The sequence below is a fragment of the Pseudomonas sp. MYb13 genome (assembly GCF_002980075.1).
GTDB classification, from domain to species: Bacteria; Pseudomonadota; Gammaproteobacteria; order Pseudomonadales; family Pseudomonadaceae; genus Aquipseudomonas; species Aquipseudomonas lurida.
Map to the genome: position 1 here is coordinate 230,209 of NZ_PCQI01000004.1, position 57,671 is coordinate 287,879.

49 protein-coding genes and 1 other RNA gene (2 of these 50 only partly in view) are annotated in these 57,671 nt (G+C 61.6%); 22 read left to right on the top strand and 28 right to left on the bottom strand.

Translation table 11 applies throughout. The features are described 5' to 3' along the window. Positions 1-405, top strand: the 3' portion of a protein-coding gene (locus CQ002_RS10390) for a GntR family transcriptional regulator (protein ID WP_015885332.1). 360 nt of this gene lie to the left of the window's left edge; only the last 405 of its 765 coding nucleotides appear in the window; the start codon falls outside the window, past its left edge; the stop codon is at positions 403-405. A gap of 141 nt (positions 406-546) precedes the next feature. On the opposite strand, the gene guaD is transcribed toward CQ002_RS10390, so the two are convergent. The 4 genes from guaD to xdhA form a co-directional block, all read right to left on the bottom strand. Then, positions 547-1,851 (bottom strand): guanine deaminase, encoded by a 1,305-nt coding sequence (gene guaD / locus CQ002_RS10395; RefSeq protein ID WP_034108201.1) that lies wholly within the window; start codon positions 1,849-1,851, stop codon positions 547-549. Positions 1,852-1,858: 7 nt separating this feature from the next. Further along, positions 1,859-2,716 carry a xanthine dehydrogenase accessory protein XdhC gene (gene xdhC, locus CQ002_RS10400; RefSeq protein ID WP_034108199.1) on the bottom strand — a complete coding sequence of 286 codons (858 nt, stop codon included), beginning with the start codon at positions 2,714-2,716 and terminating at the stop codon, positions 1,859-1,861. A 115-nt stretch (positions 2,717-2,831) separates the two neighbouring features. Further along, positions 2,832-5,231 (bottom strand): xanthine dehydrogenase molybdopterin binding subunit, encoded by a 2,400-nt coding sequence (xdhB, locus tag CQ002_RS10405; protein ID WP_105162688.1) that lies wholly within the window; start codon positions 5,229-5,231, stop codon positions 2,832-2,834. After that, complete coding sequence (gene xdhA, locus CQ002_RS10410) at positions 5,224-6,672, bottom strand: xanthine dehydrogenase small subunit (RefSeq protein ID WP_069077999.1); 1,449 nt, start codon at positions 6,670-6,672, stop codon at positions 5,224-5,226. Before xdhA ends, xdhB begins: the two co-directional genes overlap by 8 nt. Before the next feature lie 280 nt (positions 6,673-6,952). Here xdhA and CQ002_RS10415 point away from each other — a divergent pair, with 280 nt between their 5' ends. The 10 genes from CQ002_RS10415 to CQ002_RS10460 all read left to right on the top strand — a co-directional run bounded on the left by CQ002_RS10415 (position 6,953) and on the right by CQ002_RS10460 (position 20,671). Beyond that, positions 6,953-7,612 carry a GntR family transcriptional regulator gene (locus tag CQ002_RS10415; protein WP_034108193.1) on the top strand — a complete coding sequence of 220 codons (660 nt, stop codon included), beginning with the start codon at positions 6,953-6,955 and terminating at the stop codon, positions 7,610-7,612. A 2-nt stretch (positions 7,613-7,614) separates the two neighbouring features. Beyond that, entirely contained in the window at positions 7,615-11,103 is a 3,489-nt protein-coding gene (smc, locus tag CQ002_RS10420; RefSeq protein WP_034108191.1) for a chromosome segregation protein SMC, read from the top strand. A 259-nt stretch (positions 11,104-11,362) separates the two neighbouring features. Then, the gene (gene zipA, locus CQ002_RS10425) at positions 11,363-12,226 is read left to right on the top strand and encodes a cell division protein ZipA (protein WP_034108189.1); all 864 of its coding nucleotides are present in this window, start codon (positions 11,363-11,365) and stop codon (positions 12,224-12,226) included. 87 nt (positions 12,227-12,313) lie between these two features. Further along, positions 12,314-14,683 carry an NAD-dependent DNA ligase LigA gene (gene ligA, locus CQ002_RS10430; protein WP_105162687.1) on the top strand — a complete coding sequence of 790 codons (2,370 nt, stop codon included), beginning with the start codon at positions 12,314-12,316 and terminating at the stop codon, positions 14,681-14,683. Between the two features lie 151 nt (positions 14,684-14,834). Next, positions 14,835-16,001, top strand: a complete 1,167-nt coding sequence (locus CQ002_RS10435) for a putative zinc-binding metallopeptidase (protein WP_034108185.1) — start codon at positions 14,835-14,837, stop codon at positions 15,999-16,001. Between the two features lie 238 nt (positions 16,002-16,239). After that, positions 16,240-16,336: signal recognition particle sRNA small type (ffs, locus tag CQ002_RS10440), an RNA gene on the top strand. A gap of 125 nt (positions 16,337-16,461) precedes the next feature. After that, entirely contained in the window at positions 16,462-16,893 is a 432-nt protein-coding gene (locus CQ002_RS10445) for a hypothetical protein (RefSeq protein WP_034108522.1), read from the top strand. A gap of 20 nt (positions 16,894-16,913) precedes the next feature. After that, positions 16,914-18,875 (top strand): hypothetical protein, encoded by a 1,962-nt coding sequence (locus CQ002_RS10450; RefSeq protein WP_069077994.1) that lies wholly within the window; start codon positions 16,914-16,916, stop codon positions 18,873-18,875. A 157-nt stretch (positions 18,876-19,032) separates the two neighbouring features. Further along, entirely contained in the window at positions 19,033-20,079 is a 1,047-nt protein-coding gene (locus CQ002_RS10455) for an N-acetylmuramidase family protein (protein ID WP_105162686.1), read from the top strand. A gap of 1 nt (position 20,080) precedes the next feature. Continuing rightward, entirely contained in the window at positions 20,081-20,671 is a 591-nt protein-coding gene (locus tag CQ002_RS10460) for a hypothetical protein (RefSeq protein WP_105162685.1), read from the top strand. A 31-nt stretch (positions 20,672-20,702) separates the two neighbouring features. Here the strand turns inward: CQ002_RS10460 and CQ002_RS10465 are convergent, their stop codons facing one another. Next, positions 20,703-21,569, bottom strand: a complete 867-nt coding sequence (locus CQ002_RS10465; RefSeq protein ID WP_034108181.1) for a LysR family transcriptional regulator — start codon at positions 21,567-21,569, stop codon at positions 20,703-20,705. Positions 21,570-21,671: 102 nt separating this feature from the next. Between CQ002_RS10465 and CQ002_RS10470 the strand changes: the two genes are divergently transcribed. After that, entirely contained in the window at positions 21,672-22,631 is a 960-nt protein-coding gene (locus CQ002_RS10470; RefSeq protein ID WP_105162684.1) for a DMT family transporter, read from the top strand. Here the strand turns inward: CQ002_RS10470 and CQ002_RS10475 are convergent. Together CQ002_RS10475 and CQ002_RS10480 are read right to left on the bottom strand one after the other, a co-directional pair. Then, complete coding sequence (locus tag CQ002_RS10475) at positions 22,545-22,916, bottom strand: VOC family protein (RefSeq protein ID WP_034108177.1); 372 nt, start codon at positions 22,914-22,916, stop codon at positions 22,545-22,547. The two genes, CQ002_RS10470 and CQ002_RS10475, sit on opposite strands and share 87 nt — an antisense overlap. 58 nt (positions 22,917-22,974) lie before the next feature. After that, positions 22,975-23,724: an ABC transporter substrate-binding protein gene (locus CQ002_RS10480; protein WP_105162683.1), complete on the bottom strand. Its 750-nt coding sequence runs from the start codon at positions 23,722-23,724 to the stop codon at positions 22,975-22,977. Positions 23,725-23,857: 133 nt separating this feature from the next. Here CQ002_RS10480 and dnaX point away from each other — a divergent pair, with 133 nt between their 5' ends. The 5 genes from dnaX (at position 23,858) to CQ002_RS10505 (ending at position 29,379) form a co-directional block, all read left to right on the top strand. Further along, on the top strand, positions 23,858-25,912 hold the full coding sequence (dnaX, locus tag CQ002_RS10485; RefSeq protein ID WP_105162682.1) for a DNA polymerase III subunit gamma/tau: 2,055 nt from the start codon (positions 23,858-23,860) through the stop codon (positions 25,910-25,912). Positions 25,913-25,955: 43 nt separating this feature from the next. Beyond that, entirely contained in the window at positions 25,956-26,294 is a 339-nt protein-coding gene (locus CQ002_RS10490; protein WP_003175481.1) for a YbaB/EbfC family nucleoid-associated protein, read from the top strand. Positions 26,295-26,427: 133 nt separating this feature from the next. Further along, the gene (locus tag CQ002_RS10495; RefSeq protein WP_034108171.1) at positions 26,428-27,462 is read left to right on the top strand and encodes an NADP-dependent oxidoreductase; all 1,035 of its coding nucleotides are present in this window, start codon (positions 26,428-26,430) and stop codon (positions 27,460-27,462) included. Between the two features lie 65 nt (positions 27,463-27,527). Further along, on the top strand, positions 27,528-28,130 hold the full coding sequence (recR, locus tag CQ002_RS10500) for a recombination mediator RecR (RefSeq protein ID WP_034108170.1): 603 nt from the start codon (positions 27,528-27,530) through the stop codon (positions 28,128-28,130). Positions 28,131-28,230: 100 nt separating this feature from the next. Next, complete coding sequence (locus tag CQ002_RS10505) at positions 28,231-29,379, top strand: acyl-CoA dehydrogenase family protein (RefSeq protein ID WP_105162681.1); 1,149 nt, start codon at positions 28,231-28,233, stop codon at positions 29,377-29,379. Between the two features lie 115 nt (positions 29,380-29,494). Here the strand turns inward: CQ002_RS10505 and CQ002_RS10510 are convergent, their stop codons facing one another. Then, a complete protein-coding gene (locus tag CQ002_RS10510) occupies positions 29,495-30,043 on the bottom strand; it encodes an adenine phosphoribosyltransferase (RefSeq protein ID WP_046035975.1) in 549 nt (182 codons plus the stop codon). A gap of 91 nt (positions 30,044-30,134) precedes the next feature. Beyond that, entirely contained in the window at positions 30,135-30,869 is a 735-nt protein-coding gene (gene fnr / locus CQ002_RS10515) for a fumarate/nitrate reduction transcriptional regulator Fnr (RefSeq protein ID WP_015885309.1), read from the bottom strand. Between the two features lie 270 nt (positions 30,870-31,139). On the opposite strand from fnr, the gene CQ002_RS10520 reads away from it, so the two are divergent. Then, positions 31,140-31,496 carry a hypothetical protein gene (locus CQ002_RS10520; RefSeq protein WP_371919448.1) on the top strand — a complete coding sequence of 119 codons (357 nt, stop codon included), beginning with the start codon at positions 31,140-31,142 and terminating at the stop codon, positions 31,494-31,496. Between the two features lie 6 nt (positions 31,497-31,502). On the opposite strand, the gene hemN is transcribed toward CQ002_RS10520, so the two are convergent. The 14 genes from hemN to ccoN (CQ002_RS10590) all read right to left on the bottom strand — a co-directional run bounded on the left by hemN (position 31,503) and on the right by ccoN (CQ002_RS10590) (position 45,556). Next, positions 31,503-32,885 carry an oxygen-independent coproporphyrinogen III oxidase gene (gene hemN / locus CQ002_RS10525; RefSeq protein ID WP_105162680.1) on the bottom strand — a complete coding sequence of 461 codons (1,383 nt, stop codon included), beginning with the start codon at positions 32,883-32,885 and terminating at the stop codon, positions 31,503-31,505. Positions 32,886-32,988: 103 nt separating this feature from the next. Continuing rightward, a complete protein-coding gene (locus tag CQ002_RS10530) occupies positions 32,989-33,672 on the bottom strand; it encodes a sulfite exporter TauE/SafE family protein (RefSeq protein ID WP_105162679.1) in 684 nt (227 codons plus the stop codon). Further along, a complete protein-coding gene (ccoS, locus tag CQ002_RS10535) occupies positions 33,665-33,883 on the bottom strand; it encodes a cbb3-type cytochrome oxidase assembly protein CcoS (RefSeq protein ID WP_034108158.1) in 219 nt (72 codons plus the stop codon). Before ccoS ends, CQ002_RS10530 begins: the two co-directional genes overlap by 8 nt. Positions 33,884-33,905: 22 nt before the next feature. Then, positions 33,906-36,356 (bottom strand): heavy metal translocating P-type ATPase, encoded by a 2,451-nt coding sequence (locus CQ002_RS10540; RefSeq protein ID WP_105162678.1) that lies wholly within the window; start codon positions 36,354-36,356, stop codon positions 33,906-33,908. A gap of 114 nt (positions 36,357-36,470) precedes the next feature. Then, a complete protein-coding gene (locus CQ002_RS10545) occupies positions 36,471-37,010 on the bottom strand; it encodes a FixH family protein (RefSeq protein WP_069077985.1) in 540 nt (179 codons plus the stop codon). Between the two features lie 16 nt (positions 37,011-37,026). After that, entirely contained in the window at positions 37,027-38,442 is a 1,416-nt protein-coding gene (ccoG, locus tag CQ002_RS10550) for a cytochrome c oxidase accessory protein CcoG (protein WP_034108151.1), read from the bottom strand. Between the two features lie 321 nt (positions 38,443-38,763). Further along, the gene (gene ccoP, locus CQ002_RS10555) at positions 38,764-39,741 is read right to left on the bottom strand and encodes a cytochrome-c oxidase, cbb3-type subunit III (RefSeq protein ID WP_034108149.1); all 978 of its coding nucleotides are present in this window, start codon (positions 39,739-39,741) and stop codon (positions 38,764-38,766) included. Beyond that, positions 39,738-39,923 (bottom strand): CcoQ/FixQ family Cbb3-type cytochrome c oxidase assembly chaperone, encoded by a 186-nt coding sequence (locus CQ002_RS10560; RefSeq protein ID WP_016775513.1) that lies wholly within the window; start codon positions 39,921-39,923, stop codon positions 39,738-39,740. The genes ccoP (CQ002_RS10555) and CQ002_RS10560 overlap by 4 nt, the downstream gene beginning before the upstream one ends. 5 nt (positions 39,924-39,928) lie before the next feature. Then, on the bottom strand, positions 39,929-40,537 hold the full coding sequence (gene ccoO / locus CQ002_RS10565) for a cytochrome-c oxidase, cbb3-type subunit II (protein WP_025854274.1): 609 nt from the start codon (positions 40,535-40,537) through the stop codon (positions 39,929-39,931). Continuing rightward, positions 40,537-41,979, bottom strand: coding sequence for a cytochrome-c oxidase, cbb3-type subunit I (gene ccoN, locus CQ002_RS10570; RefSeq protein WP_034108146.1), 1,443 nt, complete (start codon positions 41,977-41,979; stop codon positions 40,537-40,539). The genes ccoO (CQ002_RS10565) and ccoN (CQ002_RS10570) overlap by 1 nt, the downstream gene beginning before the upstream one ends. A 418-nt stretch (positions 41,980-42,397) precedes the next feature. After that, positions 42,398-43,312, bottom strand: coding sequence for a cytochrome-c oxidase, cbb3-type subunit III (gene ccoP / locus CQ002_RS10575; protein WP_034108144.1), 915 nt, complete (start codon positions 43,310-43,312; stop codon positions 42,398-42,400). Continuing rightward, positions 43,309-43,509 (bottom strand): cbb3-type cytochrome c oxidase subunit 3, encoded by a 201-nt coding sequence (locus CQ002_RS10580; protein ID WP_034108142.1) that lies wholly within the window; start codon positions 43,507-43,509, stop codon positions 43,309-43,311. The genes ccoP (CQ002_RS10575) and CQ002_RS10580 overlap by 4 nt, the downstream gene beginning before the upstream one ends. Positions 43,510-43,512: 3 nt before the next feature. Next, positions 43,513-44,121 carry a cytochrome-c oxidase, cbb3-type subunit II gene (gene ccoO, locus CQ002_RS10585; protein WP_034108140.1) on the bottom strand — a complete coding sequence of 203 codons (609 nt, stop codon included), beginning with the start codon at positions 44,119-44,121 and terminating at the stop codon, positions 43,513-43,515. A 10-nt stretch (positions 44,122-44,131) separates the two neighbouring features. Next, positions 44,132-45,556: a cytochrome-c oxidase, cbb3-type subunit I gene (ccoN, locus tag CQ002_RS10590; protein ID WP_034108138.1), complete on the bottom strand. Its 1,425-nt coding sequence runs from the start codon at positions 45,554-45,556 to the stop codon at positions 44,132-44,134. Between the two features lie 79 nt (positions 45,557-45,635). Between ccoN (CQ002_RS10590) and CQ002_RS10595 the strand changes: the two genes are divergently transcribed. Continuing rightward, a complete protein-coding gene (locus CQ002_RS10595; protein WP_105162677.1) occupies positions 45,636-46,328 on the top strand; it encodes an alpha/beta family hydrolase in 693 nt (230 codons plus the stop codon). An 84-nt stretch (positions 46,329-46,412) separates the two neighbouring features. Here CQ002_RS10595 and CQ002_RS10600 read toward each other — a convergent pair whose 3' ends face one another. Both CQ002_RS10600 and CQ002_RS10605 read right to left on the bottom strand, forming a co-directional pair. Then, positions 46,413-47,978 carry a PAS domain-containing methyl-accepting chemotaxis protein gene (locus CQ002_RS10600; RefSeq protein WP_034108134.1) on the bottom strand — a complete coding sequence of 522 codons (1,566 nt, stop codon included), beginning with the start codon at positions 47,976-47,978 and terminating at the stop codon, positions 46,413-46,415. Between the two features lie 98 nt (positions 47,979-48,076). Continuing rightward, complete coding sequence (locus CQ002_RS10605) at positions 48,077-48,868, bottom strand: CPBP family intramembrane glutamic endopeptidase (RefSeq protein WP_105162676.1); 792 nt, start codon at positions 48,866-48,868, stop codon at positions 48,077-48,079. Between the two features lie 409 nt (positions 48,869-49,277). Here CQ002_RS10605 and CQ002_RS10610 point away from each other — a divergent pair, with 409 nt between their 5' ends. Further along, complete coding sequence (locus tag CQ002_RS10610; RefSeq protein WP_034108130.1) at positions 49,278-50,138, top strand: DMT family transporter; 861 nt, start codon at positions 49,278-49,280, stop codon at positions 50,136-50,138. Positions 50,139-50,211: 73 nt separating this feature from the next. Here CQ002_RS10610 and CQ002_RS10615 read toward each other — a convergent pair whose 3' ends face one another. Both CQ002_RS10615 and CQ002_RS10620 read right to left on the bottom strand, forming a co-directional pair. After that, positions 50,212-51,099 carry a DMT family transporter gene (locus CQ002_RS10615; RefSeq protein ID WP_034108128.1) on the bottom strand — a complete coding sequence of 296 codons (888 nt, stop codon included), beginning with the start codon at positions 51,097-51,099 and terminating at the stop codon, positions 50,212-50,214. A gap of 52 nt (positions 51,100-51,151) precedes the next feature. Beyond that, a complete protein-coding gene (locus tag CQ002_RS10620) occupies positions 51,152-52,777 on the bottom strand; it encodes a methyl-accepting chemotaxis protein (protein ID WP_034108127.1) in 1,626 nt (541 codons plus the stop codon). Between the two features lie 389 nt (positions 52,778-53,166). On the opposite strand from CQ002_RS10620, the gene aceK reads away from it, so the two are divergent. Further along, entirely contained in the window at positions 53,167-54,882 is a 1,716-nt protein-coding gene (gene aceK, locus CQ002_RS10625) for a bifunctional isocitrate dehydrogenase kinase/phosphatase (protein ID WP_105162675.1), read from the top strand. A gap of 54 nt (positions 54,883-54,936) precedes the next feature. Here aceK and CQ002_RS10630 read toward each other — a convergent pair whose 3' ends face one another. Next, positions 54,937-55,497 carry a hypothetical protein gene (locus CQ002_RS10630; protein ID WP_069077978.1) on the bottom strand — a complete coding sequence of 187 codons (561 nt, stop codon included), beginning with the start codon at positions 55,495-55,497 and terminating at the stop codon, positions 54,937-54,939. Between the two features lie 583 nt (positions 55,498-56,080). Between CQ002_RS10630 and hrpA the strand changes: the two genes are divergently transcribed. Beyond that, positions 56,081-57,671, top strand: the start of a protein-coding gene (gene hrpA, locus CQ002_RS10635; protein WP_105162674.1) for an ATP-dependent RNA helicase HrpA. The gene runs 2,321 nt beyond the window's last position; only the first 1,591 of its 3,912 coding nucleotides appear in the window; its start codon is at positions 56,081-56,083; the stop codon falls past the right edge of the window.

Genomic DNA, 57,671 nt, shown 5'->3' on the forward strand with positions numbered 1-57,671 from the left:
GCCGAGCTGCGCCAGATGGTCAACGATGAACGCGACAGCTTTTCCCGTGGCGATCGCGGAGCCGGTATCCGCCTCTCCGGCGAATTCCACCTCAAGCTGGCCGAAGCGGCCAAGAATGCGCCGCTGATCAGCTTCCAGCGCAGCCTGGTGTCCCAGACCTCATTGATCATCGCCCAGTACGAAAGCGGCAATCGCTCGCACTGTTCCTACGATGAGCACACCCAATTGATCGATGCGATCGAGGCACGGGATGCGGCGCTGGCGGTAAACCTGATGATGCATCACATGGACCATATCGACAGCAAGCTCAACCTCGATGAAGAGAGCGCGTCGGATGATTTGCATGCGGTGTTCTCACACCTGTTGCAGACCAAGAAGCCGGGGCGCTCGTCCATCAAGCTGTAAGCTCCCGGCTTCACATGGGACAAAAAAATGTGGGAGCGGGCTTGCCCGCGAATACGATGAATCAGTCAATACATCTGGCGACTGATACTCCGTATTCGCGAGCAAGCCCGCTCCCACAGTAGTTTTGTGGTGTATCTGAAGTTAGCGTTGGTGCACCCGCTGCCCGGCCGCATAGGTCTGCAACACCGTCCGGTCATCCCCCAGCGTCATCAATACAAACAACGTCTCGGCAATGTTCTTCGCCTGCTTCAAGCGGTAGCTGAGTAGCGGCGTTGCGTTGTAGTCCAGTACCAGGAAGTCCGCATCCGTCCCCGGTTGCAACGTGCCAATCTTGTCTTCCAGCCGAAGCGCCCGTGCACCGCCCAGGGTGGCCAGGTACAGCGACTTGAACGGGCTCAACCGCGCGCCCTGCAACTGCATGACCTTGTAGGCTTCGTTCAGGGTTTGCAGCAGCGAGAAACTGGTGCCGCCGCCCACGTCGGTGCCCAGGCCCACATTCAGCTTGTGCTTCTCCGCCATCGGCAAATTGAACAGGCCACTGCCGAGGAAGAAGTTCGAGGTCGGGCAAAACGCGACCGCCGAACCCGTCTGCGCCAACCGCGCGCACTCGTCATCACACAGGTGCACCCCATGGGCAAACACCGAGCGCTCGCCCAGCAGTTTGTAATGGTCGTACACATCCAGGTAGCCCTTGCGCTCCGGAAACAACTCCTTCACCCACTCCACTTCCTGCTTGTTCTCACTGATGTGGGTCTGCATGTACAGGTCTGGGTATTCGCCCAGCAACTGCCCGGCCAGCGCCAGTTGTTCCGGTGTGCTGGTCGGCGCAAAACGCGGCGTGACGGCGTAGTGCAAGCGGCCCTTGCCGTGCCAGCGCTCGATCAGCGCCTTGCTCTCCTGGTAGCCGGATTCGGCGGTGTCGGTCAGGTAGTCGGGCGCGTTGCGATCCATCATCACCTTGCCGGCGATCATGCGCAGGTCGAGCTTCTCGGCGGCTTCGAAGAATGCATTCACCGACTGCGGATGCACGCTGCCAAACACCAGCGCGGTGGTGGTGCCGTTGCGCAGCAGTTCCTTGATGAAAATGTCCGCGACTTCTTCGGCGTGAGCCTTGTCGGCGAACTGGCTTTCGCACGGGAAGGTGTAGGTGTTGAGCCAATCCAGCAACTGCTCGCCATACGCGCCGACCATGCCGGTTTGTGGCAAGTGGATGTGGGTGTCGATCAGGCCGGGGGTGATCAGCGCGTCCTGGAAGTGGGTGATGTCGATATCGGCAGGCAGCGTCGGCAGCAAGTCGCCGGCATGACCGACGGCACTGATCTGGCCGTTTTCGATAACCAGCAGGCCGTCTTCGAAATACTCATAGGAGGCGTCGATACCCACTTCAGCGGGGTCGGCGAGGCTGTGCAGGATGGCGGCACGGTAGGCTTTGCGAGTCAAAGGCATGGTGTTCTCAATTCTTGGCAAAAGAAGTCAAAGCTTGGCTGCGGCGCGAAGCCACAAGCAGTTTGGCAATGGGTTCGGCGCTGGCGGTGTGCTGGCCGAAATTGGCGTTATAGGTGGCGATGATTTCGCCGGCGATGGAGATGGCGATCTCCACCGGCAACTTGCCCTTCACCTCGGAGAGGCCCATGGGGCAGCGCATGCGTTGCAGCTGTGTGGTGTCGAAGCCGCGATCGCGCAGGCGATGCTCGAACTTGACCCGTTTGGTCTTCGAACCGATCAGGCCGAAGTAGGCGAAGTCGTTGCGTTTGAGCAGGGCGGCAGTCAGTTCCAGGTCCAGCGCGTGATTGTGGGTCATGACAATGCAGTAACTGCCCGCTGGCAAGTCGGCAATTTCGTCGACCGGCTCTTCGCTGACGATTTTACGCACGCCTTCAGGGAGCGTGTCCGGAAACTCCTGGTCACGGGAATCGATCCAGCGCACCCGGCACGGCAGGCTCGCCAGCAGCGGCACCAGCGCACGCCCCACGTGGCCGGCGCCAAACACGGCGATCTGTGCCTGCACCTGGCCCATGGGCTCGAACAGCAACACGGTCACGCCGCCGCAGCACTGGCCCAGGCTCGCGCCCAGGCTGAAGCGCTCCAGGCGAGTGTTCTGGTGGCCACTGGCGAGCATTTCGCGGGCGATCTGCATCGCCTTGTATTCCAGGTGCCCGCCGCCGATGGTGTCGAAGGTCTGCGCGGCGCTGATCACCATCTTCGAACCGGCATTGCGCGGCGTGGAGCCGAGCTCTTCGATGATCGTGACCAGCACGCAGGGTTCACCCTTGTTCTGCAGGTCGGCGAGGGCGCTGATCCAGTTGTTCATGTCTACCTCAACATCTCTGTTGTCAGTCAGGCCGCTATCGCGGGCAAGCCCGCTCCCACAGGGAAATGCATTCCAGATGTGGAAGCGGGTTTGCCCGCGAAGGCAGCGCCTCGGTCTAGAGCGAAGCCATCTCGGTTTCAGCCTCAACAGCCTTCGCCGCCTGCAACTGCCGCATCTGTTCGCAGCCCCACAACACCCGCTCCGGTGTCGCCGGCGCATCGATCTTCGGCTGATGGCGATAGTCACCCAGGCTCGCCACCGCGTCCTTGATCGCGCACCACGAAGCGATGCCGAGCATGAACGGCGGCTCGCCCACGGCTTTGGAATGGAACACCGTGTCTTCGGGGTTCTTGCGGTTTTCCACCAGCTTCACCCGCAGGTCCAGCGGCATGTCAGCCACCGCCGGGATCTTGTAGCTGGCCGGGCCGTTGGTCATCAGCTTGCCCTTGTTGTTCCACACCAGCTCCTCCATGGTCAGCCAGCCCATGCCTTGGATAAAGCCGCCTTCCACCTGGCCGATGTCGATGGCCGGGTTCAGCGAGGCGCCCACGTCGTGGAGGATGTCGGTGCGCAGCATTTTATATTCGCCAGTCAGCGTGTCGACGATCACCTCGCAGCACGCCGCGCCGAACGCAAAGTAGTAGAACGGCCGGCCCCGCGCCTGGCTGCGGTCGTAGAAGATTTTCGGGGTCTTGTAGAAACCGGTGCTGGACAGCGAGACCTGGGCGAAATACGCCTGCTGGATCAACGCCTCGAAGGTCAGGATCTGGTCACGCACGCGCACGTGACCGTTGTGGAATTCCACATCCGCTTCGCTCACGTCGTATTTGCGTGCGGCGAATTCCACCAGGCGCTGCTTGATGGTTTCGGCGGCGTTCTGCGCGGCCTTGCCGTTCAGGTCGGCACCGCTGGAAGCCGCCGTTGGCGAGGTGTTGGGCACCTTGTCGGTGTTGGTGGCGGTGATTTGCACACGGTCGATTTCAACCTGGAATACCTCGGCCACCACCTGCGCGACCTTGGTATTCAGGCCCTGGCCCATCTCGGTGCCGCCGTGGTTCAGGTGGATGCTGCCGTCGGTGTAGATATGGATCAATGCACCGGCCTGGTTGAGGAAGCTGGCGGTAAACGAAATGCCGAATTTAACCGGCGTCAATGCCAGGCCTTTTTTCAGGATCGGGCTGTGGGCGTTGTACAGCCGGATCGCTTCGCGGCGCTCGGCGTATTGGCTGCTGGCTTCCAGCTCGGCAGTCATCTCTTCGAGCATGTTGTGCTCGACGGTCTGGAAGTAGTGGGTGACGTTGCGCTCGGTCTTGCCGTAATAGTTGGCCTTGCGCACTGCCAGTGGGTCGAGGGCCAGATGGCGGGCGATGGCGTCCATCACTTCCTCGATGGCGACCATGCCTTGGGGTCCGCCGAAACCGCGATAGGCGGTATTGGACGCGGTGTTGGTCTTGCAGCGGTGGCCGTTGACGGTGGCATCGCCCAGGTAATACGAGTTGTCGGCGTGGAACATCGCACGGTCGACAATCGAGTTCGACAGGTCCGGCGAGCAGCCGCAGTTACCCGCCAGTTCCAGTTTGATCCCGTGCAGGCGGCCGCTGTCGTCGAAGCCCACGTCGTATTCGATATAGAACGGGTGGCGCTTACCGGTCATCAACATGTCTTCGACCCGCGGCAGGCGCATCTTGGTGGGCTGGCCGGTCAGGCGCGCCACGACTGCGCACAGGCACGCGGGGCTGGCCGCCTGGGTTTCCTTGCCACCGAAACCACCGCCCATGCGGCGCATGTCGACCACGATCTTGTTCATCGACACGTCCAGTACTTCGGCCACCAGTTTCTGCACTTCGGTGGGGTTCTGTGTGGAGCAGTAGACGATCATGCCGCCGTCTTCGGTGGGCATCACTGAAGAGATCTGGGTTTCCAGGTAGAAGTGCTCCTGGCCACCGATGTGCAGGGTGCCCTGGATACGGTTTTTCGCAGTCGCCAGTGCGCTGGCCGAATCACCGCGTTGATGGGTGTGGCTGTCGAGCACGAAATGTTTGTTGCGAAAGGCCTCGACCACATCCAGCACCGGTTCCAGGTCTTCGTATTCGATCACTGCTGCCATGGCGGCCTTGCGCGCGGTTTCCAGGTCGCGGGCGGCGACGGCCAGCACGACCTGCCCAACGAACTGCACCGTATCAATCGCCAGCAAGGGATCGCCAGGCATCAACGGGCCGATATCCTTGAGGCCTGGCACGTCTTCATGGGTGATGACGATGCGCACGCCGTCGAAGGCGTAGCAGGGCGCGGTGTCGATGCTGAGGATGCGAGCGTGGGCGCGGTCGGACATGCGTGCATACAGGTGCAACTGATTGGGAAATTCCAGGCGGTCATCGATGTACTGCGCTTCGCCGGAAACATGTTTGGCGGCGCTGTCATGCTTGACGCTGCGGCCGACCCCGGAGGTGAGGTCGCGGGCAAACAGCTCGGCGAGTTCGGCCTGGGTTTTAACGACGGCGTGATGGTTAGACATAAGCGGTCACCCGAGTCTCGATGTGCGGCGTTTGCAGTTCAATGAAGTATTTGCGCAGCAGGTTCTGGGCGCTGAGCAGGCGGTATTCCTTGCTGGCGCGGAAGTCTGACAAGGGGGTGAAGTCCTGGGCCAGGGCGGCGCAGGCTTTTTCCACGGTGGCGCTGTTCCAGGTGGCGCCGACCAACGCGGCTTCGCAGCTCTTGGCGCGCTTGGGCGTGGCGGCCATGCCGCCGAACGCGACGCGGGCTTCGCGAATCACACCGTTGTCGATCTTCAGATTGAACGCGGCGCAGACGGCGGAAATATCATCGTCCAGGCGCTTGGAAACCTTGTAGGCGCGGAACAACGCGTGACCCTTCGGCACGATGATCTTCTCGATGAACTCGCTGTCCTGGCGGGCGGTGACACGGTAATCGATGAAATAGTCTTCGAGCGCCAACGTGCGGCGTGTCTCGCCCTTGCACAGCACAATCTGTGCGCCGAGGGCGATCAGCAGCGGCGGCGAATCGCCAATTGGCGACGCGTTGCCGATATTGCCGCCGAGGGTACCCTGGTTGCGGATTTGCAGGGAGGCGAAGCGGTGCAGCAGGTCGCCGAAGTCCGGGTAGGCGTGGTGCAGCGCGGCGTAGCAGTCGGAAAGGGCGGTGGCAGCGCCGATTTCCAGGCGGTCGTCGAAGTCTTCGATGCGCTTCATTTCTTCAATGTTGCCAACGTAGATCATCACCGGCAGCGTGCGGTGGAACTGGGTGACTTCCAGCGCCAGGTCGGTGCCGCCGGCCAGCAGGCGGGCTTGCGGATAGGCGTCATAGAGGTCGGCCAGGTCGGCGACGGTCAGCGGCACCAGGCAGCGTTTGTCGCCGCTGTTGAGTTCACCGGTTTGCGTCGGGGTGATGGCTTTGAGGCGGGCGATGGTCTCGGTTTCACGGCTGTCGAACTGGTCCTGAGGTTTGTTGCAGCAGGCCTGTTCGGCAGCCGCGAGGATCGGACGATAGCCGGTGCAGCGGCACAGGTTGCCGGCCAGGGCTTCATGGGCCTTCTGGCTGTCCGGTGCTTCGCTGTTCTTTTGCAGGGCGAACAGCGACATCACGAAACCAGGGGTACAAAAGCCGCACTGCGAACCATGGCACTCCACCATGGCCTGCTGCACGCTGTGGAGTTGGCCCTGGTGCTTGAGGTCCTCGACGCTGATCAGTTGTTTACCGTGCAGCGACGACACAAAGGTCAGGCACGAGTTGAGGCTGCGATAACGAATGTGTTCGGCCCCCTGGTCGTCCGTGTGCAACTCGCCGACCACCACGGTGCACGCACCGCAGTCGCCGCTGGCGCAGCCCTCTTTGGTACCGGATTTGCCCAGGTGCTCACGCAAATAGTTGAGCACAGTCAAGTTGGGGTCCAGGGCGTGCTCGCTACGGAGTTCCTGGTTGAGTAAAAACTGGATCACGGAAGGCCTCGCAGACTCATTATTGTTGTTAACCGCTTTGCGCCGAATCTAGTCATGTCTGACTTTTCGGTCAACGATTTTCTGACCAGAAGGTCAAGAAATTGCGATCGCAACACTTTCAATTATGGTCCAGTCTTCTGGAACCGTTGTTTTTGGCGGCTTATGGGGTTTGCGTGTTGCTTATTTCATGCCAAATTCGCCACGGTGGGCGTAGCGCCATCAGCGGGCCAATGCGCTACACTGCCGCGCTTGTACCGATAGAAGATTTTGAAGGGAAAACATGACGTTCAAGGCGCCGGACAGTCTCGCCGAGCAAATCGCTCACCACCTCGCCGAACGCATCATTCGCGGCGATCTCAAGCCTGGGGAGCGGATCCAGGAGCAAAAGGTCACGCTGGCACTCAATGTCAGCCGTGGTTCCGTGCGCGAAGCCTTGCTGATCCTCGAACGCCGTCACTTGATCGCGATCTTGCCGCGTCGTGGCGCCCATGTCACCGAACTCACCGCCCACAAGGTGCAGAGCCTGTGCACCTTGATGGGGGAGTTGTACATCCTGCTCGGCAACGCGGTTGCCGAAGGTTGGCGTGTGCAGGCCGACATGGCGCCGTTCCTGCAGATCCAGCAACGGTTGGTGGGCAGCTTCGAGCGCCAGGACATCCGCGCCTTCGTCGAAGAAAGCTTCAATGTGATGCGCGCCGCGTACCCCTTCGCCAATAACCCCTACTTGCAGGAAACCGTCGAGAACCTGCAGCCGGCGATGAACCGCGCCTATTACCTGGCGCTGGATCAACGCAAGGCGTCCATGAGCGAGTACCTGGCGCTGTTCGAGCAGTTGCTCGCCGCCGTGCTGGCGCGTGACCTGGTGCAGATCCGCCAGGTGCTGTCGGCCTACGGCCAGCGCAGTTGCTCGCTGGTCATCGCTGCGTTGGCGGACGCCTAGACGTGCGGCTCAAGTGCATCAAACTGGCGGGGTTCAAGTCCTTCGTCGACCCGACCACGGTGAACTTCCCCAGTAACATGGCGGCGGTGGTCGGGCCCAATGGTTGCGGCAAGTCGAACATCATCGACGCCGTCCGCTGGGTGATGGGCGAGAGCTCGGCAAAAAACCTGCGTGGCGAGTCGATGACCGACGTCATCTTCAACGGCTCCACCAGCCGCAAGCCCGTCAGCCAGGCCAGCATCGAGCTGGTGTTCGATAACTCCGATGGCACGTTGATCGGCGAGTACGCGGCCTACGCGGAAATCTCCATTCGCCGCAAAGTGACCCGCGACAGCCAGAACAGCTATTTCCTCAACGGCACCAAGTGTCGCCGTCGTGACATCACCGATATTTTCCTCGGCACAGGCCTGGGCCCGCGCAGCTACTCGATCATCGAGCAGGGCATGATCTCCAAGTTGATCGAAGCCAAGCCCGAGGACCTGCGTAACTTCATCGAGGAAGCGGCCGGCATCTCCAAGTACAAGGAGCGCCGCCGCGAGACCGAAAACCGCATCCGCCGCACCCACGAGAACCTCGCTCGCCTGACCGACCTGCGCGAAGAGCTGGAGCGCCAGTTGGAGCGCCTGCACCGCCAGGCCCAGGCTGCCGAGAAGTATCAGGAATACAAGGGCGAGGAGCGCCAGCTCAAGGCGCAATTGTCGGCCTTGCGTTGGCAGGCGCTGAATGACCAGGTGGGGCAGCGCGAAGCGATCATCGGCACCCAGGAAATCAGCTTCGAAGCCCTGGTGGCCGAGCAGCGCAACGCCGATGCCAGCATCGAACGCCTGCGTGACGGTCACCATGACCTGTCCGAGCGCTTCAATCTGGTGCAAGGCCGCTTCTATTCGGTGGGGGGCGACATTGCTCGCGTGGAGCAGAGCATCCAGCACGGCCAGCAGCGCCTGCGCCAGTTGCAGGATGATTTGAAAGAAGCCGAGCGCGCGCGCCTGGAAACCGAATCGCACCTGGGCCACGACCGCACTTTGCTGCTGACCCTCGGCGAAGAACTCGACATGCTCATCCCCGAGCAGGAAATCACCAGCGCCGCCGCCGAAGAAGCCGCCGCCGCGCTGGAAGAGTCCGAAACCACCATGCACGGCTGGCAGGAGCAGTGGGACACGTTCAACCTCAAGTCCGCCGAGCCGCGCCGCCAGGCCGAGGTGCAGCAGTCACGCATCCAGCAGCTGGAAACCAGCATGGAGCGCCTGGCCGAGCGCCAGCGTCGTCTGCAGGAAGAGCGCGTGCTGCTCGCCGCCGACCCGGAAGACGCGGCTATCATGGAGCTGAGCGAGCAACTGGCCGAAAGCGAGATGACGCTGGAGGAACTGGAAGCCAGCGAAGAACAACAAGTGGAGCGCCTGGAGCAATTGCGTCAGCAGCTGCAACAGGCGACCCAGGCGCAGCAACAGGCTCAGGGCGATCTGCAGCGGCTCAACGGTCGTTTGGCCTCCCTTGAAGCCTTGCAGCAAGCCGCATTGGACCCAGGCACTGGCACTGCCGAATGGCTGCGCGATCAGCATTTGGCCGAACGCCCGCGCCTGGCCGAGGGGTTGAAAGTCGAGGCGGGTTGGGAGTTGGCGGTAGAAACCGTTTTAGGCGCCGACCTGCAAGCCGTATTGGTCGATGACTTTGGCGGCTTCGACCTGGCCGGTTTTGCCCAGGGTGATTTGCGTTTGCTCAGCCCGGCTGCCGATGGCACGCGGGTGCCGGGCAGCTTGCTGGATAAAGTTGAAGCGGCGATTGATCTGTCGCCGTGGCTGGGCCAGGTCAGGCCGGTCGACTCACTTGAGCAGGCCCTGGCCCAGCGCGGCCAACTGGCGGCCGGCGAAAGCCTGATCAGCCGCGACGGCTATTGGGTGGGGCGCCATTTCCTGCGCGTGCGCCGCGCCAGTGAAGCGGAAAGCGGCGTGTTGGCCCGTGGCCAGGAAATCGTCAACCTGACCGCCGAGCGCGAAGAGCGTGAAGCCACCCTCGAAAGCCTGGAAACCGAATTGCAAACCCTGCGCGCCACCCAGCGCCAGCAAGAGACCGGCCGCGAACACCTGCGCCGCCTGCTGCAGGACGAAGCGCGCCAGCAAGGCGAGCTCAAGGCCCAGCTTTCTGCGAGCAAAGCCAAGGTCGAGCAACTGACCCTGCGCCGCACCCGGCTTGACGAAGAAGTCGCCGAGATGGGCGAGCAACGCGCGCTCGAACACGAACAGATTGGTGAGGCCCGCCTGCACTTGCAGGAAGCCCTCGACAGCATGGCGCTGGACACCGAGCAGCGCGAATTGCTGCTGGCCCAGCGCGACAGCTTGCGCGAGCGCCTCGACCGCGTGCGCCAGGAGGCGCGCCAGCACAAGGACCATGCCCACCAGTTGGCCGTGCGCTTGGGTTCGCTCAAGGCGCAGCACGCGTCGACGGCCCAGGCCCTTGAGCGCCTGGAGATGCAATCCGAGCGCCTCACCGAAAAGCGCGAGCAACTGAGCCTCAACCTCGAAGAGGGCGAAGCGCCGCTGGAAGAGCTCCGCCTCAAGCTCGAAGAGTTGCTCGACAAGCGCATGACCGTCGACGAAGAGCTCAAGACCGCGCAGATCGCCCTGGAAGACGCCGACCGCGAACTGCGCGACGCCGAAAAACGCCGCACCCAGGCCGAGCAGCAATCCCAGTTGATCCGCGGCCAACTCGAACAACAGCGCATGGAGTGGCAAGCCCTGACCGTGCGCCGCAAGACCCTGCAAGACCAATTGCTGGAAGACGGCTACGACCTGCACGGCGTGCTCAATACGCTGACCGCCCAGGCCAACGAAAAAGAAGCCGAAGAAGAACTCGAGCGCATTGCCGCACGTATCCAGCGCCTGGGCGCGATCAACCTCGCAGCCATCGACGAATACCAGCAGCAATCGGAGCGTAAGCGCTATCTGGATGCCCAGGACGCCGATCTGGTGGAAGCGCTGGACACCCTGGAAAACGTGATCCGCAAGATCGACAAGGAAACCCGTAACCGCTTCAAAGATACCTTTGATCAGATTAATGGCGGTTTACAGGCCTTATTCCCGAAAGTTTTCGGCGGTGGCAGCGCTTACTTGGAACTGACGGGCGAAGATCTACTCGATACAGGGGTAACGATCATGGCGCGGCCTCCGGGCAAGAAGAACAGCACCATCCATTTGTTGTCCGGCGGCGAGAAAGCCCTGACCGCACTGGCCCTGGTATTTGCCATCTTCAAGTTGAACCCGGCGCCGTTCTGCATGCTCGACGAAGTTGACGCCCCGCTGGATGACGCTAACGTTGGACGGTACGCGCGGTTGGTCAAGGAGATGTCCCAGACCGTGCAGTTCATCTATATCACCCACAATAAGATCGCCATGGAAATGGCTGATCAGTTGATGGGTGTCACGATGCACGAACCGGGTTGTTCGCGCCTGGTGGCGGTGGATGTGGAAGAAGCGATGGCGATGGTTGAATCCTGAGCCGCGCCAACAGAGAAAATTCCTAGCACGCTGTAGGACGATTTACCGGCCTGGCGAAAGTGGCAAATGGACATATTTGTTCAAGGCATTTTGACAGACGGTGTAAAGTTATCTTTGGTCGTGCTAGTTTAATGTCAAATTTTCGTATGCGTGGGCAAAACGTCAGTCAGAACATAGAGTTGGCGCCACGTTTTAAAGCGGTTTGCACGTTGCTAAACCCCTTATTTTTCAGCATTTTTTATTAGAGGCACGGGATTACATGGAAATCGGTCTGCGCGAGTGGCTGATCGTCATCGGCATTATTGTCATTGCCGGTATTCTTTTTGATGGCTGGCGCCGGATGCGCGGTGGCAAGGGCAAGCTCAAATTCCGTCTGGACCGTAACCTGTCCAACTTGCCCGACGACGACGGCAGCGCCGAGCTGCTGGGGCCGCCCCGTGTGCTGGATACTCATAAAGAGCCACAACTGGACGAGCACGACTTGCCCTCGATGAGCGCACCCGTGCGTGAAGCCCGCGAGCCGTCCTCCAAGCGTGGCAAGCGCGCCAATGCCGCCGTGGCCGAGCCGCATCAGGGTGACCTGAACCTTGACGTCGACGAAGGCCCGAGCTTCAGCAGCCGCGATGATGATTTCCCGGATGAAAACCTGGGTAAAACGGCGTCGCGCCAATCGGTGAACGACCAGCCGGCTGCCGAAGAAGTGCTGGTGATCAGCGTGATCTGCCGCGACGCCGCTGGCTTCAAAGGCCCGGCCTTGCTGCAGAACATCCTCGAAAGCGGCCTGCGTTTTGGCGAGATGGATATTTTCCACCGTCACGAAAGCATGGCCGGTAACGGTGAAGTGCTGTTCTCCATGGCCAACGCCGTCAAGCCGGGCACGTTTGATCTGGACGATATCGACCTGTTCAGCACCCCGGCCGTGAGCTTCTTCCTTGGTTTGCCAGGCCCGCGTCACCCGAAACAAGCGTTCGACGTGATGGTGGCCGCGGCCCGCAAGCTGTCCCAGGAACTCAATGGCGAGCTCAAGGACGACCAGCGTAGCGTCCTCACCGCGCAAACCATCGAACATTACCGTCAGCGCATCGTCGAGTTCGAGCGTCGCGCCCTGACACAGAAACGCTGAGGATTGGTCTTCAGCGTTGTCAGTAGAATAAGCGCACTAACATATTGAGCAGCTTCGGCTGCTCTTTTGCTTTCTGAGAGAACACCCATGACCGCCGCCCACACCCGCATTCTCGAACTGCGCGCTGAACTGGATCAGCACAACTACCGTTACCACGTCCTCGACGAGCCGAGCATTCCGGACGCCGAGTACGACCGGCTGTTCCACGAGCTCAAGGCCCTGGAAGCCGAGCATCCGGACCTGGTAACGCGCGATTCGCCGACGCAGCGGGTCGGCAGTGCGGCGTTGTCGGCGTTCACCCAGGTACGGCACGAAATTCCGATGCTCAGCCTCGGTAACGTCTTTGATGAAACCACCCTGCTCGAATTCGATCGCCGGGTGACCGAAGGCCTCGACCTGCCGGTGGGGGACTTGTTCGGTGGCGGTGCAGCGGTGGAATACAGCTGCGAACCGAAGCTGGACGGCCTGGCGGTGAGCCTGCTGTATCAGGACGGCGAACTGGTACGCGGCGCCACCCGGGGTGACGGCACCACCGGTGAGGACATCAGCGTCAACGTGCGCACCGTGCGCAATATTCCGTTGAAACTGCACGGCAGCGGCTGGCCGGCAACCCTGGAAGTGCGTGGCGAAGTGTTCATGTCCAAGGCCGGTTTCGAACGGCTCAATGCCTCGCAACTGGAAGTCGGCGGCAAGACTTTCGCCAACCCGCGCAATGCCGCGGCCGGCAGCCTGCGCCAACTGGATTCGAAGATCACCGCCAGTCGCCCGTTGGAGTTCTGCTGCTATGGCATTGGCCAGGTAACCGCCGACATCAGCGATACCCATATCGGCAACCTGAAGCAGTTGCAGAAATGGGGCATGCCCATCAGCCACGAACTGAAGCTGGCCAAGGGCATCCAGGCATGTCTGGAGTACTACCGCGATATCGGCGAGCGGCGCAGCAGCCTCGGCTATGAGATCGATGGCGTGGTATTCAAGGTCAACAGCATTGCCTCCCAGCGTGAACTGGGCTTTCGCGCCCGCGAGCCGCGCTGGGCCATCGCGCATAAATTCCCGGCCATGGAAGAGCTGACTGAACTGCTCGACGTGGAATTCCAGGTCGGCCGCACCGGCGCCGTCACCCCCGTGGCGCGGCTCAAGCCGGTCAAGGTCGCGGGTGTGACCGTGTCCAACGCCACCTTGCACAACATGGACGAAGTCGCGCGCCTGGGCCTGATGATCGGCGACACCGTGATCATCCGCCGCGCCGGTGATGTGATCCCGCAGGTGGTGTCCGTGGTGCCCGAGCGCCGTCCGGAAAATGCCCGTGCCGTGCAGATCCCCGAAACCTGCCCGGTGTGCGGCTCCCATGTGGAGCGCACGCAACTGGTCAAACGCAGCAAGGGCAAGGAAACCGTCACCGAAGGCGCGGTGTACCGCTGCGTCGGCCGCCTGGCCTGTGCCGCACAGCTCAAGCAAGCGATCATCCATTTTGTCTCGCGCCGCGCCATGGACATCGACGGCCTGGGTGACAAGACCATCGAGCAACTGGTGGATGAAAAGCTCATCGGCTCACCCGCTGATCTCTATAAGCTCAAGTACGAGCAGATCATCGACCTGGAAGGCTTTGCCGACATCTCCAGCAAGAAGCTGATCACCGCCATCGAGAACAGCAAGACCCCGACCCTGGCGCGGTTTATCTATGCCCTGGGCATCCCCGACGTGGGCGAGGAGACCGCCAAGGTGCTGGCGCGCTCCCTGGCTTCGCTGGCGCGCGTGCAGAAGGCCTTGCCTGAAGTGCTCACGTACTTGCCGGACGTTGGCCTGGAAGTCGCGCACGAGATCCACAGCTTCTTCGAGGACGACCACAACCAGGACGTGATCGGCGCACTGTTGTCGCCGCAGGAATGCGCGCTGCAATTGCAGGAGGAGGGCGAGCTGAGCGCCGAATTCGCCGCCAGCACTACCCTGGGTGGTTTGCTCGACAAGCTGCACGTGCCGAGCGTCGGCCCTGGCGCTGCGCAGAAACTCGCGGACAAGTTCGTCACCCTTGAAGGTGTGATCAAGGCCGACTGGCTGGATATGCGCCAGGCCCTGCCCGAGAAGCAGGCCAAGGCCGTGCGCGACTTTTTTGATAACCCAGACAACGCCAACCGCGCCCTGGCCATTGAGCAGCAGCTCAAGGACTTCGGCATGCACTGGCTGAGCGAGAAGAAAGTCGTCGAAGGGTTGCCCGAAGCTGGGCACACCTGGGTGCTCACCGGCTCCCTGGAGCTGATGAGCCGTGACGTGGCCAAGGACAAGCTCGAAAGCCTCGGCGCCAAGGTGGCCGGTTCCGTCTCGGCGAAGACCCACTGCGTGGTGGCCGGGCCGGGCGCGGGTTCCAAACTGGCCAAGGCCAATGAACTAGGCGTGAAGGTGTTGGACGAAGACGCCTTCGTCGCCTTCCTCGCCAAGCACGCTATCAAGGTCGATTGACACCCCTCCACGGTAGGCGCCCGGCTTGCCGGCGATACGTGCGCGAAATCGCTATCGCCGCAAAGCCGGGCTCCTGCAAGGTATCGTTATATTTTCGGAACGATCTTCGAAGGGAATTGATCTAGTCTCAGTCACCCAGGGAGAGATCGCCATGTTCCGCTACTTCGAGCAACTCAGTTCGCGCATTGCTGCACCCTTCGTAGCCGGTACGTCTCGTGACAGCAAGGTATGGGAGTGTCGCTGCGGCCAATCCCTGTTCTTTCGCAACAGCCAATGCCTGGCCTGCCAGGCATTGCTGGGCTATCAACCGCAACAAAGCCGGCTCGCTTCCCTGCAGCCCGGCCCGGTCGAAGGCACCTGGCTGCAAGATGGCAACCTCGACGCTGGTGCCTTCCGTCGCTGCGCCAACCTCGACACACCGGCCGCTTGCAACTGGCTGATCCCAGCGCACAGCACCGCGCCGCTGTGCGTGGCGTGCAGCCTCAACCGCACCATCCCCGACCTGTCGATCGCGGAAAACCCTGAGCGCTGGCGCAAAGTCGAAACCGCCAAGCGCCGGCTGGTCGCGCAATTGATCAGCCTCGGCCTTAAAGTGGTGCCCAAGACCGCTGATGAAGACAGCGGCCTGGCCTTTGACTTCGTCGGTATCGACCTGGAAGGCAATGCGCCGATGACGGGCCATGCGAACGGCTTGATCACCCTCGACATCAAGGAAGCCGACGACGCCCACCGTGAGAAGGTTCGCGTACAGATGCGCGAACCCTACCGCACGCTGCTCGGTCACTTTCGCCATGAGGTCGGCCATTACTACTGGGATCGCCTGATCGCCAATACCCACTGGCTTGAACCGTTTCGCAGCCTGTTCGGCGACGAACGCGCCAGTTACGCCGATGCACTCGACTACCACTACCAGAACGGCCCACGCCCTGACTGGCAGCAAACCTGCGTCAGCGCCTACGCCACCATGCACCCCTGGGAAGACTGGGCCGAAACCTGGGCCCACTACCTGCACATGATGGATGCTGTCGACACCGCCCTCGGCTTTGGCATGAGCGCCCGCGAGATGGACCTGGATTACCAGCCATTCCCCCTCAGCACGCTCTACGATCCTGAGCATCCCGGTGGCGCGGCGTTCCTGTCGTTCGTCAACGCCTGGATCGAGCTGGCCGGCATGCTCAACGAACTGTCACGCAGCATGGGCCAGCCGGATTTCTATCCCTTCGTGCTGCCACCGGCGGTGATCGCCAAGCTGCACTTCATTCACCTGGTGATCCAGGAAGAGGGTGGCCGGGCGGATGAGGTGGTCTTGGCGCAATGATGAGCCACTGTGGCAGGGGGCTTGCCCCGGATGGCGGTGCGCCCGTTAACTGATTTATGGGCCGGTAGAACGTCATCGTGGGCAAGCCCCTTCCCACAGGGGACAAGCGTGATGCTGAGGGCTGTGGCAAGTACTTGAGCCCCTTCATATTTTTTATCCGGCCCGAACGGTTGTAACTTCCGATGAGATCGGTACAATAGCGCGGCTTGCCGAGAGGCCAGCGTCGTTATGGTGACCCCATCGGTCCCCCCGCAACGATTACCCGTGAACCTGGTCAGAGCCGGAAGGCAGCAGCCACAGCGGGAACATTGTGTGCCGGGGTGTGGCTGGTGGGGTTGCCTCCATAACGCTCTTTCTTGCAGTACCTCTTCACTATCAATTCAAAAATGCTTTCACGCCATCTGCCATCAGGCAGCCCATGGCGGCATACTCCAGTGCCTGGCATCCGGAGACAGCACACGTGGAAAAAGTCGACGACCTCACTCGCGAAAAACTGCGGGAATGGCAGATGCGGCGCCTGGAAATCAAGGATCGCATCCAATCGCACCCTGAACAGACCCTGGAGTTATCAAGGGTGTTGGACCTCATGGATGACGAGCACGCGGAGATCCTCAGCGAGGCGCAAATGATCCGTGCGACCGACGTGGCCGATGAGCCCGCATCGCCCGCCGAGCCCGCGCCGCCGCCTCTTGCTGGTGGTTATACGCTGCAATTGAATGTGGCCGCACACCGTGCCGAGGACCTGCGCAGGCTGCTCGATATGGCGGTCTTCGAACTCCAGCAGCAGGTCACGGCGATGGTCTCTACGCCCAGCGCGCGTCCCCATGGCGGCGGTATGTCAGGCTCTCTTGGAGAATATCGGTTTGAGCTGGGTGGTCAGGGCAATCCCTGATTTCCTGGCTGTGAGGAACTATGCAACCGGAACACTTTGATTTATCCAGCCCTGTCTTCCTGCCTGTCACGGATGAAACCTGCACGGCCCTGCTCGGGGTGGACGGCGCCAAGGCCCTGGCCGGCCTCACGGACCCGGAGCTGGCCGCCGTGCTGGTCATCCAGAACCTCGCCCAGGCCGCGGAAAAAGACCTGACGTGCGCCGGCGCCGAGCGCATCCTGACCAAGCTGATCGACTGGGCGGTAGACGCGCAGCCTGGGGGCGCCGCGACGTTGCTGTCCGAAGCCCAGCGGCTGTTCGATCCGCGCAAGCTGTACTTCGGTTTCAATGCACTCAAGACCGTCAACTTGCGGCTGCTGTCGGCTGAAGAAGTCGCGGCGCGGGAATACCTGCTGCCTTCGGGCAAATGGGATATCGGCTACAAAGTTCGGCATCTACGCAGCAATGACCCGTTCAGCCAGCAGATGATCACGCCCCGTCACCGCGAACGCTGGCTCAGCCCGGCCCAGGACAAACTGGTGCGGACGTTTCGCGCCAACCTGAACGAAGACCTGCATGTGCAAGGCTACGCGGGCATTGGCAAAAGCCACCTGCTCGGCGCCTTGATGGAGTGCCTGCGCCCCGCGCAGACCCTGGTGCTGGCGCGTACCGGGGCAAAACTGGCGACGCTGCGCGAGCGTATGGGGCTGGCGAAAGACAGCAAGGCCGGTTCGACCTTTGCCGCCTTCGCCAAGGCCCTGTTGCAGGGGCCACGACCCGGCGCGCAGAACACGCCGGCCAGGTTGCCCGGTAAACACGAAGTGTCCCAGGCCCTTAATATCCATGGCTGGCGGGGGCACGATGGCGCGGCAACACTCGATATCTGCCTGAAGGTGCTCGAAAGCTACTGCCATTCCAGCCATCACAGTCTGTCGGCCAGGCATTTGCCGCATTTCAAACAGCCGTTGTCCAGCGTGGATGCCCAGGCGCTGTTGGAGTATTCCAGCCGTTTGTGGACGTACCTGGAGGCCAACCCGCAATGGGCCGGCCAGACCGCCTTCGCGGCGCTGTGGCTGATCAAGCGCGCCTGCCTTGAAGGCTGTGTGGTGCCGCCCCGGTACACCCACGTGTTGATCGATGAAAGCCAGGACATCCCGCCGTCGCTGCTGCAGATTATCGAGCGCGGCCGCCAGGTGCTGATTACCCTCGGCGATGAATACCAATTGGCCCGCGGTGTGATGGTCCGCAGAAAGCGTGAGGTCCGGCACACGGACATCAGTTATTCCGTGCGCTCGGGCCGCAACGTCGAGCGCTTGGTCAACCCGTTGATCAGTGTGCATTCGCAGAAGTGCAAGACGCCCTTCGAAGGCGCGCGGGATGCCGACGTCGGCATCGAACACTACCCCCAGGGCTTCGTGCCACCGGAAGGCTGCGTGGTGTTGACCGCGTCCTATTGGGACACCATGAAGTGGGCGATCCAGTTGCAGCAAGCCAATTGCCCGTTCGGTTTCCCCGACAGCGCGGCGCAGCAGGATCTGCAACGCTTTATGATCAGCGTCATCGCCTTGTTCAAGCCGGAGTTCTACAGCAACGAGCACAATGACAATGGCCCACACGCGTATTTCAGCGACCTGGACGACTGGCAGCAGGTGCGTGATGCCAGCCAGTTCGATGAGGCGTTCCTGTGGGTGGAGAGTGAGCTGGAAAAAGGCTTCAACGTGGCCGATATCACACGCTTGAACCGCCTGGGTGGCGTCCCTGGCAAGCGCTGCCTGCTGATGCGGGCGGAAGAGGCAGGCGGTATGGAGTTCGATCGGGTGCTGTTGACACCCGAGTTGCTCACCAACGTGAAGTTCAAGGATGCCTACGCGTTCGACCAACGACTCTGCGAGGTCTACATCGCCATCTCACGGGCGCGGGTGCAGCTTTACCTGCCTTACGATGTGGTCGAGTGGATTGATTTCCACAAATATCAGAAAACCCGGGAATTCCACGGTTACTGAGTCAATTAATTCGGCTGTTTCACAACTTTCACCGGTCGCTCTGGACAACCCAAAACTACCTTGTTAGTTTCCGCCAGCCACTTGTTTCAGAGTATGACAAGGGGAGGGAGTTGATATTGAAGTGCCACCACTTCTTTAACTAACAAGGATGTCTGTGATGAAAAGCCTGCAAGGGTTGCCCCGTCTTATCAGTGCTTCGGTAGGCGCGCCCGGTAAAGCCCGCAACTTGCCCGCCGATGTGCAGTGCATCCAGTATTTATTCAATCTGATCATTCCCAAGCTGGGTTTTCCGCTGGCCGAAAACGGCAAGTGCGACGGCCAGTTGGTGCAGTGCATCAGCCAGTACCAGTTTCGCCATCTCAAATACGCCCACCCCGATGGCGTGATCGACCCTACCGGTAAAACCTTCAACAGCTTGATCGAGGAGGCGGTGAAGGTGCCGGTCAAAGCCTTCCCGAGCATGCGCATACCGACCTTCCTGAATGCGTTCGGCAACAATCAGGGGGATGCGGTGCAGGCCACGGTCAATGTCTACCTGGACCGCATGCGGGCGATGATCGAGGCCGAGAAGCGCAACCGCCAATTGATGCTCCAGGCCACGTGCGATGGGGGCATGACCCTGAGCGAGACCGACTTCCAGAATGCCGCCACACAGTTGGGTAATGGCGTTTCGGTGAATATCATCAAGGCGTTTGCAACCGTGGAATCCGGAGGGCGTTCCGGCTTCGGGCCGGCCAAGTTGCCGGTGATCGCGTTCGAGGGGCACCTGTTTCGCAAGTACACCAAACACATTTACGACCAGGCGCACCCGCTGCTGTCGTACCCCTACAAGAAAAAGGCCGGGCCGCAGTGGCAGACCAATAACAAGGACCAGGCCAAGGCCTGGGAAACCATGGCCACTGCCTTTGCCCTGGATCAGGAAGCCGCGTTGATGTCGGCGTCGTGGGGCATGTTTCAGATCATGGGGTTCAACTACGCCTCCTGCGGTTACAAGACAGTGTTTGAATTCTCTGCGGCATTAAAAGTGAATGCCGGTCATCAACTAAAGGCATTCCTCGGGTTTTGCAGCAAGAGCCCGGCGTTGATGAAAGCCATGAAAAGCAAGGATTTTACCGGCATGGCCCGTAACTATAACGGCGAGGACTACGGCAACTATGACGTCCTTATGCAAAAAGCCTACGAGAAACTTGAAGGGAAAAAATAAGATGATCCGTTTTCTAGCACTGGGTGTGTTGTCGTTGTGCGCCGTTGCGCCTGCCTTTGCCGGGTCACCCGCATTGCATTCGGGCAAATACGAAGAGCTGATGCTGGCGGTGACGCCTGAGCACCAGGTCGAAGGCTACTATTCGCAAACAATGGGCGAGGGCGTGACCCGCGGTTGCGCGTTCTACCTGCAAGGCCCGCCCGCCGCGCTGACCACGTGGCTCGACGACGCTTACCCCGGCAGCGTGGCACCGTCGTCCGATGGCGTGACCCTGACCGTGGCAGAAGGCCGTCAGCATCCGGGTTGCCTCAATGTGCTGATGCCGGAGATTGCCACCGGCCTGGACCTGACCCAGACCGCCAGCAAAAAATGGATCGGCCTGGTCAAGGTCTCAGCCGACAAGGCATACCTGCTGAAAAATCCAAGTGCCAAGGCCGCCAAGCGTCCGTACATCGTCAAGAATGACGTGGTCGGTGTGCTGGCATTCAAGGATGGCTGGGCCCAGGTCGAGTTCATCAATACCGATGATCGCTCGTTTACCGGATGGATCAGCCAGGATCAGTACGCGCGGCTGGCAGCTCCCAAGCGCTGAACGATAAAAATCTAAATGTGCGAGCGGGTCTTCATCCACCGAATGTTTCGCGCAGTAATCCGGCAAACGCATCCCGCGCCAGGTGCCGTTGCGTGTCCTTGTGCCAGAACAGCAGGTTGTCCACCGCCTGCAGTTCCTCAAAGCGGTACGACGCCAGCTGATTGGCCTGTTCATAGCGGGCCAGGATGCCTTCCGGCGCCAGCGCCACGCCGATCCCTGCACTGACACAACCGATGATCGTGCCCCAGCTGGCATAGCTGGCAATGGTCGGCTTGAAGGCGTGGGGCTTGACCCAGTTCTCCAGCGCCGCCCGGTAGGGGCAGCCGGGTGGCCATACCAGCAGGGTGCGGCCGGCCAGGTCTTCGGCGCTATGGATCGGTTCGCTCGAGGCGCTGGCGATCAGCACCAGGCGTTCGCTGTAGACCACGCTGTGTTCGAGCTTCGCGCGTTTGTTGCCGGCAGCCACCAGCGCCACGTCCAGGCGGTGGTGTTGCAGATCGTCGAGCAGTTCGCCCCAGGCGCCGGTCACCAGTTCCAGGCTGACATCCGGGTAGCGCCGGTGATATTCCGCCAGCAGCGGCGGCAGGCGCCCGCTGGCGCTGGACTCCACTGCGCCGATACGCAGGGTGCCACGGGGAATGGCGTTGGCGTCCACGGCGCGCTTGGACTCGTCCACCAACGCCAGGATGCGTTCGCAGTATTCCAGGAAGATCTCACCGGCAGCACTGATCGCCAGCCCACGCCCGGCGCGGATAAACAGCGGTGTGCCCAACTCGTTTTCCAGCAGCTTGATACGCGTGGTGATGTTGGACGGCACGCAATGCAATTGCACGGCGGCCTGGGCCACGCTGCCGGTTTGTGCCACGGCTCGCACCATTTTCAGTTGGGCCAGTTCCATTGCTCAGTTCCAGTGATTTCAGAAGTCAGAAACGGTTAATTGTCCTGGGCCTTGCCCCAGCCAAGACTGACGGCATTCCTTCTCAGTGCGTGGATGCCGTCGATGAATACCCCGTCACCCCTGAAGCTTACGCTAGTCATCGCCAGCGTCATCCTCTGTTGGGCCTATTCGCCGATTGGCGTGCACATGGGGCTGCACAGCTACGGCCCCGGCCAGCTTGCGTTGCTGCGGTTTCTGATCGCCTCGGTGTTCATGGCCGGCGTGGCACTGGTGCTGGGCATCGGCCGGCCACGCCTGCGGGATTTGCCGTGGCTGCTGGTGCTGAGTTTTTTCGGCGTGTTCCTGCACCACACCAGCCTTAATTACGGCCAGCAATTCGTGACGGCGGCGGCGTCCAGCGTGCTGGCGCAATCGGCGCCGCTGTTCAGCGTGCTGATCGCGTTTTTCTGCTTGAAGGAGCGGGTCAGCCTGTGGCGCTGGAGCTGCGTGTTGCTGGGGTTGCTCGGCGTACTGGTGGTGATCTGGGGCGATCACGGCGTGGGTGACATCGACCCGCGCGGCTTGCTGATCCTGCTGGCGGCGGTGTCCTGGAGCCTGTATTTCGCCATCCAGAAACACTATGCCCATCGCTACAGCCCGCTGACGATGGCGTGCTACATGGTGTGGGCGGGCACCTTGATGCTGTGCGTGAACCTGCCGGGCCTGCCCGCCGCCGTGATGCAGGCGCCGTTGTCGGAGAACCTCGCGGTGCTGGTGCTCGGGATTTTCCCCAGCGCCCTGGCCTACTTGGCCTGGGGGTATGTGTTGAAACACGTCGAGGTCAGCCGCGCGTCGGTGGCGATGTACCTGATCCCGCCGGTGGCGATGACGATGGCGGCGACGCTGCTGGGCGAGCACATCGCCCTGCAAGTGGCACTGGGCGGCGTAATCGTGTTGGCCAGTGTCGCCGCCATCAGCCTGGAAGGGCGCTGGCGGTCAGTCACTCAGGCAGAATGCGCGCAACCGGTGGCCATCGAGGTCTTGGGCGACAAAGGTGTAGCCGAAGTCCAGGGTGGTCGGTGACTGGATGATTGTCGCGCCGCGCTCGACCCATTGGTCGTGCAAGGCATCCACGGCGGCCTGGTTGGCCAGGGACACCCCCACTTCACCGCCACCGCCCGTGAACCGGGCCGCTGGCTGCACGGTATGGCGCGACCACAGCCCCAGCTTTACCCCATTGTCGAGAATGAACAGGGCGAAGGTCGGGTTGAGCTCCACCGGCGGCTTGTCCAGCAGGCGGCTATAGAAGTTGGCACTGGTGGCCGGGCTGTCCACGTACAGCAGGAAGTAATGGGCGACGGTGTTCATGCGGGCTCCTTGGGAACGCTCGTTTGATTGAGGGAGCCGAGTCTATAAGGCGGTGCTGTCAGTTCCTGTCAGGAGTCTCACCGGTGTAGAGCTGGATGATCTGGTCGATTTCGCCCGACATCTTCATCCGCAGCAAGGTGCGCAGGATTTGCTGCACCGGCACGTCCGGGTCATTGCGCACGGTGCAGCCGAGGTTCTGCTCATCGATCACCGCGACCTTGTGCAGCCGTTTGCCCACTGGCATCCGCTGGTTGAAGCGGTCGAGGATCCATTCATTGGTCACGGCAAACTTGAAGCGCCCAGCCACCAGTTTGTGCAGCACCTGCTCTTCGCTGCGGGCATCGTCGCGGCTGAGCTGGCCGCTGGCAAACAGCGGTTCGAGGGTGGCATAGCGGTAATTGAGCACCGTGCCGATGGCTTGTGGCGCCAGTTTGCCGACCTGCACCGGCTGCGGGGGAATGTGGGTGCTGACCAACAGGTTGCGCTGCACCATCAAGGGAAGGCTCCAGGTGTAATCCCCGGACAGGTTGTCGACCCAGGCCTGGGTGACATAACAGCGCACATCGATGTCGCCGTGCTGCATGGCGCCCGCGATACGCGCCCGCGCCAGTACATGGAATTGCGCCGGTCGACCGACCTGGGTGGCCAGGCTCAACATCAGGTCATACAAAATACCCTGGGTAGGCCGGCCGTCTTCCAGTTGCACCATGGGCATGGCCCAACTGTCGGAAACCGAGAAGCGCAACGGTGCAGGCGCTGCGAGGCAAGCCGAGGTGATCATCCATAAAGCGCCCAGGACTACGCGCATACACACTCCGGGTTCAGGCCTTTTTGGGGCCAACCACGCAAGCTTAGTCAGATTAGGCGAGCGTGCCGGATGCAATTTCCCCCTTGCTCCGCTAGCATTACCGGCTCCCGCTTCCCAGTTGCGACGGTTTTCGATGAGTTATCAGGTTCTTGCACGTAAATGGCGTCCGCGCTCGTTCCGCGAAATGGTCGGCCAGACCCATGTGCTCAAGGCTCTGATCAATGCCTTGGACAGCCAACGGCTGCACCATGCCTACCTGTTCACCGGTACCCGGGGCGTGGGCAAGACCACCATTGCGCGCATCATCGCCAAATGCCTGAACTGTGAAACCGGTATCACGTCAACACCGTGCGGCACGTGCTCGGTGTGCAAGGAAATCGACGAAGGGCGCTTTGTCGACCTGATCGAAATCGACGCCGCGAGCCGTACCAAGGTCGAAGACACTCGCGAGCTGCTCGACAACGTGCAATACGCGCCCAGCCGTGGCCGCTTCAAGGTCTACCTGATCGACGAAGTGCACATGTTGTCGAGCCATTCCTTCAACGCCTTGTTGAAAACCCTGGAAGAGCCGCCGCCCTACGTCAAATTCATCCTGGCCACCACTGATCCGCAGAAACTTCCTGCAACGATTCTGTCGCGGTGCCTGCAGTTTTCCCTGAAAAACATGACCCCCGAGCGGGTTGTCGAGCATTTGACCCACGTGCTGGGTGTCGAGAACGTACCGTTCGAAGACGACGCACTGTGGTTGCTCGGCCGCGCCGCCGATGGCTCGATGCGTGATGCCATGAGCCTCACCGACCAGGCCATCGCCTTTGGTGAAGGCAAGGTCATGGCCGCCGACGTGCGCGCCATGCTCGGGACCCTGGACCACGGCCAGGTGTTCGACGTGTTGCACGCGCTGATCGAAGGCGACGCCAAGGCGTTGCTCGAAGCCGTGCGTCACCTGTCGGAGCAAGGCCCGGACTGGAATGGCGTGCTCTCGGAAATCCTCAATGTGCTGCACCGCGTTGCTATCGCCCAGGCCCTGCCTGAAGGGGTCGACAACGGCCATGGCGACCGCGACCGCGTGCTGGCCCTGGCGCAGGCGTTGCCGGCCGAAGATGTGCAGTTCTACTACCAGATGGGCCTGATTGGTCGCCGCGACCTGCCCCTGGCGCCCGACCCGCGCGGGGGCTTCGAAATGGTGCTGCTGCGAATGCTGGCCTTCCGGCCCGCTGACGCGACCGATGCGCCGAGACAGCCGCTAAAGCCAGTGGGGATCAGCCAGGCCACAGTTGATTCCGCCAAACCAGTGGCTGGCGCGGCAGTGGCTGCGCCAGTGGCGGCTGCGCCGACGCCTGTCGCTGCGCTGGCTGAGCCTGAGCCTGTCGCTGCTGCGCCAGTGGTCGAGCCTGAGCCGGCGAGTGAGCCTGAGCCGGTCGTCGACCTGCCCTGGAATGATCCGGTAGAGGCGGACGTCGACGTCGAGTTGGCGCCGGCCGTGGAGCCTGTGCTGGAAACCAGCGGTGAGCAGCCCGAACTGACGCCGATGCCCACGCCTACCCCGGACAGCGTAGTGCCGGATGCTCCCGAGTGGGTGTCTGCACCGGTTCCCGAGCCCACCGTGGCTCAGGTGGAAGCCGCCACGCCGGGTATCGACCTCGACGACGAACCGCCGCTGGACGAAGACTACATCGAGCCGGACATGGATTCCGCCTACAGCTACCTGGACGACCTGGCCAGCGAACACACCGCCGAACCGGCCCCCGAGCCCGAGGCGGAACCCGCTGCAGCCCCGGCCACCGGCCTGGCCCTGCAATGGCTGGACCTGTTCCCCAAATTGCCGATTTCCGGCATGACCGGCAGCATCGCCGCCAACTGCACACTGATCTCCATCGAGGGCGACCACTGGCTGTTGCACCTGGACCCGGCCCACAGCGCCCTGTTCAACGCCACCCAGCAGCGCCGCCTCAACGATGCGCTTAACCAGTACCATGAGCGCCCGCTGACCATCACCATCGAGCTGATCAAGCCCGAGCAGGAAACCCCGGCCCAGGCCGCGACTCGTCGACGTATCAACCGTCAGCGTGAGGCCGAGGATTCGATCCAGGGTGATCCGCTCATCCAGCAAATGATGCAACAGTTCGGTGCGGTCGTCCGTCACGATACTATTGAACCTGTCGAAGCCCCGGTGCCCCAGGCGTCATGAAACCGGGCTATTAATTGATCCACGTACTTTTGAGGTGATTCCCATGATGAAAGGTGGCATGGCCGGCCTGATGAAGCAGGCACAGCAGATGCAGGAAAAGATGGCCAAGATGCAGGAAGAACTGGCCAACGCCGAAGTCACCGGTAAAGCAGGTGGCGATATGGTCAGCGTCGTGATGACCGGTCGTCACGACATCAAGCGCGTGAGCATCGACCCAAGCGTCTTGCCAGGCGTTGGCGAAGATGACCTGGAAATGCTCGAGGCGCTGTTCGCCGCGGCCGTCAACGACGCCGTGCGCAAGATCGAAGCCAACAGCCAGGAAAAAATGGGCGGCGTGACCGCTGGCATGCAACTGCCACCGGGCATGAAACTGCCGTTCTGATGGGTGAGCGTTAGCTAGACTCCAATGCCAGGCCTTGTGCCTGGCATTTTTGTTTGTGCCAATTGGATCGAACCCTGGCACGTCACGCATGGTCTGCACCCTATACCGACGCATTCGATAAAGGAGCCCCTTCATGCCTCAAGAACCGACCCTGAACCAGCGCATTGTCCTGGTTTCACGCCCCCAAGGCGCACCGACCCCGGAGAATTTCCGCCTGGAGCGCGTCAATCTGCCGGAGCTCGCAGACGGCCAGGTCCTGCTGAAAACCCTGTACCTTTCCCTCGACCCCTACATGCGTGGACGTATGAGCGATGCACCGTCCTACGCAGCCCCGGTGGAGATCGACGAGGTGATGACCGGCGGGGCTGTCAGCCGTATCGAGCAGTCACGTAATCCAAAATTCGAAGTGGGCGACCTGGTGGTCGGCTCTACCGGCTGGCAAAGCCACAGCATTTCCGATGGTCGCAACCTGATGCCCGTGCCCAATGGGCTGGCCAGCCCGTCAATGGCCTTGGGCGTGCTGGGCATGCCGGGGATGACCGCCTACATGGGCCTGATGGACATCGGCCAGCCCAAGGATGGGGAAACCTTGGTGGTGGCAGCCGCGTCCGGCGCAGTGGGCTCAGTGGTGGGGCAGGTGGCCAAGCTCAAGGGCCTGCGCGTCGTCGGGATCGCGGGGGGCGCCGAGAAATGCCGCTATGTGGTGGACGAACTGGGCTTCGATGCCTGCGTCGACCACAAGAGCGCGACCTTTGCCGATGACCTGGCCCTGGCGTGCTTCAAGGGCGTCGATATCTATTATGAAAACGTCGGCGGCAAGGTGTTCGATGCGGTGGTGCCGCTGCTCAACCCCAAGGCGCGCATTCCACTGTGCGGCCTGATCGCCGGGTACAACGCCCACGAAGCGCCCAGCGGGCCTGACCGCTTGCCGGCGCTGCAGCGCACGCTGTTGACCAAGCGAGTGCGCATCCAGGGCTTTATCGTCTTCGATGACTACGGTGACCGCCAGCCCGAGTTCCTCAGCGCCATGGCGCCGTGGGTGCGGGACGGCAAGATCAAGTTCCGCGAAGACGTGGTGGACGGCCTCGAGCAGGCGCCCGAAGCCTTTATCGGTTTGCTGGAAGGGCGCAACTTCGGCAAGTTGGTGGTGCGCGTCGCGCAGGATTGAGGATTTGACGCTAATCCGGGGCGCGGGTATAAACCGCGTCTCGTTGTTTTGTCGGACCATTGCCCATGAGCTTCAGCCCCCTGATTCGCCAACTGATCGACGCCCTGCGCACATTGCCGGGCGTGGGTCAGAAAACCGCCCAGCGTATGGCGCTGCAATTGCTCGAGCGTGACCGCAGTGGCGGCACTCGGTTGGCCCAGGCCCTCAGCCAGGCCATGACCGGGGTAGGGCACTGCCGCCAGTGCCGCACCCTTACCGAGGAAGAACTCTGCCCGCAATGCGCCGACCCGCGCCGTGACGACACGCTGCTGTGCGTAGTGGAAGGGCCGATGGATGTCTACGCCGTCGAGCAGACCGGCTATCGCGGGCGCTACTTCGTGCTCAAGGGCCACCTGTCGCCGTTGGACGGCCTGGGCCCTGAAGCCATCGGCATTCCGCAGCTGGTGGCTCGCATCGAAGAACAGGGCTCGTTTACCGAGGTGATCCTGGCCACCAACCCGACGGTGGAAGGTGAAGCGACCGCGCATTACATCGCCCAATTGCTGACCAACAAAGGCTTGATCACCTCGCGCATTGCCCACGGCGTACCGCTAGGTGGCGAGTTGGAAATGGTGGACGGTGGGACGCTGGCGCATTCCTTTGCCGGACGTAAACCGATCGCGCTCTAAAGAACACGGCAACACACAGGTGGGCGGCGGGTTTTGTAGGGGGGTTGATAACCAAGCAAGCGCTTGGTAAGTTCGCGCCATCTCGCCATGGAGCTTGCCGATGTCTGCCTATCAGGACTACTTCGACCCCAGCCACCAATTGGTCCGCGACAGCGTGCGTCGCTTTGTCGAGCGCGAGATGTTGCCGGGCATCGAGCAGTGGGAGGAGGCGCACAGTTTCCCGCGGGAGCTGTACCTCAAGGCCGGCGCGGCGGGGATCCTTGGTATTGGTTATCCCGAAGCCCTGGGAGGAAGCCATGAAGGTGACTTGTTCGCCAAGGTGGCCGCCAGCGAGGAGTTGATGCGCTGTGGCTCGGGCGGTGTCGTGGCGGGGCTGGGCTCCTTGGATATCGGCCTGCCGCCGATCGTCAAATGGGCCCGGCCCGAGGTGCGCGAGCGTGTGGCGCCCCAGGTATTGTCGGGCGAGAAGATCATCGCCCTGGCGGTCACTGAACCGGGCGGTGGTTCCGATGTGGCCAGCCTGCAGACCCGCGCCATTCGCGACGGTGACCATTACCGCGTCAGCGGCAACAAGACGTTCATCACCAGCGGTATCCGCGCCGATTTCTACACCGTGGCCGTACGTACTGGCGGGCCGGGCTTTGCCGGTATCAGCTTGCTGCTGATCGAAAAAGACACCCCCGGTTTCACCGTGGGCCAGCCGTTGAAGAAAATGGGCTGGTGGGCGTCGGACACGGCTGAATTATTCTTCGACGATTGCCGGGTGCCCGTAGGCAATTTGATCGGCGCTGAGAACATGGGCTTTGCCTGCATCATGGGCAACTTCCAGAGCGAACGCCTGGCCCTGGCCCTGATGGCCAACATGACCGCGCAGTTGGCCCTGGAGGAAAGTCTCAAATGGGCCACCCAGCGCGAAGCTTTCGGTAAGCCCATCGGCAAATTCCAGGTGATCAAGCATCGCCTGGCAGAGATGGCGACCGCCGTGGAAGTCTCCCGCGAATTCACCTACCGGCAGGCGGCAAAAATGGCCGCCGGCATCAGCGTGATCAAGGAGATCTCCATGGCCAAGAACCTCGCCACCGACACCGCTGATCGCGTCACCTACGACGCCGTGCAGATCCTCGGTGGGCAGGGTTATATGCGCGGTAACCTGGTGGAGCGGTTGTATCGGGATAACCGCATCCTGTCGATTGGCGGGGGGACGCGGGAGGTGATGAACGAGATCATCAGTAAGCAGATGGGGTTGTAATCCTTGCTGGTCTTTCGGGCCTCATCGCAGGCAAGCCAGCTCCCACAGTTTGATTGATGAACACCGTTAACTGTGGGAGCGGGCTTGCCCGCGATGAGGCCAGCCCTGGCGACCCTTACCGTTCAGTCAATGCAAACTGCGTCAAACAAAACGTCGGAATCCCCATGTCTTCCAGGCGTTGCGACCCCCCCAGCTCCGGCAGGTCGATGATCGCCGCCGCTTCGAAGATCTTTGCCCCCATGCGCCGCACCAGGTTCGCCGCCGCGATCAGGGTGCCGCCCGTGGCAATCAAATCATCGAACATCAATACCGAGTCGCCCTCGCACAGGCTGTCAGCATGCACTTCCAGGAAGGCCTCGCCGTACTCGGTCTGGTAACCCTCGGCCAGTACGTCCGCTGGCAGCTTGCCCTGCTTGCGGAACAGGATCAGCGGCTTGTTCAGTTGATAGGCGATGATCGAGCCGATCAGGAAACCGCGCGCATCCATCGCGCCGATATGGGTGAAATCGGCTTCGACATAACGCTGGGCAAAGCTGTCCGCCACCAGGCGCAGGGCGCGGGGCGATTGGAACAGGGGGGTGATGTCACGGAAGATCACCCCAGGCTTGGGGAAGTCGATGACAGGGCGGATCAGGGATTTGATGTCGAACGAATCGAAGGTCATCGTCGAAGAGTCCTGGGGCTGGAAACGGACTCGAAGTATACCTGCGGCCTCGCCGATTGGCGCGCCGCAGGTGCCGGGCCCCGCCGCTCTCTTAACCTTCGAGCGAACCACCCGCCAGCGCGCACAGCTGGATCGGGTCGAGGATATGCACTTCCTTGCCTTCGGCGGCCAGCAGTGCGTTTTGCTGGAAGCGGGTAAACACGCGGGACACGGTTTCTACCGCGAGGCCCAGGTAGTTGCCGATTTCATTGCGCGACATGCTCAAGCGGAACTGATTGGCCGAGAACCCACGGGCACGGAACCGCGCCGACAAATTGACCAGGAAGGTCGCGATGCGTTCATCGGCGGTTTTTTTCGACAACAGCAGCATCATTTGCTGGTCATCGCGAATCTCGCGGCTCATGACGCGCATCAACTGGCGGCGCAGTTGCGGCAATTGAAGCGCCAGTTCGTCCAGGCGCTCAAAGGGTATTTCGCACACCGAGGTGGTCTCCAGCGCCTGGGCCGACACCGGGTGAATCTCGGTGTCCATGCCCGACAACCCCACCAGTTCGCTGGGCAGATGGAACCCGGTGATCTGCTCCTCGCCGCCGTCGCTCAGGCTGAATGTCTTCAGCGCACCCGAACGTACTGCATAAACGGAATCGAACTTGTCGCCCTGGCGAAACAGAAACTCGCCTTTTTTCAGCGGGCGACCGCGTTTAACGATCTCGTCCAGCGCATCCATGTCTTCCAAATTCAACGAAAGTGGCAAGCAGAGGGGGGCCAGGCTGCAATCCTTGCAATGAGCCTGGCTGTGAGCGCGCAGTTTAACTGGCTCGGACATTTCTTAGATCCTTGTGGGAAAACACACATAAGACGTAAGGGTAACGCACCGGGGGGCGCTGAGGCCAGCGTGTACAAAAAACCGGCAGCGGTATAAAGCTTTTTGTATCAGGGTCGATACAGACGTGTACCTCAATAATCCAGGGCTCGGATCATGCTTTCCATCAGTGGTATAAATCCTTCAAGTATTCGTATTCCTGCTGCGACACAGCCTCAAAAGGACACGGTGGCAGACAAGACCAACAGCGCGTCGACACCGCCGAGCGATGCCATGCAGGCCGAAGGTGTGCCGGTTACGATTTCCGGTGCGGCGATGAAAGCTGCGGCGGATCAGAAAACCTCCAACAGCGATATCGACGACAGCGGCCTGTCGGATAACATCAAGAATCTGCTGAAGATGATTCGTCAGATCAAAAAGCAGATTGCCGAAAAGCAGGCTGAGATGGCTGCGCTACTGGCTGATAAAAACCTCAGTCCTGATCAGGTTCGAGCCCGGCTTTCCGGTCTGCAAAGTGCGTTGAGCGCGTTGCAAGCGAGCTTGACTGGCGTTCAGGCGTCCTTGACTAAGGCGATGAAAGACATGACTGTCAACGACGCAGCTAAGACCGCTGCCCTGGCAATGAAGTAACTGCCCTCAAATCACCCGTGAAAATCGCTGCCTGTTCTGGTGCTCCAGGTAGGCATCGAACACCATGCACACCGAACGCACCAGCAACCGCCCAGCCGGCAGCACACGAATGCCCTGGGCGTCGAGTTCGATCAGGCCATCCTGGGCCATGACCTCGAGTTGCGGCCAGATGTCGTCAAAGTAGCCGCGAAAATCAATGGTGAAGGCCTGCTCGATCGCCTCGAATGCCAGGCTGAAATTACAGATCAACTGCTGAATCACCGCCCGTCGCAACCGATCGTCCGTGGTGCAGACCAGGCCACGACTGGTGGCCAGCTGTGCGCCGGCCAGGGTGTTCTGGTAGCCGTTGAGGTCGCTGCTGTTCTGGCAGTACAGGTTGCCGATCTGGCTGATCGCCGACACCCCGAGCCCGATCAGATCGCAATGCCCGTGCGTGGTATAGCCCTGGAAGTTGCGTTGCAGGGTGCCTTCTTCCTGGGCCACCGCCAGCTCGTCGTCCGGCAGGGCGAAGTGGTCCATGCCGATGTAGCGGTAGCCGGCCTGGGTCAGTTGCTCGATGGTGGTTTGCAGCATCAGGAGTTTTGACGCCGGGGACGGCAGTTCGTCGGTGTTGATGCGCCGCTGGGGCATGAAGCGCTCCGGCAGGTGGGCGTAGTTGAACACTGACAAGCGGTCCGGTTGCAGTCTGATCACCTCTTCCACGGTGCGCGCGAAGTTGATCGGCGTTTGCTTGGGCAGGCCGTAGATCAGGTCGATATTGATCGAGCGAAATTGCAGGGTGCGCGCCGCATCGATCACCGCGCGGGTTTCCTCCAGGCTTTGCAGGCGATTGACGGCCCGTTGCACCTCGGGGTCGAGATCCTGGAGGCCGATGCTCACGCGGTTGAAACCCAGCTCACGCAGCAGGCCCATGGTGGCCCAGTCCGCCTCGCGAGGGTCGATCTCGATGCCGTAGTCGCCGGAGTCGTTGTCCAGCAGGTTGAAATGCTGGCGCAGGCAGTTCATGACCTGGCGCAGTTCGTCGTGGCTGAGAAAGGTCGGGGTGCCGCCGCCAAAGTGCAGCTGTTCCACCCGCTGTTTAGGGTCGAGGTGGCAGGCCACCAGCTGGATTTCCTGCTCCAGGCGTTGCAGGTAGGCCTGGGCGCGGCCACGGTCCTTGGTGACGACCTTGTTGCAGGCGCAGTAGTAGCAGATGTTCGCGCAGAACGGCACATGCACATACAGCGACAGGGGCCTTACGGCCTTGCGGCTGTCGCGCAGGGCGTGGAGCAGGTCGAACGTGCCGACCTGGCTGTCGAATTGTACGGCGGTGGGGTAGGACGTGTAGCGCGGTCCCGCGAGGTCGTAGCGGTGAATCAGATTGGCGTCCCAACGAATGGCGTCGAGCATGCGGGCGTTCCCCCGGATAGGCTAGTGGGCCGAGTCTAGGCGCGCGCCGCAGGTGGCATGTTGATTTGCATCAACGGGGAGCGGCGCTATGCCACAGGGCGATTCAGTGGCCCATCAACCAGTGCTGGTGCGGCCCGGGTAACGTCCAGATACCGAAGAGTATGACCAGCAAGCCGCCAGCCACCCGCACGCTGCGTTTGCGGAGCAGCGCCGTCACCCGCTCGGCGGCCAAGCCCGTCGCCAGCAATACCGGCCAGGTGCCCAAGCCGAATGCCAGCATCAGCAACCCGCTGTCCAGTGCATTGCCCTGGCTCGCCGCCCACAGCAACGTGCTGTAGACCAACCCGCACGGCAACCAGCCCCATAGCGCGCCCAGCAGCAATGCGCGCGGCAGGCTGGACACCGGCAGCAAACGGGTGGCGACGGGCTGTATATAGCGCCACAGGCCGCGCCCGAGGCTTTCGATACGGGTGAGGCCGCTCCACCAGCCGGCGAGGTACAGGCCCATGCTGATCAGCAGCAGCCCGGCCAGTACGCGCATGAACATCGCCGCCGGGCTGTTCGCCACCGCCCAGCCGGCCAAGCCGATCAACACGCCGGCCGCGGCATAACTGAGGATGCGCCCCAGGTTGTAGGCCAGCAGCAGTTGAAACCTGCGGCCGCGCTGTTCCTTGGGGATCGCCAGGGTCAGTGCACCCATCAACCCGCCGCACATGCCCAGGCAATGCCCGCCGCCCAGCAGGCCAAGGATCAGTGCGGAGACCAGCAGCGGCGACAGTTCAAGCATGGGGTGGGTCTTTGGGCTTGGGCGGGTGTTCGGCGTCGTTGGCTTCGTCGATGGCGGCCAGATGGTTAGGGTCCTGGTCGTCGAACAGCACGCTGTGGGCCGGGCCGTCGAGGTCGTCGTACTGGCCGCTGTCCACTGCCCAGAAGAAGATGTAGATGGCCACGCCCACTAACAGCAGCGCCGCCGGAATCATCACGTATAAAGCTGGCATCTGCACTCCATGCCCACGCGGTTCAAGCCGGCAGCGGGCGGGTTACTGAAGGGGCTCGGGCCACCGGCGCGCTCGGCAGGCGAGTCAGGCGCAGGGCGTTGAGTACCACGGTCAACGAACTGAGGGACATGCCGATCGCGGCCCAGATGGGGGTGATCCAGCCCAGGGCGGCAAACGGCAGCATAAGGCCATTGTACAGCCCGGCCCACAGCAGGTTTTCAATGATTACCCGGCGGGTGCGTCGCGCCAGGGTGAAAGCCTGTACCAGGGAATCCAGGCGGTTGGACAGCAACACCGCGTCGGCGCTGGTCTTGGCCAGGTCGGTGGCCGTGCCCATGGCCACGCTGATATCGGCGGCGGCCAGTACCGGCACATCGTTGACCCCGTCGCCGAGCATCAGCACCTTGCGGCCTTCCTTGTGCAGTCGTTGCAGCACCTGCAGCTTGTCATCGGGGCGCAAGCCGCCGTGGGCTTCATCGATCCCCAGCTCAGCGGCGACACTGGCGACCATCGGCGAACTGTCCCCGGACAGCAGCAGCGTGCGCCATCCGCGCGCCTTGCACGCGGCCAGCAATGCGGGCGCGTCGCAGCGCAGGCGGTCATCGAGCACAAACCAGGCCAGGGCGCCTTCGCGGTCGCCGAGCAGCAGCCATTGGCCAGAGACCTCCGGCGCTGCGGGAATCGGGCAGCCACTGAGTGCGCAGACGAAACCCGGTTGACCAATGCGCAGGAGACGCTCACCCACGCGGCCTTCCAGGCCAAGCCCAGGCGAACTGAGCACCTCATCGGCGACCAGCGGTGCGCGGCCAAAGGCGCGGGCAATCGGGTGTTCGGAACGATGTTCCAGGGCGGCGGCGAGGCTCAGGCACAGGTCAGTGCTCAACGCGCCCAAGGGGCGGATGGCGCGCAACGACAGGCGTCCTTCCGTGAGGGTGCCGGTCTTGTCGAAAATCACCGTGTCGATCTGGTTCAGCCCTTCCAGCACATGACCACGCGTCAGGAGCAGCCCGAGTCTGTGCAAGGTGCCGGTGGCGGCGGTGAGGGCGGTGGGGGTGGCCAGGGACAATGCACACGGGCAGGTCGCCACTAGCATTGCCAGCACAATCCAGAACGCCCGTGACGCGTCCAGCTCCCACCACAGCAAGCCGATCAGGGCGGCGGCAATCAGCGAGCACAACAGGAACCACTGCGCGGCGCGGTCAGCGATCTGCGCCAGGCGTGGTTTCTCGGCCTGGGCCCGTTCCAGCAGGCGCACGATGGCGGACAATCGCGTTTCATGGCCCAAGGCACGCACTTCGACGGTCAGGGCCCCCTCGACATTCAGCGTGCCCGCCGTGACTGCGTCACCGGTCTGGCGCGGTTGTGGCAGGTACTCACCGGTGAGCAGGGATTCGTCGATGCTCGATTGGCCGTCGAGGATCACCCCGTCCGCCGGCAGCACGGCGCCCGGATGCACTAGGACGCGGTCACCCAGCACCAGTTCCGGGAGCAGGATGCGTTCACTCTGGCCATCGGTCTTGAGCCGCAGGCACGAGGCGGGCAGCAGGTTCACCAACTGCGCGGTGGCGGCGGCCGTGCGCTCTCTGGCCCGGCGCTCAAGGTAACGACCGGCCAGCAGGAACAGCGCAAACATGCCCACTGCATCGAAGTACAACTCACCGACGCCGGTGATCGCGGTCCAGATGCCCGCCAGGTAGGCGCCGCCAATGGCCAATGACACCGAGACATCCATGGTCAGGTGGCGCGTGCGCAGGTCGCGCAGGGCGCCCTTGAAGAACGGTGCGCAGCTGTAGAACACGATGGGTGTGGTAAGAAACATCGCCACCCAGCGCAGGATCACATGCAGCTCCGGGCTCAGGTCGATATTGAATTCCGGCCAGGTGGCCATGGTCGCCATCATGGCCTGGAACCACAGCAGGCCGGCCACGCCCAATTGACGCAGGGCCAGGCGGTTTTCACTGGCCAGTTGTTCGGCAGCGCGGTCCGCCTGATAGGGATGCGCGGCGTAACCGATATGGCGCAACTCGCTGAGCAACTGGCTCAGCGGCAGCTGCCCGTCCGCCCAGCGCACCTGCAAGCGATGGTTGGACAGGTTCAGCCGGGCCTCGGCCACGGCGGGCAGGCGGCGCAAGTGTTTTTCGATCAGCCAGCCGCAGGCGGCGCAGCTGATGCCTTCCATCAGCAAGGTGGCTTCAGCCAGTTCGCCGTCGTGGCGCACAAAGGGTTTTTGCACATCGGCGCGGTCATACAGCGCCAGCTCGTCCACCAGTTGCACCGGCAGCGTCTCGGGGTTGGCCGAGGCTTCGCTGCGGTGCTGGTAATAGCTTTCCAGGCCGCCGGCCACGATCGCTTCGGCCACGGCGTGGCAGCCGGGGCAGCACAGCTCGCGGTGTTCGCCGAGGATCACTGCGGTGAAACGGCTGCCTGGCGGGACGGGCAGGGCGCAGTGGTAGCAGGGGGTTGGGCTGGTCATGGCTATGGATCTTAGTCGGCTGTTAGGGCCTCACCGCGGGCAAGCCCGGCTCCCACAGGGACCGTGATCCAGTGTGGCAGCGGGCCTGGCCGCGATGCGCGAAGCGCAGGCTTTTTACTTCTTCAGGTCTTCGGCGCCTTGCAACGGCTCATCACCCAGCAGCAAGTCCTTGTCGTGGCTGACCCGTTCTTCCTCGAACATGCGCCAGGTACGATCACCTTCCACACCGAGCAATTCGACGAAGCGCCGACCTTCGACCTTGTCGGTGACCTGGCCAATGTAGCGGCCGGGTTCGCTGTCACTGCGGGCCAGGTTGATCTTGCGATCCTTCTGTGGCTGGGTCGGGGAAATCAGGTTCAATTCCAACGTGGTCGGGTTGCTGTTGCCGGTGAGGTTCACCTCGACTTCACCGGTCAGCTCATCCAGGTGCACCTTGGCGCGCAATTGCAGGGTCTGGGCCAGCAGCTCGCGGTCCAGGGAGCGGTTGATGCCTTTGCCGGCCTCGTAGTAGTTGTCGTTGACCAGGTTGTCCGGGTTATTCACCGCAATGGTGACCATGGACAGGGTCAGCGTCACCGAGCAGGCCAGGATCCCGATGATGATCCAGGGCCAGAGGTGCTTGTACCAAGGGCTTGCGGCAGTTGCTACGGACATTGTTCGGTTCTCTTGATTAACGAACTTGCGGGCCGATGAATCGGCTCTTGGCTTCAATGTGGACGCTGGCGTCATCGGCATCGGTGAGGATGAATTTCACCTCGTTGGTGCTCGACGGCAATTGCTCCGGCGCACTCGACAGCTCCACCGGCATGCTGACGATATCTCCGGCAGCCACCTTGATCTCGCGGCGGCCTTGTAACTTGAGGTCGGGCAGGCCGGCGGCGTCGAGCACGTAGGTGTGGTCACGCTGGTCCTTGTTCATGATCTTCAGGCTGTACACGTTTTCGATCCGGCCTTCGGCGTTTTCGCGGTACAGCACACGGTCCTTGCTCACATCGAAACCCACCAGCGAGCGCATGAAGAAGGCCGCCACCAACAGGCTGATCATCGTCAGCAATACCAGGGCGTAGCCGATCAAGCGAGGACGCAGCTTGTGGGTTTTCTGCCCCGACAGGTTGTGTTCGGTGGTGTAGCTGATCAGGCCGCGTGGGTACTCCATCTTGTCCATGATGTTGTCACAGGCGTCGATACAGGCCGCGCAGCCGATGCACTCGATCTGCAGGCCGTCGCGGATGTCGATACCGGTCGGGCACACCTGCACGCACATCGTGCAATCGATGCAATCGCCCAGGCCCTCGGCCTTGTAGTCAGTGCCTTTTTTGCGCGGGCCACGGACCTCACCACGGCGCGGGTCGTAGGAGACGATCAGGGTGTCTTTGTCGAACATCACGCTTTGGAAACGCGCATACGGGCACATGTAGATACACACCTGTTCGCGCAGCCAGCCGGCGTTGCCATAGGTGGCGAGGGTGAAGAAACCTACCCAGAAATACGACCAGCCATCGGCCTGGCCGGTGAAGAAGTCGAACACCAGTTCGCGGATCGGCGAAAAGTAGCCGACAAAGGTCATGCCCGTAGCAAAACCGATCAGCAGCCACAGGGTGTGCTTGCTGAATTTGCGCAGGAATTTGTTGGCACCCATCGGCGCTTTATCGAGCTTGATGCGTTGGTTGCGGTCGCCTTCGGTGACCTTTTCACACCACATGAAGATCCACGTCCACACGCTTTGCGGGCAGGTGTAACCGCACCACACGCGACCGGCGTACACGGTGATGAAGAACAGGCCAAATGCCGCAACAATAAGGATGCCCGAAAGCAGGATGAAGTCCTGGGGCCAGAACGTCGCGCCAAAAATAAAGAACTTACGCTCCGGCAAGTTCCACCACACGGCTTGGTGGCCGCCCCAGTTCAGCCACACCGTGCCGAAGTAGAGCAGGAACAGGCCGGCACCACCCAGCATGCGCAGATTACGAAACAGGCCGGTGAAGGCGCGGGTGTAGATTTTCTCTCGTGACGCGTAGAGGTCGACGGATTGGCTCGCGTTTTTGGTAGGCGGGGTAACGTCGTGTACCGGTATTTGGTTGCTCATCATTGCATCCCACGGCGGTGGAGATTTGCCTCGGCCAGTACGTGCCAACCGGGGTCAAATTAGGGGTGTTGCAGTGGCCTAATGATACGCCCCCGGTGCTGCGCAAAGGGTGCGACCTTTGGTCGCGTTGGGGGAAATTAATTGATGGTGTATGTGATCTGGATCAATTGACTTGGGAAGTATGGACGGTTTTGGCGGTTGTGGTGGGCGGCAGAGCCTCGGTTGCTTAAAACAAAGCCAGGCAAATGTGGGTCTGTGGTGTCTTCAAAAAAAGACCCTGCCAGCTACCGCTGGCAAGGCCGGTTTTCATTGCCGTTTGTCTTACTGCTCTTCGGCCTTCTTATCCCCATGGGACAAGCTGTAAACATACGCGGCCAGCAAGTGCACCTTGTCGTTCCCTTGCAGTTGCTCCTGCGCAGGCATCTGGCCCTGGCGGCCCCAACGGATGGTCTGCTGCAGTTGGGCGAAGCTGGAACCGTAGATGAAGGCGCCCGGGTGGGTCAGGTCGGGGGCGCCCATGGCGGGGGTGCCTTTGCCGGCCGGGCCGTGGCAGGCCACGCAGTTGGCGGCGAAGAGTTTCTCACCGTTGGCAACGTCCGCCTTGACGCCTTCCGGCAGCTTGCGGCCGTCGAGGTTGGTGACGACGAACGCGGCCACATCGCTGACGCCTTGTTCCTTGAGGATATCCAGCCAGGCTGGCATGACCGCGTGGCGGCCCTTCATGATGGTTTCCTTGATGGTGGCCGGCTCGCCACCCCAACGCCAGTCGGCATCGGTCAGGTTAGGGAAGCCATAGGCGCCCTTGGCGTCGGAACCGTGGCACACCGAGCAGTTGGAGGCGAACAGGCGGCCACCCATCTTCAGGGCTTGCGGGTCCTTGGCCACTTCTTCAATCGGCATCGAGGCGAATTTGGCAAAGATCGGGCCGAACTTGGCGTCCGACCTGGCCATTTCCTTTTCCCATTCGTGCACGCCTGTCCAGCCGGTCTGGCCATTGGCGAAGGGGGTTTGCTTGTCGTTGTCGAGGTAGCCGTAGCCCGGCAGCAGGCCTTTCCAGTTGCCCAGGCCAGGGTACAGCGCCAGGTAGCCGAGGGCGAAGATGATGGTGCCGACGAACAGCATGAACCACCACTTGGGCAGCGGGTTGTCGTACTCCTCGATGCCGTCGAAGGAGTGGCCGACGGTTTCGTCGGTTTGCTCGGCGCGCTGGCCCTTGCGGGTGGACAGCAGCAGCCAGGTCAGGGCGAAGATGGTACCCAGACTGAGGACTGTGACGTACAGACTCCAGAACGTAGTCATTCTTTGTTACTCCTAGAAGCTTGCTCGACGTGCTTGATGGCTTCGGGATCATCCGCAAAGGGCAGCATGGTCGCGTCGTCAAACTCCGACTTGCGCTTGGGGCTGAACACCCACAACGCCAGGCCGATAAAGGCCACCATCACCACAACGGTGCCCAGGCCTCGAATCATCCCGATATCCATGTAGGTCACCGTTTGCTTTTGATGAGGGTGCCCAGGCCTTGCAGGTAGGCCACCAATGCGTCCATTTCGGTCTTGCCCTTCACGGCGGCGGCTGCACCGGCGATGTCTTCGTCGGTGTAGGGCACGCCCAGGGTGCGCAAGACTTCCATCTTCTTCGCGGTGTCCTTGCCGTCGAGCTTGTTTTCCACGAGGAACGGGTACGCCGGCATCTTCGACTCGGGCACGACGTTGCGCGGGTTGTACAAGTGCGCACGTTGCCAGTCATCGGAATAACGCCCGCCGACACGGGCCAGGTCCGGGCCGGTCCGCTTGGAGCCCCACAGGAACGGGTGGTCCCATACGCTTTCACCGGCGACCGAGTAATGGCCGTAGCGTTCGGTTTCTGCACGGAACGGACGGATCATCTGCGAGTGGCAGCCGACACAACCGTTGGCGATGTAGACGTCGCGGCCTTCCAGTTCAAGGGCGGTGCGCGGCTTCATGCCCTCCACCGGCTTGTTGGTCACGTCCTGGAAAAACAGCGGAACGATCTGGGTCAGGCCGCCGATACTCACGGCGATGACCATGAAGAAGGCCAGCAGGCCGATATTCTTCTCGACTACTTCATGCTTCATCAGTGGGCTCCCACAACGGCGATCTTGGCGGCGGCTTCGGCTTCTGCAGGGTCGGAAGCACGCACGGTGCGCCAGACGTTGTAGGCCATGAACAGCATGCCGGCGGCAAAGAACGCACCGCCCAGGGCGCGGACGATGTAGCCCGGGTGGCTGGCTTGCAGCGCTTCGACGAAGGAGTAGGTGAGGGTGCCGTCATCGTTGATCGCACGCCACATCAGGCCTTGGGTGATGCCGTTGACCCACATCGAGGCGATATAGAGCACGGTACCGATGGTTGCCAGCCAGAAGTGGGTGTTGATCAGCCCGACGCTGTGCATCTGCGCTCGGCCGAACAGTTTGGGGATCATGTGGTACAGCGCGCCGATGGAGATCATCGCCACCCAACCGAGGGCGCCGGCGTGTACGTGGCCGATGGTCCAGTCGGTGTAGTGGGACAGCGAGTTGACAGTCTTGATGGCCATCATCGGCCCTTCGAAGGTCGACATGCCGTAGAACGCCAGGGACACCACCAGGAAGCGCAGGATCGGGTCGGTGCGCAGCTTATGCCAGGCGCCCGACAGGGTCATCATGCCGTTGATCATGCCGCCCCAGCTCGGGGCCAGCAGGATGATCGACATGGCCATGCCCAGGGACTGCGCCCAGTCCGGCAGCGCGGTGTAGTGCAAGTGGTGCGGGCCGGCCCAGATGTACAGGGTGATCAGCGCCCAGAAGTGCACGATGGACAGGCGATACGAGTAGATAGGACGTTCGGCCTGTTTCGGCACGAAGTAATACATCATCCCCAGGAAACCGGTGGTCAGGAAAAACCCGACGGCGTTGTGGCCGTACCACCACTGGATCATCGCGTCCGTGGCCCCGGCGTAGGCCGAGTAGGACTTGAACAGGTTCACCGGCAACGAAGCGTGGTTGACGATGTGCAGCATCGCCGTCACCAGGATAAAGGCGCCGTAGAACCAGTTGCCCACGTAGATGTGCTTGGTCTTGCGCTTGACGATGGTGCCGAAGAACACCACGGCATAGGTCACCCACACGATGGCGAGCAAAATGGCGATCGGCCATTCCAGCTCGGCGTATTCCTTGGTGGTGGTGTACCCCAGTGGCAGGGTGACGATGGCGCTCACGATGACCGCTTGCCAGCCCCAGAAGGTGAAGGCCGCGAGGCTGTCGGAGATCAGTCGCGTCTGGCAGGTTCGCTGCACGACATAGTAGGAGGTGGCAAACAGGGCACATCCACCGAAGGCAAAGATCACCAGGTTGGTGTGCAGCGGGCGCAGGCGACCGAAGGTCGTCCATGGCAAGCCGAAATTCAATTCCGGCCAAACCAGTTGCGAGGCGATGAACACCCCGAGCCCCATGCCAAGGATCCCCCAGACCACCGTCATGATGGCGAACTGGCGGACTACCTTATAGTTATAAGCAGTCGGACTGATTGCTGTGCTCATTCTAAGGTTCCACGGTTTAGGTTTTTTTATAGGTAAAATCGGCCGCAAGTATGTAGAAAGCGAGGGGCCATTGCAACGCAATGGCTGACCTGTATCAATGCGTTCCACGCCAGATTCTGCGCCCTTTCCATGTTTTGCGTAGGGACAAAATCAGAAATCGAAAGCTGATCGAGTGGACAGGAAAATTTTGGGGTCGCAACGAATGTCGTCGCGTACGCCAGGATTGGTCCGCTGTGGGAACAAGCGTAGACCCGAAAGTGAGGGGGGGAAAGGTGTGCTTTGGAAGGGTGTGACAAAGGGCCGCAGAGCGGCGGTGGGATGTTTCAAGCTGCAAGCTGCACGTAAAAGCAACTGCAAGATCAGAGCGGGGGGCTCGTCACTTGCAGCTTGACGCTTAAATCTTGCCGCTCACCTGCTGCTATTGATGGGTCAGGCTATACACGTAAGCCGCGAGCAGGTGCACCTTGTCATTGCCTTGCAGCGCTTCCTGCGCTGGCATCTGGCCCTGGCGACCGTGACGGATGGTCTGCTGCAACTGCGCGAGGCTGGTGCCGTAGATGTAGCCGGCCGGCTTGGTCAGGTCGGGCGCCCCCATGGCTTCCATGCCGTGGCCTTCCGGACCGTGGCAGGCAACACAGGTGGTGTTGAATGCAGTCTGGCCAGCCGCCAGGTCGGCAGTGCTGTCAGCCGGCAGGGGCAGCTTGGCCAGATCGTGGCGTACATAGGCGGCGACGTTCTTCACGCCTTCGTCGCCGAGCATGTCACCCCAGGCCGGCATCGCCGCATGACGGCCGTTCAGGATGGTGGTCTTGATCGCCTCGGCCGAACCCCCCCAGCGCCAGATGTTGTCCGCCAGGTTCGGGAAACCAAACGCGCCCTTGGCGTCCGAGCCGTGGCACACCGCGCAGTTGGAGGCAAACAGGCGACCGCCCATTTTCAGCGCTTGCGGGTCCTTGGCGACTTCTTCCACGGGCATGGCCGAGAATTTGGCGAAGATCGGCCCGAACCTGGCGTCGGCCTTGGCCATTTCCTTGTCCCATTCCTTGGTCTGGGTCCAACCGTCTTCATAGCCTGGCAACACGCCTTTCCAGTTGCCCAGGCCCGGGTAGAGGATCAGGTAGCCGACCGCAAACACCAGGGTGCCGGCGAACAGCATGAACCACCACTGGGGCAGCGGGTTGTCATATTCCTCGATACCGTCGAAGGCATGGCCCATGGTCTGGTCGACGCTGCCTTTGGTCTCGCCCTTGCGGGTGCCGATCAAAAGCCAGGTCAAGCCGATCAGGCTGCCGAGGGTCAGTACGCAGATCCATGTACTCCAGAATAGGGTCATGGCCGAGTGCTCCTTATTGCAGGCTCTTCTTGAGCGTCGGATGGAGAGGGTTCATCGGCGAAGGGCAGCAGGCGTGCCTGCTCGAATTCCGCATTGCGCCGGCTGTTGAACACCCACAGCGACAAGCCGATAAAGGCGATGGCGACCACCAGCGTGCCGAGGCCGCGGAGGGTGCCCGCATCGAAGTCAAATCCCATGGTTCACCTCTTGCTCTTGATGGCTGTGCCGAGCACTTGCAGGTACGACACCAGCGCGTCCATCTCGGTCTTGCCCTTGAGGCTGGCTACGGCGCCGCTGATGTCGTCGTCGGTGTACGGCACGCCGAGGGTGCGCATCACTTTCAACTTGGTCTCGGTGTGGCTGCTGTCGACCTGGGCGGTGACCAACCACGGGTAGGCTGGCATTTTCGACTCCGGCACCACATTGCGCGGGTTGTACAAGTGCGCGCGGTGCCAGTCGTCCGAGTAGCGTGCGCCGACGCGCGCCAGGTCCGGACCGGTGCGCTTGGAGCCCCACAGGAACGGGTGGTCCCACACGCTCTCGCCGGCGACCGAGTAGTGGCCGTAGCGCTCGGTCTCGGCGCGGAACGGGCGGATCATCTGCGAGTGGCACTGTACGCAGCCTTCGCGGATGTAGATGTCACGGCCTTCCAGTTGCAGCGCGGTGTAGGGTTTCATGCCTTCCACCGGCTTATTGGTCACGTCCTGGAAGAACAGCGGGACAATCTGGGTCAGGCCGCCGATGCTCACGGCGAGCACCATCAGCAACATCAACAGGCCGACGTTCTTTTCAATCGTTTCGTGTTTCATCTCAGACTCCTCAGGCCAGCTGCGCAGTGGTGGCGGCTTCGACTGGCTGCGCCGAACGCACGGTGCGCCACGTGTTGTAAGCCATCAGGAACATGCCGCTGAGGAACACCGCACCGCCCACCAGCCGCACGATGAAGCCTGGGTGGCTGGCCACCAGGGTTTCGACGAAGGAGTAGGTCAAGGTGCCGTCTTCGTTGACCGCACGCCACATCAGGCCCTGGGCGATGCCGTTGACCCACATCGAGGCGATGTAGAGCACGGTGCCGATGGTGGCCAGCCAGAAGTGCGCGTTGATCAGGCCGAGGCTGTACATCTGCTCGCGACCGAAGACTTTCGGGATCATGTGGTACAGCGCGCCGATGGAGATCATCGCCACCCAGCCGAGGGCGCCAGCGTGGACGTGGCCGATGGTCCAGTCGGTGTAGTGGGAGAGGGCGTTGACGGTCTTGATCGCCATCATCGGGCCTTCGAACGTCGACATGCCATAGAAGGCCAGCGAGACGACGAGAAAGCGCAGGATCGGGTCGCTGCGCAACTTATGCCAGGCGCCCGAGAGCGTCATCATGCCGTTGATCATGCCGCCCCAGCTCGGGGCCAGCAGCACCAGCGACATCACCATGCCCAGCGACTGCGCCCAGTCCGGCAGCGCGGTGTAGTGCAAGTGGTGGGGGCCGGCCCAGATGTACAGGGTGATCAGCGCCCAGAAGTGCACGATGGACAAACGATAGGAATACACCGGACGCTCGGCCTGCTTGGGCACGAAGTAATACATCATCCCCAGGAAGCCGGCGGTGAGGAAAAAGCCTACCGCGTTGTGCCCATACCACCACTGCACCATGGCATCCGTCGCACCGCCATAGAGGGAGTAGGACTTGGTCAGGCTGACCGGGATTTCCAGGTTGTTGACGATATGCAGGATGGCCACGGTGATGATGAACGCACCGAAGAACCAGTTCCCGACGTAGATGTGCTTGGTGTTGCGCTTCATGATCGTGCCAAAGAACACGATGGCGTAGGCGACCCAGACGATGGTGATCAGGATGTCGATCGGCCACTCCAGCTCGGCGTACTCCTTGGAACTGGTGTAGCCCAGTGGCAACGAGATGGCGGCCAGGAGAATGACAAGCTGCCAGCCCCAGAAGCAGAACGCGGCGATTTTCGGCGCGAACAGCTGCGCCTGGCAGGTGCGTTGTACCGAGTAGAAGGAGCTGGCGAACAGCGCGCAGCCACCGAAGGCGAAGATCACGGCGTTGGTGTGCAACGGGCGCAGGCGGCCGAAGCTGGTCCAGGGCAAATCGAAGTTGAGTGCAGGCCAGACCAATTGGGCGGCGAGAAAAACCCCGAGCCCCATGCCGACGATGCCCCACACCACCGTCATAATGGCGAATTGGCGGACCACCTTGTAGTTATAGGCGGTACTTAAAGTAGTGTTCATGGTTCCCCATCCACGGTTCAACCCAAGCAAATGCGGCACTTGGGCTGGAGTTATAGGCAGACTAAAAAGCGAGGCAAGCATGGGCAAAGAGCACAAGGCCAGTATTGACGGGGATCAATGGGCGCAGTGTGTGCGGGAACGGGGCTGGTTGTGGGATGCCGCATCGACTGCTGCGAAGGGCGCGCCGGTGACGTTGATCCTTGCCCACGGCGCCGGCGCACCGATGGACTCAGGCTTCATGGACGACATGGCTGCACGCCTTGCCGGGCATGGCGTGAACGTGTTGCGCTTCGAGTTTCCCTACATGGCCCAACGCCGGGCGGACGGCGGCAAACGCCCGCCGAATCCGGCGCCTAAACTGCTGGACGCCTGGCGCGAGGTGGTTGCCGAGGTGCGACGTCATGTCGCTGGGAAACTGGCGATTGGCGGCAAGTCCATGGGCGGGCGCATGGCCAGTTTGTTGGCCGATGAAGTGGGCGCCGATGGGTTGGTGTGCCTGGGGTATCCATTCTATGCCGTGGGCGAGCCGGAGAAGCCACGGGTCGAGCACCTGGCTGGGTTGAAGACGCCGACCTTGATTGTGCAGGGCGAGCGCGATGCCCTGGGCAATCGGGCGACGGTGGAGGGGTATGTGTTATCGCCGAGCATCGAGGTAATGTGGTTGGTGGCGGGGGATCATGACTTGAAGCCATTGAAGGCGTCGGGGTTTACGCATGAGCAGCATTTGGCGGCTGCGGCGGTGAAGGTCGCTGAGTTTCTCGGCGCCTGTTAGGGACCCTTCGCGAGCAAGCCCGCTCCCACATTTTGATGTGTGAATGCATTCAAATGTGGGAGCGGGCTTGCTCGCGAAAGCGGTCTACCGGTTAAACCGCTCCACCAGCGAATACTGGGTATTCGCCGTATGGGTCAGCTCTTCACTCAACTGCGCCGAGTTCATCGCCTGTTCCGACGTCTGGTCCGCCAGCAATGCAATGGTGCTGATGTTACGGCTGATCTCTTCGGCCACTGAGCTTTGCTCTTCAGTCGCGGCGGCGATCTGGGTGGTCATGTCGGTGATGTGCGCCACCGCTTCGCTGATTCCCACCAGCGCCTGATCCGCCTCCATCACCCGCGCCACGCCTTCTTCGGCCTGGCGATGCCCGGCGTCCATGGTTTGCACGGCGGCAGCGGCCGTCTGTTGCAGCTTGGCGATCAGGGCATGGATCTGCCCGGTCGATTCAGCGGTGCGCTGCGCCAATTGACGGACTTCGTCAGCAACGACCGCAAACCCACGGCCCATCTCGCCGGCACGCGCGGCTTCAATGGCGGCGTTGAGCGCCAGCAGGTTGGTCTGGTCGGCAATGCCTTTGATCACATCGACCACGCCACCAATTTCATCGCTGTCCTTGGCCAGTTGGGTGACGGTCACGCCCGTCTCGCCCACGGCCACCGACAGACGCTGGATCGCTTCGCGGGTTTCCCCGGCGATATCGCGGCCGCGACCGGTCAGGCGATTGGCTTCCTGGGTGGCATCGGCGGTGCGCTGCACATGGCTGGCGACTTCCTGGGTGGTGGCCGCCATCTGGTTGACGGCGGTGGCCACCTGTTCGGTCTCCACGCGCTGGCGTTCCAGGCCGCTGGAGCTGTTATGCGCCAGGGTGTTGGACTGCGCGGCCTGGTCGTTGAGGTGTTCGGCCGTATCCTGCAAGCGTGTGAGGCAGGTTTTCAGGCGTGCTTCCTGGCTGAGGATCGACATTTCCAAACGCGCCTGGGCGCCCCGGCTGTCGGTGTACATCTGCGCGATCAATGGGTCGGAGGTGGTCTGCTCGGCCAGGCGCAGCAGGCGCTTGAGGCCGCGCTGTTGCCAACTCAGGCCCAGCAGGCCCAATGGCACTGACAACCCCGCCGCCAGGGCAAAGCCCCAGTGGGAGTTGAGCGACGCACCGATCATGAAGCTCAATTGGCTCACCAGGATAAACGGCAGCCAGTCCTGCAACACCGGCAGCCACTTGTCGCGCTGGGGGATCGCCGACTTGCCCTGGTTGATGCGGCGGTAGAGCGCTTCGGCGCGGCGGATCTGCTCGGCAGTGGGCTTGATGCGCACCGATTCGTAGCCGACGACCTGATTGCCTTCGAAGACCGGCGTCACGTAGGCGTTGACCCAGTAGTGATCACCGCTCTTGCAGCGATTCTTGACAATGCCCATCCATGGCAAGCCTTGTTTGAGCGTTGACCACATGTGCGCGAACACCGCCGGCGGAACATCCGGGTGACGCACCAGGTTGTGCGGGGCACGCACCAGTTCGTCGCGGGAGAACCCACTGATCTCGACAAAGGCGTCGTTGCAGTAGGTGATCACGCCTTTGGCATCAGTGGTGGAGATCAACCGTTGCTGAGCGGGGAAGGTACGTTCGCGCTGGGTAACGGGTTGGTTATTACGCATGATTGTTCAATCCGCAAGGCTTTCAAGGGGTATCGGCAAGAACGGCGGTTTATTTAACTTAAATTTGCAACAATCGCGCTGTCCATGCAGGAACGGGGTCACCCGGTCAGCATCGGGTACGTAAACAAACCGAAGTGAAGCAGATTCAAACCAAAGTGCGTCGCCACCGCCGCGCCCAGGCCGCCAAAGCGATAGGCCAGGCCATAACCCACCCCGGCGATGCTCGCCAGCAGCACCCAGTGCCAGCCCGCGCCGAGGTGCACCAGGCCGAACAGCAGTGAGGCCAGCAGCAGCGCCAGGTTCTCGCCGTAAGGCAGGTGTTTGAAGCGCTGGCTCAGGCCGCCCTGGACATACCCACGGAACAGGGCTTCTTCGACCAGCGTCACCAGCAGCAGGTTATTGAGCACCCACAGCCAGGCCTGTTCGGGCCATTTCGGCGCCCAGGTGATCATTCCCAGCAAGGCTGCACCGCCCAGGGCGGCGATGGCGGTGAGGGTCAGGGCCAGGGCCGCCACGCAGATGGACAGGCGTAGCGAGCGCCGCGCCACAATCCACGGGCAGGCCAGCAACAGCCAGAAGCCAATCAGCGGTTTGTCCTGGTTCAGGTACATCGAGAAGGGCACGGCATCGTCGGTGAAGCGTTGCGGGGCAATGCCGCGGCCATTGTAGAAACCCGGCAGCCAGTGCATCGCCAGGCTCAGGGCCAGTACGATAAACAAACCGTGGCCGACGTAGCGCGCCCAAGGCGTGCGCTGCTGGCGGACGGCGTACCCGGCGAGCAACAGCAGGGCGATAGACACCCATGCCAGCGCCCCCAGTTGCCCGTAGGCCAGGGCCAGTCCATAGCCGATGGAAAGAAGCACCAGGTACAGCCAGGGCAATGCGATCATGAGAAATCCTTGGAAAAAACTGGGCGGCATTATAGCGACGCGCCCTGCAGGACCCACATGAAAACTCCTCCACCCAGGGTGATTGCAAAACCTATCCACGGCTGGTTATAGTCCGAGCCTCTTCATCCCTTCACACAAGATCAGCCCATGCCAGCTCTCCAGCGCATAGCGGTAGTCGATTCAGCGGTCAGCGCCGTGGTCGTGCCGTGCGGGGAAAAGCAGCCTGCGCAGATCAGTCACTACCCCCCACCTGTCAGTAGCACGCCGGTGTACGCAGTCGTATCACCGCCGGGTGTTGGCATTTCGGGCTGATCAGCGAATCGCTGTTCCCGTCTGCCCGCCTGAAAAAAACCTACTGAGTTTCAGCGTCTGCTGAATTGGCTTTCTTGCCTGATGACAGGTGGTAACCATGTCTGTTCTTTCGAAACAATCCGTGGCCGCGGCGGCCTCGACGAGCCTGTTCGTCCTGCTGTGGAGCAGCGGGGCGATCTTCTCCAAATGGGGCCTGGCCCACGCGTCTCCCTTTGCGTTCCTGTTGATCCGCTTTGCCATTGCCCTTGCAGGTCTGGTGGTGCTGGTACCGATCCTCAAGCTGAAACTGCCGCGCCCCGGCAAGCCCCTGCTGTATGCGGCGGCGACCGGGTTGGTGTTGTTGGGGGCTTATCAGATTTTTTATCTGCTGGCCCTGGACCTCAACGTCACCCCCGGCGTGATGGCAACCCTCATGGGCGTGCAGCCGATCCTCACCGTGGTGCTGATAGAACGCCAGCGCTCGCTGCGCCGCGTGTTCGGCCTGGGCCTTGGGTTGGCGGGGCTGATCATGGTGGTCTACCAGGGCATCGGTTTATCCGGCATGTCCCTGGCGGGCATGCTGTTCGGCCTGCTGGCCCTGGCCAGCATGACGTTGGGTTCGATCATGCAGAAGCGCATCACCGACAACCCCCTGGGCACGCTGCCGGTGCAATACCTGGCAGGGCTGGTGATGTGCTCGGTGTTCGTGCCGTTCCAGCCGTTCCACTTTGAGCACGCCAGCGGTTTTTACCTGCCCGTGCTGTGGATGGGGTTGGTGGTGTCGTTGCTGGCCACGCTATTGCTGTACCGCCTGATCGCCCGAGGCAACCTGGTGAATGTCACCAGTCTGTTTTACCTGGTGCCGGCGGTGACGGCGGTGATGGACTACCTGATCTTCGGCAACAAGCTCGCGATGCTGAGCCTGCTGGGGATGGGGTTGATCATCATCGGGTTGGTATTTGTCTTCCGCAAGGGCTGATACACCTCCCTGTAGGCACCCGGCTTGCCGGCGATAGCGTCCGCAAGAACGCCATCACCGGCAAGCCAACCGCCTACAGGGGTTTTTTCGGCCGCAACACCAGCCACAACGCCCCTGCAATCAACACCCCGCCATACAGATGCGCCATCGACAACGGCTCATCCAGCAGCAATGCGCCCCACAGCACGCCAAATGGCGGAATCATGAAGGTCACGGTCATCGACTTGACCGGCCCGATGGACGACAGCAATCGGAAGTAAAGAATGTAGGCAAACGCCGTGCATACCAGCCCCAACCCCAGCAGCGATAACCACACCTGCCACCCACCCCAACTGGCGGGCGGCTGGCTGATGGCGCTGTAGGCAAAGAACGGCAGCAGGAACAACGTAGCCCCGAGCATGCTGCCCAGGGCTGACAGGCGACTGTCCAAACCACCACGCTGATCCAGCCAGCGCCGTGCGAGGAACCCGGCAAAGCCGTAGCACGTGGTCGCTAGCAAACAGGCCAGCGCGCCCATCAACAATTCCAGGTCAAACGCTACCGGCCCCGCGCGGGTCAGCACACCCACGCCCAACAGCCCCAGGCATACCCCGGCGACTTTCGACGGGGTCAGGCGTTCGCTGAAGAACAACCCGCCAATCAGTACACCCATCAACGGCGTGGTCGCATTGAAGATCGCCGAGTAACCCGCTGGCAGCACTTGGGCGGCCACCGAATACATGGTCGCCGGAATCCCGGAGTTGATCACCCCCAAGAGCAGTACCGTCTTGAACTTGCCCTGGAAATCCCAGCTCACCCGCATCATCGCCAGGATCACCAGCAACCCGGCGGCGGCAATCGACACGCGGAAAAACGCAGTCGGTACCGTGCCAATCTCCGGCGCGATGATTCGCATGAACAGGAAGCTCGCGCCCCAGATGGCGGCGAGCCCCAGCAAGTACAAGGTGTCGACAGGTCTCACGGAGCACTCCTCTATCAATAAGGCGGCGAGTGTTGCACGCCGCTTTCACTGATTACAGGACAAACCGCGTCACCAGCCCATTCAGGTCCACCGCCAGGCGTGACAGCTCCTGGCTGGCGGCCGAGGTCTGGGTGGCGCCGGCGGCGGTCTGGGTGGACAGGTCGCGGATGTTCACCAGGCTGCGATCCACATCGCGTGCCACCAGCGCCTGCTGCTCGGCGGCGCTGGCGATCACCAGGTTGCGCTGGCTGATCTGCGAGATGGCGGCGGTGATTTTTTCCAGGGCATTGCCGGCGCCGTTGGCCCGTTGCAAGGTCTGGCCGGCGTGTTCGGCGCTGCTGTTCAGGGCGTCGACGGTGTCTTGGGTACCGCGCTGGATACCGGTGATCATCTGCTCGATTTCTTCGGTGGAGTCCTGGGTGCGTTGCGCCAGGGAGCGCACTTCATCGGCCACCACCGCAAAACCACGCCCGGCCTCACCCGCGCGGGCTGCCTCGATGGCGGCGTTGAGCGCCAGCAGGTTGGTCTGCCCGGCGATGCCACGAATCACTTCCAGCACCTTGCTGATGTCCTGGGCCTGGACTGCCAGGCCTTCGGCCTTGTTGGAGGCGCCGAGCACTTCGTCGACCAGGTTCTGGATCGAGCTGATGGTTTCGCTGATCTGGTAGTGGCCGTGCTTGCTGTCCTCGTCGGACGCCTGGGACGCCTCGGCGCTGGACACTGCATTGCCCGCGACTTCGTCCACCGCCGCGCTCATTTCGGTCACGGCGGTGGCGGCCTGTTCGATCTCATCGTTCTGCGCCTGCAGGCCACGGGTGCTTTGTTCCATCACCGAGCTCATTTCTTCGGCCGCCGACGCCAGTTGCTGCGCCGACTCGCTGATGCCACGGATGGTGCCCTGCAATTGCGTCTGCATGGTGGCCAGGGCCGTGAGCAATTGGGCGGGTTCGTCCTTGCCGTCGACAGTGATCGGCTGGCTCAGGTCGCCGCCGGCAATGGTGCGTGCCACGATCAGGGCCTGGCCCAGCGGGGCAGTGATGCTGCGGGTCAGCAGCCAGGCGAGCAGCAAGGTGGCGATCAGTGCGAAGACGATGATCAGGCCGACGATCCACTGGGCACTGGAATACATCTGCGCCGCCGAATCCGCCGCCGCTTCGACGCCGTTCTGGTTGAACACGATCAGGTCTTCCAGGCTCTGGTTGAGGACCGTGCCTTGGGGGGCGAGGCGGCTGGTGAGCAGGTCGATGGCGTCTTGTTGCTGATCCTTGTCCACCAGGGCGATCATCTGGTTCACGATGGCGAGGTAGGTGGTCACATTGGCTTTCAACGTGTTCAGCAAGTCGCGCTCGGCCTCACCGCTCAGCAAGGTTTCGTGGCGCTCCAGTAGCCCTTGCAGTTCAGTACGCTGGCGGGTAAGCAGGGCTTTGCTGGTGTCGCGCACCCGCGACTCGTCAGTCGTCGCCAGGCGCAAGGCCTCCAGGCGGATGCTGGCCACGTAGGCCGCGCTGTCGTGGATGTTCTCGATGCTCGGCATCCACGATTCTTCGATGACCAGCGCGCTTTGCCGCAGCTTGGCCATCTGGCCCAGGCCAAACATCCCCACAATCACCAGCAAGCTGGCCAAAACCGCAAAACTCAGACTGGCACGCAGGCCGATCCTCATGTTCCTCAATGACATCTCAATGCTCCTTAGGCGATTAGAACCTGCTCCCGGATCGGTCTTCTGACCTTGTTAGGGTGGGAGAGGGCGCGCTATATATCAAAGTGCCATCAAGGAGGTAATCAGGGTTTCCCTTAGTTGGATCCAAAGTCTTGGGTGGACCATCAAGGCCGACAGGGCGGCCAATTCGCTTGCCCAACCGGCCAGGGCCCGCCGTTAAGGGCGTGCAGGAGCACCCCGGTAATACTCAAGGGTACATTTATTGACCGGGTGGTCGAATTACAAGCATTGAAAATAAATCTACGAAATGAACGAACTTGTACAAGGTCGTACAAAAAATGATCCTTCTCCTACCCCGACACACTGGCTAAGCTCAGGGCTTCCAGATGCCCGCAGAGGTTTCCCGCATGTCGCAGTCCGCCCTCGCTGTCGCCCAGATGATCCTCGATGGCTTCGACGATTACCGTGAGCACTTCCGCCAGATCACCGACGGCGCCCGCGAGCGTTTTGAAAAGGCCCAGTGGCAACAGGGCCAGGCAGCGTCTGCGGCACGGATCAACCTCTACGAAGAAAAAGTCAGCGAAGTCACCGCGCGCCTGCGTGAGCACTTCGACGGCGCCGCGTTACTCGACATTGAGGTGTGGCCGCTGGTGAAAAGCGCCTACATTGGCCTGATTGACCTGCGCTTCGACGATGAGTTGTCGGAGACCTGGTACAACTCGATCTTCTGCGGCCTGTTCAGTCACGACCTGATCAGCGACGGCTGCATGTTTGTCCACACCACCCGGCCCAGCCTGCGCCGCGCACGGGCAGCACAGACGCGCACCTACACGCCTACCGGGAAAATCCCGGAAATGCTCGTGCAGATCTTTGCCGACTACCGTTTCAGCGAACCCTACGCGGACCTGGCCGTCGACCTGAATCGCCTCGAAAGCCAGCTGCGCGAAAGCCTGCCGGACTGGGTGTGCAAGGACCCGGACCTCAAGGTCGAGCTGTTTTCCTCGGTGCTCTACCGTAATAAAGGCGCGTACCTCGTAGGACGCATCTACACCCGCGACGAACAATGGCCGCTGGTGATTCCGCTGTTGCACCGTGAAGGGCAGGGTATCCAGATCGATGCGCTGATCACCGATGAAGCCGATGTGTCGATCATCTTCTCGTTCACCCGTTCTTACTTCATGGTCGACGTACCGGTGCCGGCGGAGTTCATCGGCTTCCTCAAGCGCATCCTGCCGGGCAAGCACATCGCCGAGTTGTATACCTCCATTGGTTTCTACAAGCACGGCAAGTCGGAGTTCTACCGCGCGCTGATCAACCACCTGGCTACCACCGACGATCAGTTCATCATGGCCCCTGGCGTACGGGGCATGGTCATGAGCGTGTTTACCCTGCCGGGCTTCAACACGGTGTTCAAGATCATCAAGGACCGTTTTTCGCCGTCGAAAAACGTTAACCGCGCCACGGTGATCGAGAAATACCGCCTGGTTAAAAGCGTCGATCGCGTCGGGCGCATGGCCGACACCCAGGAGTTCGCCGACTTCCGTTTCCCCCTGAGCAAGTTTGAACCGCAGTGCCTGGCCGAGTTATTGGAAGTGGCTGCCGGTACCGTCGAAGTGGAAGGCGATACCGTCCTTATCCGTCACTGCTGGACCGAACGGCGCATGACCCCGCTCAACCTCTACCTCGACAATGCCAACGCCGCCCAGGTGCGCGATGCCCTGGAAGACTACGGCCTGGCGATCAAGCAATTGGCGGCGGCGAATATCTTCCCCGGCGATATGCTGCTGAAGAACTTCGGCGTCACTCGACACGGCCGCGTGGTGTTCTACGACTACGACGAAATCTGCTTTCTCACCGAAGCCAACTTCCGCCATATACCGGCACCGCGCACCCCCGAGGATGAAATGGCCTCCGAGCCCTGGTACTCCATCGGCCCGCTGGACGTGTTCCCCGAGGAATTCCCGCCGTTCCTGTTCGCCGACGCCGGCCAGCGCAAGCTGTTCGATGAGTTGCATGGCGAGCTGTACAACGCCGATTACTGGAAGGGCCTGCAGGAGGCGATTAGGGCGGGGAAGGTGATTGATGTGTTTCCGTATCGGCGCAAAGAGCCCGCCCGCCCTTGAGGGGCGAGCGGGCCTTGTGCGCGAAAAACATCAACGTCGCACTTGCGGTTGACGCTAGGCACCGCCCTTGCGGTTTTCTGTGCGTATGTCTTTGAACCAGGCGTCCGTTCGACCCATGGCAGTCAACTGGTCCGTGACGTTGCTTGCACGATTTCGGTCGGTTGGGTTGGTGCCATTGAGCTGAACGTCACGCGCTTGTTTGTACAGCGTCCCCATGTGTTGATTAATCGCTTTATCGAGTTTTTTGTCTTCCCTGGAATGCTTCAGCATGGTCAGCGGATTTTTGCTTTCAGGGCGGGACTCGAGATTGTCGATCCGTTTTTTCATCAAGTTGATGGTCGGCTCATAAACCGTTTTAGGCAGGGCCGAACTCGGGAAGTGGGTGGGTAGGTTTTCCAGGGTATCTTTGTTTAACCTCGTCTGATGGAGCTGTTTTTGTTTGTCAGCGCTCAACGCGGAAAAGGGTTGTTTGTTGACGAGTGATGCCGATGCGCCAGAGCTGCTGGAGGTCTGCATCCAAGAACCTCGAGATGAACTGGATTCAGGCGCAATGCTCTGGTATTTGTCCGCGTAGCGGTTAGACGCGTTGCTGTAGCGGAGGGAGTCAATTGGCATTCGAGATCCTCATAGTTAGAAGCAGTCGTCTCGGCAAAGGCTGCCGAGTCAAAGGCCGCTCATAAAATTCATTCCTCGTACTGCCTGGCTTGTAGAGTGGAAGTTGGAGATTCTATTTGCCCTCAGGTTGGTTGCCGGCTCCGAAGAGACTTGGCTGCGGGCGGGCGCAGAAGACGGCTTTTCGGAATAGGCCGGAGCGAACTCATAGCGCGGCGGTGGCAACGTGCCTGTCGAGCGCGGTTGGGCCCGCATGGCGTCCTGGTAGTTCGGCAGGCGCGAGGTGACAGAATCGATTGGCATAATAAGCTCCGCTTTCAAAGGGGGGATGTTCTGATTGGCCAGACGTATCTGGAGACTTATTGAAGCCTGACTCCCTCACCCATCAAATCGGACTTTCGCTTTTCAACAGTACGAATGGGGCCCTAAGCGTTGTAGTAAAAGTCGCTATGGCGGTAGGCGCAGCAACCATCGCATCGTGATGGAGCGTCTCCGAACGTGTGGAAATCTGCGACAATCCCCCGATCCAATCGATTAATGCTGTGCAGGCCTCACCTGCCTTACCCAAAAGACTTTTGCCGACCTGATGACCGACCAAGCGCCCACTATCGACCAACTTCTCAAAAACCTCGATCACGCCATGCTCGCCGACCGCCACCGCTTGCGTCGGCAGCTGCTTGAGCTGCGCAAGAAGCCCGACGAGGAAAAGCTGGCGCAGTGGGTCGCGCGCATGCAGGCGTCCTGTGCCCAGGTCACGGCGCGGCGTGCCAGCCTGCCGGTGATTCGCTACGACGACAGCCTGCCGATTGCGGCCAAGCGCGATGAGATCAAAGAGGCACTGAACAAGCACCAGGTGCTGATCATTGCCGGTGAGACCGGTTCGGGTAAAACCACCCAGTTGCCGAAGATCTGCCTGGAAATCGGTCGTGGCCAGTTCGGCCTGATCGGTCACACCCAGCCACGCCGTATCGCCGCACGCAGCGTGGCCAGCCGGGTTGCCGAGGAGCTGGCGACACCGCTTGGCGCGCTGGTCGGCTATCAGGTGCGCTTCGAAGACCAAAGCGATTCCAACACGCTGATCAAGCTGATGACCGACGGTATCCTGCTGGCGGAAACCCAGAACGACCGCTACCTGGAACGCTACGACACGATCATCGTCGACGAAGCCCACGAACGCAGCCTGAACATCGACTTCCTGCTGGGTTACCTGAAAACCCTGCTGCCGCGTCGCCCGGACCTGAAGGTCATCATCACCTCGGCGACCATCGACCTGGAGCGCTTCTCCAAGCATTTCGACGATGCGCCCATTGTGGAAGTGTCGGGCCGTACCTTCCCGGTGGACACCTGGTACCGACCGCTGACCCTGGAGCAGGACGAAGAGGGCAACCGCGTCGATGATGACTTGACGGTTGACCAGGCGATCCTTGCCACCCTCGACGAAATCGCGGCTTATGAGCGCAGCGAGCGACGCAGCCCCGGCGATGTGCTGGTGTTTTTGCCGGGTGAGCGCGAGATCCGCGATGCCGCCGACATGCTGCGCAAGGCCCAGCTCAAGCACACCGAGATCCTGCCGCTGTACGCACGCCTGTCGCCGGCCGAACAGCAGCGCATTTTCCAGTCCCATCCGGGCCGGCGCGTGGTGCTGGCGACCAACGTCGCGGAGACCTCGCTGACCGTGCCGGGCATTCGTTATGTGATCGACAGCGGTACCGCGCGCATCAGCCGCTACAGCTACCGCGCCAAGGTGCAGCGCCTGCCGATCGAGGCGATTTCCCAGGCCAGCGCCAATCAGCGTAAAGGCCGCTGCGGTCGGGTCGAGCCGGGGATTTGCATCCGCTTGTACAGCGAGGAAGATTTTATCGGCCGTCCGGAGTTCACCGACCCGGAAATTCTGCGCACCAACCTCGCTGCCGTGATCCTGCAGATGCTGCACCTGCGCCTTGGCGAAATCACCGACTTCCCGTTTATCGAGCCGCCGGACGGCAAGGCCATCAGCGACGGTTTCAACCTGCTGCAAGAGCTGTCGGCGGTTGACCGCAACAGCCAGCTCACCCCGCTGGGCCGTCAGTTAGCGCGCCTGCCGGTAGACCCGCGCATGGGCCGCATGTTGCTCGAAGCGGCCAAGCTCGGCAGCCTGCAGGAAGTGCTGATCGTCGCCAGCGCCATGTCGATCCAGG

Excerpts from the sequence above, each read along its gene's own strand:
- CQ002_RS10450 (WP_069077994.1), top strand. The coding sequence starts at position 16,914 with ATGCAACCGGAACACTTTGATTTATCCAGCCCTGTCTTCCTGCCTGTC.
- CQ002_RS10560 (WP_016775513.1), bottom strand. The coding sequence starts at position 39,923 with ATGGATATCGGGATGATTCGAGGCCTGGGCACCGTTGTGGTGATGGTG.
- CQ002_RS10605 (WP_105162676.1), bottom strand. The coding sequence starts at position 48,868 with ATGATCGCATTGCCCTGGCTGTACCTGGTGCTTCTTTCCATCGGCTAT.
- CQ002_RS10480 (WP_105162683.1), bottom strand. The coding sequence starts at position 23,724 with ATGCGCGTAGTCCTGGGCGCTTTATGGATGATCACCTCGGCTTGCCTC.
- ccoP (WP_034108144.1), bottom strand. The coding sequence starts at position 43,312 with ATGACCCTATTCTGGAGTACATGGATCTGCGTACTGACCCTCGGCAGC.
- aceK (WP_105162675.1), top strand. The coding sequence starts at position 53,167 with ATGTCGCAGTCCGCCCTCGCTGTCGCCCAGATGATCCTCGATGGCTTC.
- hemN (WP_105162680.1), bottom strand. The coding sequence starts at position 32,885 with ATGCTCGACGCCATTCGTTGGGACGCCAATCTGATTCACCGCTACGAC.
- CQ002_RS10455 (WP_105162686.1), top strand. The coding sequence starts at position 19,033 with ATGAAAAGCCTGCAAGGGTTGCCCCGTCTTATCAGTGCTTCGGTAGGC.
- CQ002_RS10630 (WP_069077978.1), bottom strand. The coding sequence starts at position 55,497 with ATGCCAATTGACTCCCTCCGCTACAGCAACGCGTCTAACCGCTACGCG.
- xdhB (WP_105162688.1), bottom strand. The coding sequence starts at position 5,231 with ATGTCTAACCATCACGCCGTCGTTAAAACCCAGGCCGAACTCGCCGAG.
- ccoN (WP_034108146.1), bottom strand. The coding sequence starts at position 41,979 with ATGAGCACAGCAATCAGTCCGACTGCTTATAACTATAAGGTAGTCCGC.
- CQ002_RS10465 (WP_034108181.1), bottom strand. The coding sequence starts at position 21,569 with ATGGAACTGGCCCAACTGAAAATGGTGCGAGCCGTGGCACAAACCGGC.
- CQ002_RS10435 (WP_034108185.1), top strand. The coding sequence starts at position 14,835 with ATGTTCCGCTACTTCGAGCAACTCAGTTCGCGCATTGCTGCACCCTTC.
- recR (WP_034108170.1), top strand. The coding sequence starts at position 27,528 with ATGAGCTTCAGCCCCCTGATTCGCCAACTGATCGACGCCCTGCGCACA.
- ccoO (WP_025854274.1), bottom strand. The coding sequence starts at position 40,537 with ATGAAGCATGAAGTAGTCGAGAAGAATATCGGCCTGCTGGCCTTCTTC.
- CQ002_RS10470 (WP_105162684.1), top strand. The coding sequence starts at position 21,672 with ATGAATACCCCGTCACCCCTGAAGCTTACGCTAGTCATCGCCAGCGTC.
- ccoS (WP_034108158.1), bottom strand. The coding sequence starts at position 33,883 with ATGCCAGCTTTATACGTGATGATTCCGGCGGCGCTGCTGTTAGTGGGC.
- ligA (WP_105162687.1), top strand. The coding sequence starts at position 12,314 with ATGACCGCCGCCCACACCCGCATTCTCGAACTGCGCGCTGAACTGGAT.
- guaD (WP_034108201.1), bottom strand. The coding sequence starts at position 1,851 with ATGCCTTTGACTCGCAAAGCCTACCGTGCCGCCATCCTGCACAGCCTC.
- CQ002_RS10460 (WP_105162685.1), top strand. The coding sequence starts at position 20,081 with ATGATCCGTTTTCTAGCACTGGGTGTGTTGTCGTTGTGCGCCGTTGCG.
- dnaX (WP_105162682.1), top strand. The coding sequence starts at position 23,858 with ATGAGTTATCAGGTTCTTGCACGTAAATGGCGTCCGCGCTCGTTCCGC.
- zipA (WP_034108189.1), top strand. The coding sequence starts at position 11,363 with ATGGAAATCGGTCTGCGCGAGTGGCTGATCGTCATCGGCATTATTGTC.
- CQ002_RS10610 (WP_034108130.1), top strand. The coding sequence starts at position 49,278 with ATGTCTGTTCTTTCGAAACAATCCGTGGCCGCGGCGGCCTCGACGAGC.
- CQ002_RS10540 (WP_105162678.1), bottom strand. The coding sequence starts at position 36,356 with ATGACCAGCCCAACCCCCTGCTACCACTGCGCCCTGCCCGTCCCGCCA.
- ccoN (WP_034108138.1), bottom strand. The coding sequence starts at position 45,556 with ATGAACACTACTTTAAGTACCGCCTATAACTACAAGGTGGTCCGCCAA.
- ccoO (WP_034108140.1), bottom strand. The coding sequence starts at position 44,121 with ATGAAACACGAAACGATTGAAAAGAACGTCGGCCTGTTGATGTTGCTG.
- CQ002_RS10490 (WP_003175481.1), top strand. The coding sequence starts at position 25,956 with ATGATGAAAGGTGGCATGGCCGGCCTGATGAAGCAGGCACAGCAGATG.
- xdhC (WP_034108199.1), bottom strand. The coding sequence starts at position 2,716 with ATGAACAACTGGATCAGCGCCCTCGCCGACCTGCAGAACAAGGGTGAA.
- CQ002_RS10545 (WP_069077985.1), bottom strand. The coding sequence starts at position 37,010 with ATGTCCGTAGCAACTGCCGCAAGCCCTTGGTACAAGCACCTCTGGCCC.
- CQ002_RS10415 (WP_034108193.1), top strand. The coding sequence starts at position 6,953 with ATGACGTTCAAGGCGCCGGACAGTCTCGCCGAGCAAATCGCTCACCAC.
- ccoG (WP_034108151.1), bottom strand. The coding sequence starts at position 38,442 with ATGAGCAACCAAATACCGGTACACGACGTTACCCCGCCTACCAAAAAC.
- CQ002_RS10495 (WP_034108171.1), top strand. The coding sequence starts at position 26,428 with ATGCCTCAAGAACCGACCCTGAACCAGCGCATTGTCCTGGTTTCACGC.
- fnr (WP_015885309.1), bottom strand. The coding sequence starts at position 30,869 with ATGTCCGAGCCAGTTAAACTGCGCGCTCACAGCCAGGCTCATTGCAAG.
- ccoP (WP_034108149.1), bottom strand. The coding sequence starts at position 39,741 with ATGACTACGTTCTGGAGTCTGTACGTCACAGTCCTCAGTCTGGGTACC.
- CQ002_RS10510 (WP_046035975.1), bottom strand. The coding sequence starts at position 30,043 with ATGACCTTCGATTCGTTCGACATCAAATCCCTGATCCGCCCTGTCATC.
- CQ002_RS10520 (WP_371919448.1), top strand. The coding sequence starts at position 31,140 with ATGCAGGCCGAAGGTGTGCCGGTTACGATTTCCGGTGCGGCGATGAAA.
- CQ002_RS10595 (WP_105162677.1), top strand. The coding sequence starts at position 45,636 with ATGGGCAAAGAGCACAAGGCCAGTATTGACGGGGATCAATGGGCGCAG.
- CQ002_RS10475 (WP_034108177.1), bottom strand. The coding sequence starts at position 22,916 with ATGAACACCGTCGCCCATTACTTCCTGCTGTACGTGGACAGCCCGGCC.
- CQ002_RS10620 (WP_034108127.1), bottom strand. The coding sequence starts at position 52,777 with ATGTCATTGAGGAACATGAGGATCGGCCTGCGTGCCAGTCTGAGTTTT.
- CQ002_RS10505 (WP_105162681.1), top strand. The coding sequence starts at position 28,231 with ATGTCTGCCTATCAGGACTACTTCGACCCCAGCCACCAATTGGTCCGC.
- CQ002_RS10530 (WP_105162679.1), bottom strand. The coding sequence starts at position 33,672 with ATGCTTGAACTGTCGCCGCTGCTGGTCTCCGCACTGATCCTTGGCCTG.
- CQ002_RS10600 (WP_034108134.1), bottom strand. The coding sequence starts at position 47,978 with ATGCGTAATAACCAACCCGTTACCCAGCGCGAACGTACCTTCCCCGCT.
- CQ002_RS10580 (WP_034108142.1), bottom strand. The coding sequence starts at position 43,509 with ATGGGATTTGACTTCGATGCGGGCACCCTCCGCGGCCTCGGCACGCTG.